Here is a 55,577-nt window from a genome sequence, read left to right as displayed (position 1 = left end):
GTGCGGGCCGCCTGGCCGCCCGACAGCGAGGTCATCGCCTGGTCGAGGCCGATGGACAGGCCCAGGTCGGCGATCACCTCGTCGATCCGCTCGTCCAGGTCGGCGCCGCCCAGGGCGAGCCACCGCTCCAGGCTCACCGCGTACGCGTCGTCGGCGCCGGGCGCGCCGGCGGTCAGCGCGTCCGTGGCCGCGTCCATGTCGATCTGCGCCTGCGTGACGCCGGTGCGGCGGCCCAGGAACTGTCGGACGGTCTCGCCTGGGCGGCGCTCCGGCTCCTGCGGCAGGTGCCCGACCGTCGCGGTCGGCGGATTCAGGCGGATCGACCCCTGCTCGGCCGGGATCAGGCCGGCCAGCGTCTGCAGGAGGGTGGACTTGCCCGCGCCGTTCACACCGACCAGCCCGATCACGTCGCCGGGGGCGACGACCAGGTCCAGCCCGGTGAACAGCACGCGGTCGCCGTGCCCGGCGGCGAGGTCCTTGGCTACGAGTGTCGCGCTCATCAGGAGGTAGATCCTATTCGTCGGTCGCGAGCCAGTCGGCGATCCCCGCAACCAAGGCCGCCTTTGTTGTGTCCGGCGCGAACGACGCCCGCACTCCTGCCGTCGCCAGCGCGGCCAGGGCGGCGTCGTCGTAGCCGAAGACCTGCCGGATCCGCTCGTACTCGGCGACCAGATCGGTGCCGACCGAGGCCGGCACGTCGGTGTTCACCGTGACGACCAGGCCGGCGTCGACCAGCCGCGGCAGCGGGTGCTCGGGCCAGGACGGCACCAGCCCGAGGCCCACGTTCGACGACGGGCTGACCTCCAGCGGCACCCGCTCGTCCCGCAACCGCGCCACCAGATCGGGTGATTCCAGGCAGCGGATGCCATGCCCGAGCCGGGCGGCGTGCCCGACGTCGAGGGCCTCCACGATGCTCGCCGGCCCCGCGTCCTCGCCGGCGTGGTGCACCAGCCGCACGCCGGCATCCCTTGCGGCGTCGAGGACTTCCGCGAACGGCGCCATCGGGTGCCGCTCCTCGCCGGCCATCCCGATCCCCACCACCCGGGGATATTTCAACGCCAGCCGCAAGGTCCGGGCGAACCGGTCCACCGACCGCCGCCGCGAATGGTCCAGGATCACCGTGAACTCGGGCGACAGCCCGTCGAGCACCGCCGCCAGCGGCATCTCCGGGTCGCCGAGCCGTTCCCCGTGCGCGGCGGCCGTGAACATCACCTCGCCGTAGTGAACTCCCTGGGCCCGCTGGTCTTCGCAGAACTCGGCGGCGATCCGTGTGAAGTGCTCCGGCTTCTGGAGGCACTGCCGCACCAACGTGTTGTGGTCCGCGAACGAGCGGAAACCGTCGAACTCGGTGGTGGTGGAGTCGAAGCCCAGCTCGGCGATGGTCGACGGCCGGATCGCGCTTTCCAGGTGGACGTGCAGGTGCGCCTTGGGCAGCGCGGCCAGGTCACGCATGCGAGTACTGGTCGGCGTAGCGGCGGGCCAGCCAGGCGCACACCATCAGCTGCATCTGGTGGAACAGCATCAGCGGCAGCACGATCAGGCCGACGGTGCCGGCCGGGAACAGCACGCTGGCCATCGGCAGGCCGCTGGCCAGGGACTTCTTCGAGCCGCAGAAGACGATGGCGATCTCGTCCGGGCGGCTGAACATGAGCCGCCGCGCCAACACCGTCGTCGCGACGAGGACCACCGCCAGCAGCGCCGCGTTGACCGCGAGCAGCAGGGCCAGCGACACCAGCGACAACCGCCCCCAGATGCCGGCCACGACGCCCTCACTGAATGCCGTGTACACGACCAACAGGATGGATCCCCGGTCGACATAGCCCAACACCTTTTTGTGCCTGGCGACGAAGCCGGCGATCCACCGCCGCAGCACCTGCCCGGCCACGAAGGGCACCAGCAGTTGCAGCACGATGTCCCGCACCGAGTCGAAGGACACGCCGCCGCCGCTGACCAGGAACACCGTCACCAGCAGCGGGGTCAGCACGATGCCGATCAGGTTGGAGAACGACGCGCTGCAGATCGCCGCGGCCACATTGCCGCGGGCGATGGACGTGAACGCGATCGACGATTGCACCGTCGACGGCAGGAAGCACAGGAACAGCACGCCGGCGTACAGCTCCGGGGTGAGCACGTGCGGCACCAGCAGCCGGCACAGCAGCCCCAGCACCGGGAACAGGACGTACGTGCAGGCCAGCACCAGGCCGTGCAGGCGCCAGTGCTTGAGGCCGTCCAGCGCCTCCCGGGTGGACAGCCGCGCCCCGTACAGGAAGAACAGGAATCCGATCGCGACGGTGGTGAGATGCCCGAAGCCGGCGGCCCAGATCCCCCGGGCGGGCAGCAGCGAGGCCACACCGACGGTGACCAGCAGCGCCAGGATGTAGGGATCGATCCGCAGCCGGGACATCACGGCAGCATAGGCACGGCGTTGACCTGGAGTGCGCTCCAGGGCATAGCGTTGTGGCGACACTCACCACATCGAAGGGGAGACGACCGTGCGAGTCGGCGTCCACGTCACCAAGTTCGACAACCCCGCGGGTTCGGCCGGCATCGGCCCCGAGCTGGCGGCCGTGGCCCGCAACGCGGAGGCCGCCGGCGTCGGCTGGATGTCCGTCATGGACCACTACTTCCAGATGGAGCACAACGGCGGCGCGCCCGACCCGATGATGGAGGGCTACACCACGCTGGGCTTCCTGGCCGCGCACACGTCCACGATCGAGCTCAGCCTGCTGGTCACCGGCGTCACCTACCGTCACCCCGGCCTGCTGGCCAAGATCGTCACCACCCTGGACGTGCTGTCCGGCGGCCGGGGCACGCTCGGCATCGGCTCCGCCTGGTACGACCGCGAGCACAACGGCCTCGGCGTGCCTTTCCCGGCGCTCAAGGAACGGTTCGAGCGGCTCGAGGAGACGCTGCGCATCTGCCACCAGATGTGGGACCAGGGCAACGACGGGCCGTTCGAGGGCAAGCACTACCAGCTGGCCGAGACCATCTGCCACCCGGCGCCGGTGCGGTCGCCGCGGCCGCGGGTGCTGATCGGCGGCGGTGGCGAGAAGAAGACGCTGCGCCTGGTCGCGCAGTACGCCGACGCCTGCAACCTGTTCGGCACCACCACCGACGACGTCGCCCACAAGATCGACGTCCTCAGGGAGCACTGCGACGCGGTCGGCCGGGACTTCGCCGAGATCGAGGTCACCATGACCACCCGGACCGACGCCGGCCCGGACGCCTTCGCCGAGCAGATGGCCGACTACGCCAAGCTCGGCGTGCGGACGGTGATCATCGCGCCGCCGATGGGCACGCCGGCCCGCTGGATCGAGGAGTTCATCGCCCCGGTCGTGGAGCGGGTCGCCGACCTGTGATTCGCCAGGCCGGGTTCGAGACCCATCCGGGAGTCGAACCCGGCATCGGCGGTTTTGCAGACCGCCCAACGTCCGCCGTGACATGGGCCTTGCAGTGCCATCGATCGGTGCCTTCGCCGGGAGTCGAACCTGAATCCGGCGCCTCTGCCAGTTGGGCTACGAAGGCGTGCGTGCGGCCCCGGGGAGTCGAACCCCGAACCTTCGGGCCCTCGACCCGACGCCTCTGCCAGTTGGGCCAGGGCCGCGTGAAATCGGCGGCGGCGAACGCAACGGATCCGCCGCCACCGGCACCGGTATCGCAACTGTTGGAACACCCCGCCGTTGCCGGGGCGTCCGAGCATGAAAAAAGCCGCCAGTCGGCGGCTCCACGACAGCAGTCCGAGAGCCTTTACCTCAGCAGACAAAGCTCGAACATCGTGGACTCCCTCGCTCGTTGACTGCCGATACTGTGCCGCAGCGACGGCAGGACCGTCAACGGTATTAACGTTCGTCCACTGTGGAGCCCTCGACGGCCACGTGGAGACTGTCGGGGCATCACTGGTGGCGTTCGGTGACCAGCCGCCTCCGTGACCGAGTGGACGACGGGCGGTGACCCCACCGCCCGGCCGCCGCCGCGCCGGCCCGGCCTGAGCGCTCGGGCAGCCGCCGCGTCCCGATTCGCGTCGCGGTGTTGTCTTGACCGCCCCCGGTAGGTAGCGTCGAAAGCGCTGGCGCTCAAGGGAGAGTGGTCAAGATGATCTCATCGCACCCGGACGTCTTGGCCGCCGACGCGGCCGGCAACATGGCGCTGGGCAACCAGCTCGCCCGAGCCGCCAGGCTCTACCCGGACCGGGTCGCGTTGCAGTTCGACGACGTGCGCCGCACCTACCCGGAGCTGGACCGCCGGGTCAACCGGCTGGCCCGGGCGTTACGGGCACGAGGCGTCGGCGCGGGCGACCGGGTCGCGGTGTTGGCCACCAACCACATCGAGACGGCCGAGGCGTTCTACGCGGCGCTGCGCCTGGGGGCCGTCGTCGTGCCCATCAACTTCCGTTTGGTGCCGGGCGAAGTCACCTACATCCTGCGCGACTGCACGGCGACGGCGCTGGTTGTGGACGACCTCACCGCGCCGCTGGCGACGGCGGCGCTGTCCGAAGTGGACTGTGTGCGTACGACGCTGCGCATCGGCACGGAGTTCGAGGCGGCGATCGACGCCGAGTCGGACGAGGACCTGGACATCGTCGTGCCGGAGCCGGATCCGGCGTTCATCATGTACACCTCGGGCACCACCGGCCGGCCCAAGGGTGCGGTGCTGACCCACCGGAACCTCATCATGGCCGGCCTGTTGCAGCAGATCGCCGGCGGCCGCGGGCTCACCCCGGGCGGTTCCGTCGTGCTGCTGGGCGTGCCGATGTTCCACATCGCCGGCATGGGCACCGCGCTGGGCGGACTCCTCGGCGGCAGCCGGGTGGTGATCTACTCCGGCGCCGCCTTCGACCCCGCGGCGATCGTCGACCTGCTGGACCGGGAACGGGTCACCAGCACGTTCTTCGTGCCGAGCCAATGGCAGGCGATCTGCGCGGTCCCCGGCGTCCGCGAGCGCAACCTGGCGCTGACCAACCTCACGTGGGGCGCCGCGCCGGCCACGCCTTCGATGTTGCAGGCGCTCGCCGACACCTTCCCGGACGCCCTGGCGGCCACCGCGTTCGGGCAGACCGAGACGTGCGCGACGGTGTGCCTGCTGCGCGGCGAGGACGCCCTGCGCAAGCGCGGCTCGATCGGCACGCCCATCCCCGGCATCGAGGTCCGCATCGTCGACGACGAGATGTGCGACGTGAAACCGGGCGAGGTCGGCGAGATCGTCTACCGCGGTCCGGTGATCACGCCCGGCTACTGGGGCAATCCCGAGGCGACCGCCGACGCGTTCGCCGGCGGCTGGTTCCACTCCGGCGACCTGTGCCGAGCCGACGAGGACGGCTTCATCTGGGTGGTGGACCGCAAGAAGGACATGATCATCTCCGGCGGCGAGAACATCTACTGCGCCGAGGTGGAGTCGGTCATCGACAGCCACCCGAAGGTCGCGGAGGTGGCGGTGATCGGAGCCAGGCACGAGAAGTGGGGGCAGACGCCGGTCGCCGTCGTCACGGCCGCCGACCCTGCGGATCCGCCGACGCTGGAGGACGTGCTCGAACACTGCCGGGAGCGGCTCGCGTCGTACAAGAAGCCGACGGCGCTGGTCGTCGTGGACGCCCTGCCCCGAACGGCCACCGGCAAGGTGCAGAAGTTCGAGCTGCGCAAGCTTTACGCCGGCTAGCCGGCGAAGGTCAGGAACGGCACCAGCATCTCGGCCGGTGTCAATGATCCGTGCACGCCGGCGAACGTCGACTCGCGGCTCTCGGCGACCGTGCGGGTGATGGCGAACTCGCCGAGCGCAACGGCGAGGACGTCGCCGATCCGTGGCAGCACGCGGTCGGAAACCGGGCCGAACCAGCCCTCCTCGATCGCGTACTCCCGGCGGACGACCAAAGCGTTGGAGCCCAACACTTCCCGCCAGCTGGCCAGCACATCGTCGGTGGCGCCCGGCTCGGTGTAAACGTGCCGGACGCGGGGTTCGCCGCCGAGCAGTCGAACGCCTTGCTGTAGCGCCGGTTCCGTGTCGGCGTCCACTGTAGACGTCATCGTCACCATGCCGTGGTCGGCGGTGACGGCGAGGAGGGAACCCTGGGGGAGCGCGGTGGCGATCGACTCCACGAGCCGGTCGACGTGATTGAGCTGCAACCGCCACGCCAGCGAGCCGGGCCCGTACAGATGGCCCACGGTGTCCAGCTCGCCGTGATACGCGTAGCAGAAACCGTTGTTGCTCAACGCCATCGCGGCGAGGTCGCCCAACGCGAACACCGGCCGGAAAGTGCCGCCCCGCAGCACGCTCCGGGTCAGCCCCGATCCGTTCTGGAGCACCGGGGCCGCGATCGTCACCTCCATGCCCGACCGCTCGAACACCGTGGGCAGCGGCTGGATCTCCTCCGGCACCAGGGTTTCCCGAGCGTCAACGCCGTCCACCCGCCACGGCAGCGCGTGCAGCAGATCGGGCGCCGCGAAGCTGTAGCCGACGATTCCGTGCTGGCCGGAGGTCAGTCCGGTGCCCAGTGACGCCAGGCTGGTGGCCGTCGTGCTGGGGAATCCCGCCGTCAGCGGTTCCTTGCCGGCAGCGTGCGACGTCAGGAACGGTGCATCCTGCGCGTGGGATTTGAGCAGTTCCCAGCCGAGGCCGTCGATCACCAGTAGACACACCGAGGATGCCGTGTCGACGCCCAGCACGTTGTCGAAGCCCGCCGCGCCGAGCGCCGCGAACAGCGACGGCGTCACCTCGCAGAGCGAGCGCTCACCGTACCGGGGCAGGATCGTGTCGGCCACGAAGGCAGAGTAACGCAGCCGCCGCGATCAGCTGGCTCGCTCCGGCCGCGGCAAAGGTCAGGACGGAACCGTTGTGGTACAAGGGAAGCCACGCCGTCGGCGCCAGCGCGCTGCCCGCGAACCGGAACGCCGACACCACCGACACCGCGCCCGCCCGGTTGCCGGGCACCGCCGCCATGGTCAGGTGTTGCAACGACACCGTCAGCAGCGACGACGCCGCACCCGCGATCGTCCAGCACGCTGCCAGCGACCCCATCGAGCCGGTCAGCCCCATCACCGCCACCAGCCCCGCCCCGGTGACCGCCCCGATCACCCCCGCCGCGCGGCCGCCGATCCGGTCGCACACCGTCCCCCAGAACGGCCCCAGCGCCAGCCCCGCCAGGCCGAATCCGACCAGGGCCAGCCCCGCCATCTCCGGCGACGCCGACAGGAAGTCGTGCGCGTACAGGGCAACCAGGAACGGCAGTCCCGCGCCGCCCAGGAACGACACCAGCGCCCCCGTCGACAACAGCGCCATTTTTCCGCTCAGCAGCGGCCGCCACGGCGGCGCCTCCACCCCCGGCCTGGGCTCGCCCATCGGCGGCAGGAATGCCAGCATCGCCGACGCCACCGCCACCACCGCAAAGGCCAGCCGCCAGTCCACCCCCGCCGCCAGCCCGCCGATCAGCGGCGAGAACGACTGCCCTCCCGACATGCAGCTCGCGTACATCCCAATGGCGCGCCCCAGTCGCTCCCTCGGCACCAGATCGCCCAGACTCGCCAGCAGCAACGGCGACGTGAACGCGTTCGCCGCCCCCAGCACCGCCCTCCCCGCCAGGAACACCCCCAGATTCGGTGCCACCATGCATCCCAGCGACGCCACCACGAACACCACGTACGCCGCCCGGACCGTCCGCCGCAGCCCCCACCGCTCGCCCAATGTCCCCGACACCAGTTGCAGCAGTGCGAATGGCACGAAGTAGGCCGTCACCGAGCTGGCCGCCTCCATCACCGACGTGTGCAGAGTCTCGCTCAGCTGCGGCAGCATCGGCGCCACCACCCCGCCCGCCAGCGGCCCGATCGTCGCCCCCGCATACACCGCAACGAGCCGAACCCTGCTCACATCCGCCATGCCACGATCTTGCCCCGCCCGGGAAGCCCCGATCCCCACACCTGGTCGAGAAGATCGCTGCGGCTACTGCACGACCGTGTCGGTTGTCAGCCGCGGGCGGTGGCCACGGCCGGCGCGAGGGTCGTGCTCTGACGCACCGTCAACCGGGGCGGCAGCAGGTTGACCTCGGGCTCGGGCGGGCCGGCCAGCTGGCGGATGGTCATCCGCACGGCCAGCTCGCCGACCTCGACCGCCGGGATCGCGACCGATGTCAACGCCACAGCGCCGCTTTCGGCCATGTCGTCGGGGCACACGGCGACCACCGAGATGTCCTCCGGCACGCGCCGACCCCGCGCGGCGAGCCCGGCGAGCACGTCCGGCAGCACGGCCTCGTTGTGCACGACGATGCCGGTGATGTCCGGATCCGCGGCGAACACCTGGTCCAGGCAGGCCATCGCGGCGTCGTAGGAATGGCCGCACGGGTGCGCGGTCACGCGCACGCCCCGCTCGTCGGCGGCGTTGTCGAAGCCGCGGCGGAACCGGCCGGCGAAGCTCGTGCCCCGGCGGTACACCTCGGGCGACGGCCCGATCAGGGCGATGTCCCGGTGCCCGAGGTCGGCGAGGTGGTGCACGCAGGTCGCGGCGGCGGCGGTGAAGTCCAGGTCGACGCAGCTCAGGCCGTTGGGCTGCTCGGGCAGCCCGATCAGCACGGCCGGCCTGTCCAGCGTGGACAGCATCGGGATGCGGCCGTCGGCCGACTCCACGTCCATCACGATCAGCGCGTCGGCGATCGACGAGGACGCCACTCTACGTAACTCCGCCGGGCCGTCGTCCTTGGTGAGTAACAAAAGGTCCAGGTCGTGGGCCCGGGCGGCGGTGACCACCGAGGACACGAACTGCATGATCACCGACAGGTTCAGGTCGGCCCGCAGCGGCACGGCCAGCGCCAGCACGTTGGTGCGGCTGCTGGCCAGCGCGCGGGCGCCGGCGTTCGGGTGGTATCCGAGGTCGCGAATGCACTGCTCGACGCGTCTGCGTGTGCTCGGCGAGATGCGTCTCTTGCCGCTGATCACGTACGACACCGTGCTGGGGGCGACGCCGGCGGCCTTCGCGACGTCCACAATGGTCACCACGGCGGTCCTCCACGGCTACAGGATGCGGTCACGTCCGTCGACGGCCATTCTCCTCGTCCGCGCGCAAAATGTGTCAGTAATCTGCTCGGGCGGCATGGTTGTGTTGCACTCGGTGTAGAGCTGGCCGGCGTGGCCGATGGCGATCAGCAGCTCCTCCAGCAGCTTTCGCGCCGCCACGCCCTCCCGGATCAGCCCGACCACCACGTCCCGCGGCGACCGACCCTGGTCGAGCCGGTGGAATACCTTCATCGCCAGGTCGTCGTCGGGTCGCTCGCCGTCCATGTGCGGATAGGTCGGCGGCGCGTCGGACATGTTGCCGTGCGCGGCGCGGTGCATGATCATCACCGCCGCGAACAGCCAGTGCGCCGCGGCCACCGCCGCCGAGGTGGCGTCGATCTTCGTGTACAGCTCGGGCGGCCCGAGCGGGTTCTTCTCGAGGTACGCGTGCGCGGCGGCCACCTGCTGCGGCTGCGGATCCGACCTGGTCAGCACCACCGCCTGGTTGGCCCGCCCGGTGAGATCGCCGAGCCCGGCCTGGCGCAGCGCCGCGATCTCCGCCTCGACGTCCGCGACGGCCTGCTCGGTGACGTCGGCGTCGCCGATCTTGTGCAGGATCCGGCCGACCATGTGGGCGGCCTCCAGCACGTCGCTCTCGCAGACCTGCATCTGGTTGCCCACCGGCAGGTGCGGCTCCCGCATCGCCCCGGTGACCAGGTCGATCGCCAGCTGGTCGCGGGCCCGGGCCAGCGCCTCCTCCGGCTGGTCGACGGCCGCGGTCAGCGGGTGGGTGTAGGTGTGCCACAGGTCCTGGGACAGCAGCGCGAGGTTGTAGCCCAGTTGCAGCGCGTACTCCGGACCGCGCAGGTCGTCGCCGAACTCCACGACCGTCTCCGCGACATTGCCGATGCCGACGCTCCACGTCGCCAGCAAGGCGTTTCTGGTCCGATCGTAGGCGTACTCGGTCACCGGCACAGGATCCCAGATCAACTTGTGAACCGCGGTCACCTCAGGTCACCTGATCGGGACATCGGGACTGCCCACTCAGGCGGCCTGCGGCTGCACCTTCCGGCGAACGAACGGCTTGCCGATCGGCTTTCCGACGACCCCGAGCGGCTTGCGCGCGGGCGTGGCGACGGGCTTCGCGACCGGCGTGACCGGCTCCTCGACCTGGCGGTGCACGCGGCGCAGCACCAGCACGGCGGCACCGGGCAGGCTGGAGATCAGCGTCAACACCCCGTAGACGACGGCCGTCGTGACACCCTGCGTGGCGCCCAACCCCGCGGCGGCGAACGCCAGCGCGGCGACGCCCTCGCGCGGACCCCAGCCGCCGACGTTGATCGGCAGGCCCATCGCGATCAGCGCCAACACCAGCAGCGGCAGCAACTGCGCGATCGACGCCGTCGAGCCGGCGGCCCGGGCGGCGACGACGAACAAGGCGAGGTGCCCGGCCAGCGTCGCGGCCGACAGCACCACGATGGCCGGCCACGACCGACGGCTCAGCAGGCTGCGCCGGACGTCCACCATGGTGGTGGCCAGCGCCTTCCGCCAGCGCGGCAGCCGGGAGGAGGTGGCCAGCACGATCGCGGCGGCGATCACCAGCAGCAGGCCGATGACGATCGCGGCCGGCGCGGGCACGATGTCCCCGATCACCTTGGCGATCAACGCCGGATCCGTGAGCAGCACGCCGACACCGACCGCGAGGATCGCCAGCTGGCCGCCGGTCCGCTCCAACACCACGGCCCGCACGCCGCGGCCGACGTCGCCGGTCTCGTGTCCGTTCTGCACGGCGCGGTGCACGTCGCCGAGGACACCGCCCGGGAGCACGGCGTTGATGAACAGCGCCCCGTAGTAGTCGGCGACGGCAGTGCGCAGGTTCAGCTTCAGCCCGAGCCGGTCGGCCACCACGCACCAGCGCCAGGCGCTGAACAGAGTGGTCAGGAAGCCGATGCCGAGCGCCGCCGCGACGCCCCAGAGATCGATTTCGCGCAGACCGTCCACAAAGGCCCCGGTGCCCAGCCGCCACAGCAGCACGCCGATGATGGCGACCCCGGCGACGATCTTCAGCCAGGGCAGCGCCGCCTTCAGCAGCGGCAGGGCCGCCTTCAACGGGGGCGTGGCCGCCTTCGCCAACGGCCGGATCGCCTTCAGCACCGGCTTCGCGGCAACCCGCGCCGGTGCGGCCGCCTTCCGCGGTTCCATGGTCGTGTGGATCATGCCGGCACCGCCAGCACGTCGACGTGCCCCACCGTGCCGCTGAGCCGGCCCTCCTCGATGGCGTCGAGGCGCTGGCGCAGGTAGGAGGCGGCCTCGGCGGCCAGCTCCGGACGCTGCTCGACGGCGGCGCCGACCCAGCCCCGCAGCCACTCCGCAGTCAGTTCGGGGTGGTCCCCGCCCAGCTGCCACGGACTCGGCGCTACCTGCACGGCGACGCCGCGCTTCTCGAACGACTCGACGACGGCGGCGGGGGCGTCCGGACCGAGCAGCCGCCGACCGTCCTGGACGCGGCGCTGGTGCTCGTTGAACGCCTCGGCGATCTCGGCGTCCAGCGGGTCGGCGGGGGAGAGCTCGACCTCGCCGAGCACGGAGAGTGTGAACAGCGCGGGCACGCGGGCGTCGGCGCACGCGGCGGCGAGCCGGTCGACCTCCTCGGTGGTGAGGATGTCGAGCAGGGCGGATGCGGTCACCAGCGAGGTGCCGGCGAGGTCGGCGGCCGTGACGCCGCCGAGATCACCCAACCGGGTCTCGACCGTGACGAGGGCTGTGGAGGTCACATCCATATACACGTGCCTCAGCAGATCTGGTTCACGGTCCTGCATGATCCAGTGCTGCGGATTCGGCAGCAGCGGGCTCAGCCACCGCCCCAGCGAGCCGGTTCCGCAGCCCAGATCGCGGATGACCAGCCGGTCCCGGCCGGCGAACCGGCGGACCAACTCGTCGACGAGATCGGTGGCACGGGCGGCGGCGTCGACGGGCTCACGCAGGGTCAGCCACTCGGGGGTGAACTCCGCGTCACCTGCGTCAACACCGTGGCCAGGCTGTTCGAGGTTTCCTCCCACCCGTTCAGCATGCCACGGCGGTCCCGGGCCGCCCGCCGCAGGCGTTCGCGCAGGTCAGCGTCGGTGAGCCAGCTACGCAGCGCGACCGCCAGCCCGTCCGGGGGAACCAGCAGGCCGGGCACGCTGCCGTCCGGCGCGTGGCCGACGGTCCGGGGGAGGGGGTCGACGTCCGTCGCGAGCACCGGAATGCCACGGGCGAGTGCTTCGGTGACGACCATGCCGTACGTCTCCGCCCGAGAAGGCAGCACGAACAGGTCGGCGGCGGCGTAACTCCGGTCGAGTTCGTCGCCGTGCTGTGGGCCGACGAAATCCACCTTTTCGTACGCATTGCTCGTCTTCAACCGAGCTCGTAGTCGGTCGACGTGCTCCGGCGCGTGGTGCAGCGCGCCGACGCAGACCAGGTGCCAGTCGAGGTCGTCGATCGTGGTCAACGCGTCCAGCAGCAGGTCGTGGCCCTTGCGCGGCGTCACCGACGCGACGCAGAGCAGCCGCGACGCGCCGTCCGTGCCGTGGGCGAGCGGCGCGCGGTCGACGCCGGGCTCGACGCTGTGAATTCGGTTCACAGGCAAATCGTGGTGTGTCGCCAGTTCACCGGCGGCCCACGAGCTGGTGACGACGATCGCGGACGCCGACCGTAGAACTTCTCGTTCGCGGCGGTCGAGGTCTTCGCGGACGGCGTCCGCCAATCCGGTCTCCGCCGCCAACCGCAGATGAACCAGTACGACGACGCGCAGCCGACGGGCCGCCGGCACGACTATCTCCGGCACGCCGCACGCGACCAGACCGTCGATGAGCACGACTTCGCCGAAATCGAGGTTGTCGAGCGCGGACGTCAACTCCGCCCGCGCCGCCGCGTCCGGCCGAGGCCAGTCGCCGCCGACCAGGATTTCGTCGACATTCCAGCCGAGCGACGACAGACCACCGCTCACCCGGCGGTCGTAGACGTTGCCGCCGCTGGGGGCGGCAACGTCTACGACCTGCGCGGGAAAAACCGTGTGAACCGAGTTCACAGGCAAAGTCACAGTGAACGCTCGTAGTTGGCCCAGGCGTTGTGCGACTCGTGCAGCGCGACGGAGATGCCCGACAGCCCGCTCGCCGACGGACCGAGCGCGCCGGCGTGCACGCGGTCGGCGAGCCGGTCGGCGATCACCTTGGCCAGGAACTCAGTGGAGGTGTTGACGCCGGCGAACGCCGGCTCCTCGTCCAGGTTCCGGTAGTTGAGCTCGCCGAGCAACTCGGACAGCTGCTGGGAGGCCAGGCCGATGTCCACCACGATGTTGTCGTCGTCCAGCTCGGTCCGCCGGAACGTCGCGTCCACCACGAACGTCGCCCCGTGCAGTCGCTGCGCCGGCCCGAACACCTCACCGCGGAAGCTGTGCGCGACCATGATGTGGTCACGGACGGTGATGCTGAACAAGGTCATCCTCCTGACGGGTAAACGATGCGGTGACACAACGCCGGCAGCCGACCGTCCGCCAGCTCCGGCATCACGGTCGGCATCTCGGCGAAATCGCTGGACCCGGTGATCAGGGCGTCGAACACCGGGTCGGCCAGCAGGTCCAGGGCCAGCGCCAGCCGGCTGGCGTACGTGTGCCGGCCGCGCCGCGCCGCCGGGATCGTCCCGACCTGGCTGCTGCGCACGACCAGCCGTCGGGAGTGGAAGAACTCCCCGAGCGGCACACTCACCTGCTTGTCGCCGTACCAGGAGAGCTCGACGACGGTGCCCTCCGGCGTCAGCAGCTCCAGCGCGCGGGCCAGCCCCGCCGACGTCGCGCTGGCGTGCACGACCAGGTCGCAGTCGCCGGCCGCCTCCGCGGGCGACACGAACTCCACCCCGAGCGCCGATGCCACCGCCGCCCGCGCCGGATCAACGTCCACCAGCTGCACCCGGACACCGGGGAACTTGCCGAGCAGGGCCGCCACCGAGCACCCGACCATGCCGGCGCCGATCACCACGATCCGGTCCCCGAGCAGCGGCGCGGCGTCCCAAACGGCGTTCACCGCCGTCTCCACGGTGCCGGCCAGCACCGCCCGCTCTGCCGGCACCGACGCGGGCAACGGAGTCACCGCCGACGCCGGAACCACGTACCGTGTCTGGTGTGGGTACAGGCAGAACACGGTCCGTCCGACCAGGCCCGGCTCGCCGTCCTCGACGACACCGACGTTGAGGTAGCCGTACTTGACCGGGGCCGGGAAGTCGCCGTCCTGGAACGGGGCCCGCATCAGGTCGTGCTGGCTGGCCGGCACGCCGCCCCGGAACACCAGGGTCTCGGTGCCGCGGCTGACGCCGGAGAACAGCGTTCTGACCAGCACCTCGCCGGGGCCGGGTGGGGTCAGCTGCACCGGACGGATCTCGCCCTCACCCGGGCGTAGCAGCCAGAACGCGTGTGCGGTCAGGTCCATTTGAACCCTTCTACCACAGCGCACGTGTTCTGACCGACGCACAAGCACGTGTGGAGGCGCGGTGACCACTCAGATTCGGCACGTATCGACGGCGACACCCGGCGTGGTCGCCGGGCTGGGCGCGCAGCTGGTCCTGCTGACGCTGCTGTGGGCGGCGCTGCGCATCGGCCCCAGCGCGCTGGCCGCCGGCACCGCCTGTGCCGTCGTGACGTGTGCAACCCTCGGTTACGCACTGCACCGCTCCCGGGCCCGGACCTTCGGCCAGGCCAACTGGGTCACCCTGTTCCGAGCGACGCTGGTCGGCGGCATCACCGCCCTCGTCGCCGACAGCCTGGTCCACGGCCCCGCGCTGGCGTTGATCGTCGCGCTGTCGATCGTCGCGCTCATCCTGGACGGCGTCGACGGCCACGTCGCCCGCCGCACCGGCACCGCCACCGCCGTCGGCGCGCGCTTCGACATGGAGGTCGACGCCTTCCTGATCCTGGTGCTGAGCGTGTTCGTCGCCGCCTCGCTCGGCCCGTGGGTGCTGCTCATCGGCGCGATGCGGTACGTGTTCGTCGCCGCCGGCTGGTTCATGCCCTGGCTGAAGGGCTCGCTGCCGCCGAGCTTCGCCCGCAAGACCGTCGCCGCCGCCCAGGGCGTGCTGTTGGTCGTCGCCAGTTCCGGTCTGCTGCCGACCGCCGGCTCGATCGCCGTGGTCGCGCTGGCGCTGGCCTCGCTGGTGTGGTCGTTCGGCCGCGACGTCATCTGGTTGTGGCGCAACCGAACCGCGTAATCCCTTACCTCGCGGGTAATCGCCTCGCCTCCTCGGCTCGCCTACCGTCGACGGCGTACCGAGGAGGCGAGAACCATGGGAAAGCATCGCTTGCTGCGCCTGGTGTTGAAGATGGATCAGGCCGGATCCGCCGGCTACATCGTGGTCGCGCTGCTGACCGCCCCGATCGTGGCGATCATCAGCCCGCTGCGGCACCTGATGTGGTTGGTGGGCCTGCTGCTCGGCGTCTCCGGGCTCGCGCTGGGGCTGCTCGGTTTCCTGATGGCGTGGGGTCTCACCGTCACGATGGCGCGCGGCGAGGAAGTGCCCGACCACGTCTGGAAATTCGTGCGCATGCTACCGAAGTCGTAGCCGAACCATCTTCGGCAGCCCGGCGACCACCCGCTCGTAGGAGTGCTCGATCATCTCCTCCACCTGCTCCGGCGGCACGCTGCCGTCGAGCAGCACCGTGATCCAGTGCTTCTTGTTCAGGTGGTAGCCGGGTGTCACGGCGTCGTACTGCTGCCGCAGATATGTGCCCCGGTTCGGCTCGCACTTCAGCGACACCGACGGCGGTTTCCCGTTGGGCGCCACCAGCGCGAACATCTTGCCCTCGACCTTGTACACGTCCACGCCCGGCCCGAACGGGTTCTCCACAGTGGCCTGCGGGAAATCCAGCGCGCAGGCGGCGACCTCCGCCGGCGTCACGCGACGTCCCAGCGGACATGCACGCCCTCGGGCTTGCGAAAGACCAAACCCGTCGCGGCGGACGGCGATGTCAACGAAATGCCCGGCAGGCGGTCCAGCACCGTCTCGACGGCCACCCGCGTCTCCAACCGAGCCAGATCGATGCCCAGGCAGAAGTGCGGGCCGTGCGCAAATGCCAGCTGCTTACGGAGATTCGGCCGCCGTAGGTCGAAGACGTCCGGGTTCTCGAACACCGCCGGATCCCGGTTGGCCGCCGTCAGTGACACCGTCACGAGATCGCCGCGGGCGATGTTGGCCCCGCCCAGCTCCACGTCGCGCGTCGCGTACCGGTCGACCACCGCCGCCGCCGGCTCCAGCCGCAAAGATTCCTCGACGGCGTCCGGCACGAGGCTCCGATCCGCCTGCACCAGGTCCATTTGGGACGGATCGGTCAGCAGGTGCAGCAGCACGTTGGCGATCATGCCCTCCGTCGTCTCGATGCCGCCGAACATCAGCACCGCCGCGTTGGACACCACCTCCGGCAGCGCCAACGCGTCCGCGGCGTCGGTCAACAGCGAAGGGTCATGCCGCGCCACCGAGCCCTCGATGTGGGCCCGCAGCTCGCCGAACGCCTCCGCGCCGGCGGTTCCCGGCGAGCGTCCGGCCGAGATGTCGGCCACCGCGGACACGATCGCGTCGTACCAGGCGAGCACCTGCTTGGCGTCGGCGCCGTCCAGGCCCAGTGCGTCGGCCACGACCGCGACCGCCAGCGGACCGGCCAGCGCCCGCCGCAACTCCGCGCTGCCGTCGGCCGCGAACCCGTCGACCAGCCGGGCGGCCTCTGCTCGCACGGCGTCGCCGAACCGTTCCTCGATCTCCCGGGGCCGGAACTGTCGGTTGAACGGCGCTCGGTGCCGGGCGTGCTCGTCGGCGTCCAGCGACAGCATCGACGGCCCGACCACCCGCGCCGTCGAGAAACGGGGGTCGTCCACCGTGAAGGTCGCCGCGTCGCGCATCACCTGCAACGCCAGTTCGTGCCGCGTCACCAGCCAGCCGTCCAACGCCGGCAGCCACGACACCGGTTCGCTCGTCCGCAACCGCGCCAACAGCGGATGGGGATCCGCCGTGAGCTCGTCCACCGTCGCCTTGCCGCCCACAGGAAACACGTCACGAGCCTACGCGCCCGGTCCGACACGGTCTGGTGACACATGCTAGCTTTTGGTGGCACACAGTGAACGGGGAACACGGCGATGCAGAATGAAGTATGGCCGCAGGTCGCCGGTGCGATCGGGCTTTTCGTCCTGCTCACCACGGTGATCACGGTGACGGTCTGGCAGCTCTCCGCCACCTCGCGGGCCAAGGTGCTGGCCGGTCGCGAGGACGCCTACCGCGAGCTGGCCACCTCGGCGGTGACCGCGCAGGACGGCGCCACACGGCAGATCGCCGAGTTGAAGGAGCAGCTGGCGGCGATGGACGCCAAGCTCCGGTCGATCGAGCACGTGCTCAAGGACGTGGAGTAGCGCCTAGGCTGACCGCCGTGGAGATCTGGATCAACCCCGCGTGCTCGAAGTGCCGGTCGGCGCTGTCCATCCTGGACGAGGCCGGCGCCGACTACACGGTCCGCCGCTACCTCGACGACCCGCCGACCGAGGCCGAGCTGGTCGCGGTGCTCGAACGGCTCGGCCTCGAACCGTGGGACATCGCCCGCACGGGGGAGAAGATCGCCGCCGAGCTCGGTCTCAAGACGTGGGAGAAGTCCGAGGCGACCCGGGACCGGTGGATCACGGCGCTGGCCGAGCATCCGATCCTGATCCAGCGCCCGATCATCACCGCGGACGACGGCCCTGCGGTCGTCGCCCGCACCGAGGACGCCGTCCGCTCCGTGCTCGACTAGCGGATCACCCCGCGCCCCGGGATCAGCGGCAGGTCGAGCGCCGACACCAGCCTCGGCGGCAGCTCGTCCAGGTACGGCACGGCGTTCACCGCCCGCATCCCGGTGGCCAGGCAGCCGCCGAGCACGGCGTCGCCGTCGACCTCGTGCCGGAAGGCGGTCTCCTGGGTGATCTCGGGGCTGCCCTTGATGATGATCCGGTACGCGTCGTTGTCCACCGACGCCGCCCGCACCCAGTCCGGCGCGGCGGCGTTGGTGATCCGGTTGACGTGCTCGATGACGATCCGGGCCTGGTCGCCGACCCAGCCGCGGATCTCGAACCGCACCGCCGCGCAGTTGCCGGCCTCGATCACCCCGTGCTGGTACGGAATCCGCTCCGGGGCCGCCCACTTCTCGTAGACGGTGTCGATGCGGTCCAGCTTCACGCCGACCGCGTCGGCGATCATCGGAATGGTGTGCCCCCATGCGAAGATCAGGACCTCGGGGTACTCCAGCACGGCCTTCTCCTCGACCGGCAGCCCGAAACCCATGACCTTGCCGTAGTCGCCGGCGTAGCTGGCGTAGTCGACGAGCTCCTGGATCCGCACGCTGTCGACCCGCCCGCACACGCCCATCAGCGTCAGCGGGAACAGGTCGTTGGCGAAGCCCGGGTCGATTCCCGTGGTGAAGCAGGACTTTCCGGACTCCGCGCAGGCCTTCTCCAGCTCGGCCCGCAGCTCCGGCGGGCAGACGTCGGGATAGACCAGGGGAGTCATCGCCGTGGACACGACGTGCTTGCCGGATCGCAGCGCCAGCACCATGTTCTGGATGTTCTGCACGGCGTACTCGGCGGTCGGCCCGAAGTAGGCGACGGCGTCCGCCTCGATGTCCAAACCGGCTCGGACGTCCGTGCTCGCCCTGATGCCGCAGGGCTTCGCGCCGATGAGCTCGCCGGCGTCCACGCCGTCCTTGGCCGGGTCGTGCACGATCACGCCGGCCAGTTCGAACTCGGGGTGGTCCAGCAGCTCGCGGATCACGAGCTTGCCGACGACCCCCGTGCCCCAGACGATCACCTTGTGCGCCATCGCGTTTCCCCTCAGCGGAAGTACTCGCCCCCGTTGACGAACAGGGTCTGGCCGGTCAGCATGCGCGCCCGGTCGGACGCGAAGAACACCGCCGCCTCGGCGACGTCGGCGTCCTGGGCGATCTCGCCGAGCGCCGTCTTGGCGTCGAGCCGGGCCTTCACCGCGTCCTCGGTGACGCCCTTGCTCTGCGCCTGCCACTTCACGTAGTTCTCCACCTGCGGGCCCCACATCCAGCCCGGCACCACCGAGTTGACCCGGATCTTGCGCCGTCCGAGCTCCCTGGCCAGCGAGAACATCGCGGCGTGCAGCGCGCCCTTGGAGGTGGCGTAGGCCGCCTGCGGCAGCGAGGGGCTGAACGCCGCCTGGGTGCCGATGATCACCACCGAGCCGCCCTTGACGGACAGCGCCGGCAGCGCGGCCTGGGTGAGCCGCATGGTGCCGATGACGTTGACGTCCAGCACCGCGCGCCAGAGGTCCAGGTCGGCTCCGTCGAGGCCGCCGAACGTGTCGTCCTTGGCGGCGACGTGGATGAGCGCGTCGATGCCGCCGAACTTCTCGACTGCGACGGAAACGAGGTTCTCGCACGCCGACGCGTCCGTGATGTCGGTGACCGCGTAGGCCACCCGGTCCGCGTCGATCTCCGCCGCCACCTTGGTCAGGTTGGATTCCGTGCGGGCGCCGAGGACCACGTTGGCCCCGTCCCGCGCCGCCGCGAGCGCTGTCTCGCGGCCGAGGCCGGCGCCGACCCCGGACACCACCACTGTCTTGCCGTCGAGGACCACCCGATTAACGTAACAGCGTGTTACGTTATTGACAATGACGGGAATGGAGCAGTCCGAGCGCGGCCGGGGACGCCCCCGCGACCAGGCCATCGACGCCGCGGCCCTGGCGGCCGCGCGCGAACTCCTGGTCGAGGTCGGCTGGGACCGGCTGTCGATGGTCGCGATCGCCGAGCGGGCCAACGTCGGCCGCCCGGCCCTCTACCGGCGCTGGCCGTCCAAGACGCACCTGGTGTTCGAGGCCGTCTTCGGCTGGCGCGACGCGCCCACCACCGTGCTCGACGCGACCGACTCGGGCGAGTGGGTCCGCGGGTCCTTCGCCTACACCGCCGAGCTTTTCGCCCGGCCGGAGGTCCGTGCCGCGCTGCCGGGCCTGCTGGCCTCGCTGCGCGACCATCCGGAGCTCCAGGCCGCGCTGTGGAAGGAGTTCGGCACGCCCGGCCTCGCCTCGCTGGAGGACCTGCTGCGTGCTGAGGGCCGTCCGCCGGTGGACGCCCAGGGCCTGATGATCCTCATCATCGGTGCGAGCATGGTCACATCGCTGCTCGGCAGCTCCCCGACGGTGACCGCCCGCCTGCCGGGCCTGGTGAGTCCGAAGTAGACGCACACAAACACGCACAGCACGACCGCAACACGATGACCGGCGACCATCACGCTGGTCGAAACCCACCACGATGGGGTCCGGGGCGCAGCCCCGGCGTGGGGGTGTGGGGGCCGGGCCCCACAAGGCATCCCAAGAGAAATGGCCCGGCGAGAGCATCGCCGGGCCATTTCGCGCGGGTGAGTGACGGGATTCGAACCCGCGACACCTGGGACCACAACCCAGTGCTCTACCGACTGAGCTACACCCACCATTGGACGTCTCCGTCGTTTCCGACGTCGACCTCCGTAAGGCTAGCGCACGCTCGCCGGAGCTCAAAAACGGGTTACCCCTGGCCGGCCTCACGGAGGATCTCCGCCGCCGCGGCCTGGGCCTGTTCGCTGGTCGGACCGGGTTGCGGCACGAATGCCGTGGCCCGGTAGTACGCCAGTTCGCGGATGGACTCGTGGATGTCGGCCAGCGCGCGATGGGCCAGGCCCTTGGTGGGCTGCGCGTAGTAGATGCGCGGGTACCAGCGCCGGCAGAGTTCCTTGATGCTGGACACGTCGACCATGCGGTAGTGCAGGTGGCCGTCGAGTTCGGGCATGTCGCGGGCGATGAAGCCGCGGTCGGTGGCGATCGAGTTGCCGGCCAGCGGTGTGGTCCGAGGGTCGGGCACCCACTGCCGGATGTACTCCAGCACCAGCTGCTCGGCCTGCTCGAGCGTGGTGGCGGAGCGGCGCACCTCGTCGGTGAGGCCCGAGCGGGCGTGCATGTCCCGCACCACGTCGGGCATCGCGCCCAGCGCCTCGTCGTCGGCGTGGATCACCACGTCGACGCCGTCTCCGAGCACGTTCAGGTCCGCGTCGGTGACCAGGGCGGCGATCTCGATGAGGGCGTCTTTGCCCAGGTCGAGCCCGGTCATCTCGCAGTCGATCCACACCAGACGATCAGTCACCCGCAGCAGCTTATCCCGACACGGTGCGTGTTCGTCTGAACGCGCGAGTTCAGGGCGTTCGGCCTAGTGTCTTCTCTGCCGTTCGGGTCATCGGGTCGGGAGGTCGGGGTGGACGCGTTCGAGGAGATCACCGCCGGGTACGCGACCGAGGGCGGTGCGCTGGAGCTGGGCTCGGCGGTGGTGGACGGCGCGGTCGGCACGGCGGCCCGGGTGCGGCTGCCGCTGGCGACGCTGAACCGCCACGGGCTGATCGCGGGCGCGACCGGCACCGGCAAGACGAAGACCCTCCAGCTGATGGCCGAGCAGCTGTCGGCGGCCGGGGTGCCGGTGGTGATGGCCGACGTGAAGGGTGACCTGTCGGGGCTGTCGCGGCCGGGTGCGGGCGGCGACAAGGTGTCCAAGCGGGCCACCGAGACGGGGGACGACTGGCAGGCGGCGGGCTTCCCGGTGCAGTTCCTGTCGCTGGGGGAGGGCGGCAGCGCGGTCCCGGTGCGGGCGACGATCACCAGCTTCGGCCCGATCCTGCTGTCGAAGGTGTTGGGGCTCAACGACACCCAGGAGTCCACGCTGGGGTTGATCTTCCACTGGGCCGACTCGCGCGGGCTGCCGCTGTTGGACACCAAGGACCTGCGCTCGGTGATCCAGCACCTGACCGACGACGAGGGCAAGGAGGACCTGAAGGGCCTGGGCGGGGTGTCCTCGGCGACGGCCGGCGTGATCCTGCGCGCGCTGCTGAACCTGGAGGCCAACGGCGGCGACACGTTCTTCGGCGAGCCCGAGCTGGATCCGGCCGACCTGATGCGCGTCGAGGACGGCAGGGGCGTGGTGAGCCTGCTCGAACTGTCCGAGCTGCAGGGCAATCCGGCGTTGTTCTCCACGTTCCTGATGTGGCTGCTGGCGGCGCTGTTCCACCAGCTGCCCGAGGAAGGCGACCTGGACAAGCCGAAGCTGGTGTTCTTCTTCGACGAGGCGCACCTGCTGTTCGCGGACGCGTCGAAGGCGTTCCTGGAGCAGATCGTGCAGACGGTGAAGCTGATCCGCTCCAAGGGCGTTGGCGTGTTCTTCTGCACGCAGCTGCCGACGGACGTGCCGAACTCCGTGCTGTCGCAGCTGGGCGCACGGGTGCAGCACGCGTTGCGGGCGTTCACGCCGGACGACCAGAAGGCGCTGGCGCAGACCGTGAAGACGTATCCGACGACGCCGCACTACGACCTGGGCAAGGCGTTGACGACGCTCGGCATCGGCGAGGCGATCGTGACGGTGCTCAGCGAGCAGGGCGCTCCGACGCCGGTCGCCTGGACCCGGCTGCGGCCGCCGCGCTCGCTGATGGCCTCGATCGGCGTGGACGCCGTGAAGCAGGCGGCGACTTCGTCGCCGTTGTACGGCAAGTACGGCCAGACCGTCGATCGGGAGTCGGCGTACGAGATGCTGCTGGCCAAGGTGGCCCCGCCGGCCGAGGACGCGCCGGCGGCGGAAGCCGAGCGGCCGCACCGCAACGAGGCCGACGATTCGGGTCTGATCGGCCAGGTGCTGGGCAATCCCGCGGTGAAGTCGTTCCTGCGCTCGGCCGGCTCCGCGCTGGGCCGGGAGATCACCCGAGGCATCTTCGGCACCGGCCGACGGCGCTGAATGTCCGCCACCTGCGTGAATTCCGGTGTCGAGTCGACATCGAGCCGAAACATCACCGTCCCTTTGCCGATTTAGCGTCCATGGTGGACGTCGACCCGGGAGGTGGGTGGGATGACCGAACCCTGTGCCGTATGCGGTGCGGAGCGGGCCAACTCTCCGTCGGACTACTTCTGCTCGGACCAGTGCCAGCGGGACTGGCATGCGCGCCAGGTGGTGCCGCTGGTCAGTGACGTCGGCACCTGGCTGCCCTCGCAGCAGGCCCGGCCGGCTCAGAACTGGCGTGCCGCCTGATCCGTCAGATGGATTTGGTGCGGTAGGCGATGTTGAGGACGCGTTCGGCGAGTTTGGGCGCGACCGCATACCCGGCTGCCGCCAGCAGCCCGAACGGCCGGTCCACGGACTTCGGACGCCGGATCAGCGCACGCAGCACGAGCCGGGCGGCCTGTTCGGGCGTGGCCGCCGGCATCCGGTCGTAGATCCGGGTCGGGCCGATCATCGGCGTGCGCACCAGCGGCATGTGCACGGTGGTGAAGGTGATCCGGTCGCGCAGCGTCTCGGTCGCCGCCACCTGGCTGAACTCGTCCAGCGCGGCCTTGGACGCCAGGTAGGCCGCGAACCGCGGGGTGCGCGTCTGCACGCCCATCGACGAGATGTTCACGACGTGCCCGCCGCCGTTGGCCCGGAAGTGCGGCAGCAGCCCGAGGATCAGCCGGACCGGCGCGAAGTAGTTGATCGCCATCGTGCGCTCGAAGTCGTGATGGCGGTCCTGCGAGCGGTAGAGCGACCGCCGGATGGAGCGGCCGGCGTTGTTCACCAGCATGTCGACGGGCTGCTCGGCGAGCACGCGCTTGATCAGCGTGTCCACCGATTCGGCGTCGGTGAGGTCGCACGGATAGCTGTGCGCTTCGCCGCCGCGGGCCACGATCTGGTCGCGGACCTGCGCGAGCTCGTCGGCGCGGCGGGCGACCAGCAGCGGCACCGCGCCCAGGCCGGCGACCGCGAAGGCGGTGGCGCGGCCGATGCCGGAGGAGGCGCCGGTGATCAGGATGCGCTGGCCGTTGAGGATGTGTCGGTCGGCCAGCGGCGACGATCGGCTCATGGTCCGATGATGCCACTACCTACTCGTGAGTAGGTAGTGCTCGTGGCAGCATGCTGGCCATGGCGAGGTGGGGAGAGTTCCGGGCCAGGCCGTTCCATCTGGGTTTCGGCGCGCTTGCGATCGCATGCGCGGTGGTCAGCGCCGCGCTCATGGAGGACGCCACGCTGCGCGCCGGTTGGATCGTGTTGGGCATGGCCGGCCTGGTGTGGCTCGGCTTCGTCTCGTGGGCGCTGCTGCGTCAGCGCCGGCGCGGTTCCGGCGAGTAGATGCTCAGGCCGGGTCGGACGCCGTCACCACGGCGTCGCGCAGCGCTGCCCGCAGCCGGCCGACCTCGAGCGGCGCGAGCACGGCGGTCTCGCCCGGCGGCGCGACCAGCACCACATGGCCCTGGCTGACGAACACCGTGAGGTCACGGCGACGGCCCGCCACGTCCCGACAGGTCACCAACCATTCCTTGCGGTCAACCACGTCTTCCGCCTCCCAGCCCATCGGCGCGTCCCGGTCCTTCGTCGCGGCGCTCGCAGCGGTGTGACGCACCCCGGCCGACGACGTGACGCGGGTTTCGCGGCCAGATCGTGCAATTCCCCGTGGATGATCACGCCGTGCAGCGCCTAGCCTCGCACGACCGAGCCGCCGATTGTCACCTGGGAGGGTGATCAGGCACTCCTGCACGCACCGCTTACCACCGCTTTTACGGAGAAGGGCGGAAGCGGGCCGCGACCGTTCGGGCTACTCGCTCAGGCGACCGCCTCGGCGGCGGCCTCCGGCCGGACCGGGCTCGCCATGGTCGCCGCCGCGTCGCCGTCCTTGACGAACAGCGCCGCCACTGCCGCGGCGATCATCAGCCCGGCCGCCACCGCGAACGCCACGTGGTAGCCGACCAGGTGGCCGGGACCCGCGCCCGCCGCGGCGAGCACGCTGCCCAGCACCGCTACGCCGACGGCCGAGCCGGCCTGCCGGCCCGAGTTGTACAGCGTGGACGCGGCGCCCGTGCTGGCCCGCGGCACCTGCGCGAACGCGGCCGTCTGGGCGGGGTTGAAGTTGTTGGACATGCCCAGCCCCAGATAGAACATGATCAGCATGGCCAGCCACTGCGGGGTGGCCGGGCCGAGCAGCGTCAGCAGCATCATCGCGACGGCCGCGTTCACCACGCCGAGCACGATGTGCAACCGCGGGCCGAGCGTCGAGTACACCCGGCTGGCGATCTGGGTGCCGACCAGCACGCCGACCGCCTCGGGGAAGGTGGTCAGCCCGGTCTGCCACGCCGAGACGCCGAGGCCGGCCTGGTAGAGCAGCGGGAACACGAACAGCGTGCCGAGGAAGCCGGCCGTGGACACCAGTTGGACGACGTTGATCGTCCGGAACAGCCGGTCGGAGAACAGGCGCAGATCCAACATCGGCGAGGGCACCCGGAGCTCCACGAGCACGGTCGCGGTCAGCAGCAGCACGCCGAGCGCGCCGGTGATCAGGATCGAGGGCGAGCCCCAGCCGCGCGACGAGCCCTCGGTGAGCGCGTACATCAGCAGCGCGAAGCCGAAGCCGGAGAGCGCGAAGCCGGCCAGGTCGAACCTCCCGGCGCCCGGCTCGCGGTGCTCCTTGAGCAGGAACAGTCCGAACAGGAAGGTCAGGACGCCCACCGGCAGGTTGACGTAGAACACCCACCGCCAGGTCAGCGTGTCCACCAACAGGCCGCCGAGCACCGGACCCATCGCCGGCGCGACGGCCGTCGGCAGGATCAGCACGCGCATCGCGCGCATGCGCTCGGCCAGCGGGAACACCCGGTAGAGCATGGCCAGGCCGACAGGCGCGAGCATGCCGCCGCCCAGGCCCTGGAGCAGCCGGAACGCGACGAGCTGGGGGAGGGACTGGGCCAGGCCGCACAGCGCGGAGGCCACCGTGAAGATCGCCAGCGCGGTCAGGAACACCCGCTTGCTGCCGAAGCGGTCACCCAGCCAGCCGGACGCCGGGATCACCAGGGCGAGGCTGAGCAGGTAGCCGACCACCACCGCGTCGGCGTCGGCCGGGCTCACCCGGAACTGGCCGGCGATCGTCGGCAGCGCGACGTTGACGATGGTGGTGTCGAGGATGTTGACGAACAGCGCCGCGACGAAGACGACGCTGACGACGACCCTCGGGCTGAGCTGGCGTAACCCCACCGCACGGTCCCCTCATGGAATGTTTGCATGCGACAACGAAACATTCCAACAGGGGTGGACGGGAGGTTGTTCCTGGTTCCGGGGTGGTTTCAGCCCAGGTCGTACGGCATCAGGGTGGTGAGCGCGTCGTCCACACTGACCCACTGGTTCTCGGTGCCCGGCAGGACCAGGTCGTAGGTGCGGTCGAGGAAGTCGGCCAGCTCCTGGGCGGAGGCCTCGAACATGGCCAGGCCGGCCGGCGAGCTGACGACGAGGACCACCAGCTCGATGTCGTCCACTGCGGGACGGATGCGCACGTCGCCGGAGCCGGCCTCGGCGATCAGGCCGTCGGCGAGCAGGTCGCGGGCGAAGCACCACTCGACCCAGCCGGACGGGCCGGAGCGGAAGGCGGCGGTGACGGCGTACGGGTCGCGGGTGTCGTAGCGCAGTTCGACCTCGACCGGGACCGACGGTGCGTCCGGCACCAGAAGGTCCAGCACCGCCATCGAGCGGAGCGTCATGTGGTCGTTACGCATCGTGTTCACCCCTCGGCTTCCCGACACTCGTCCTGAGTCAACAGTGGCTGAGTCCTCTGGAGAACTTGTCCACGTTCACTCAATGTCGCCCCCAGGCGGAGTTGCCCGCTCAATCTGTCACTCATCCGGGTGGCGGTCCAGCGGTTTCGTCATTCACCGTACGAAAGTGTGGGGATATGACCTGAAAAGGGGAACGGTGTTGCCCCTCTTGTGACCACTTCCGGGTAGTGATGATCGCTACACGCACGAGCCGCCGGGGCCGGCGCCGCTCTCCTCGGGCACCGCCAACCGCAGCAGCACGCGCCGCAGCACCGCCTCCTCCTCCGCGCTCAAACCCTCGAGCACGGCCCGTTCGACCAGTTCCAGCTCGAGTCGGACCGCCGCCTGGACCTGACGACCCTTCTCTGTCAGTTCGGGGATACGCACCCGACGGTCGGTCGGATCAGGTCGACGGATGATCAGTTCCTGCTGCTCCATCCGGTCCAAGGTGGAGGTCATCGTCGTTTTGTCGAGACCGAGCCGATTGCCCAATGCAAGTTGCGTCTGCCGGTGCCCCTCGAGCAGCGCGGTCAACACGATGTGGCCGCGAATGCCGATCTCGCCCGCCTTGATCGCGTGACGCTCCATCGCCGCGCCCATCCGCTGGGCGGCGCGGTGCAGCAGCCAGTTCAGGTCGCTGCGCTCGCCGCAGGCGTCGGCGGCGGCGCAGACGTGCTGCGGCTCGGTCTCCACGGGCAAATCCTACGTGCCGCCGCCGGCCCGAGACGTTCTTGACTCAGAACATCTAGCTTCGTATGTTCTTAGTCGAGAACATCTCCGTCGAGAGGAACTGGCATGTCCGCCCTGCTGCACATCGACACGAGCGTCCGGCACGAGGGGTCCGTGTCCCGGGAGCTGTCCGCGGCCTTCGCCGACCACTGGCGGCGAGCCAACCCCGACGGCCGCTACACCTACCGCGACCTGGCCGAGAAGCCCGTGCCGCACCTCAACGGGCTGACCCTCGCCACCAAGATGGTCGCGCCCGCCGACTACACGCCCGAGCAGGCCGCCGACGCCGCCGTCAGCCAGGAGCTCGTCGACGAACTGCTCGCCGCCGACGTCGTGCTGCTCGGCGTGCCGATGTACAACTTCACGATCCCGTCCACACTCAAGGCGTGGCTTGACCGTGTGATCGGCCCGTCGACGACCGTCGACCGGCAGACCGGCGACGGACCGCTCGTCAACACCCGGGTTGTCGCCGCCGTCTCCAAGGGTGGCTCGTACGCCCCCGGCGCTCCGCGGGCCGACTTCGACCACCTCGAGCCGTACCTGCGGAAGGTGCTCAGCCAGGTCGGGCTCGACCGCAACCTCCAGTTCGTCACCGCCGAGTTCACCCTCGCGCACCTCGACCCGGCGCTCGCGTCCTTCCGTGACCATGCCGACGCCTCGCTGGCGGCCGCGCTCGAGTCCGCCCGGGAGCACGCACTCGCCAGTTAGGCCGTCCGGCGGTTCTCCGATCCGCGACACGCCGGTATAAGGCGGTGTCTCCGATGTGGCCCGCCCGCTGCCAGACTTGTCGGCGTTGCCTGGTCCGGCTTGCGGGAGGGTCACACGCGATGGTCGAACCGCTCGGAGACGTGCTCGATCGAGCTGCCAAGTTGAGTGCCTCCGGCCGGCGACGCAAAGCGGTTGCCCTGCTGCGCGGCATCGCTGCCAGCCATCCCGACAGTCCCGAGGTCTGGTGCCGGCTCGCCGCCGCGCTGCTGGACCGCGGCGACGCCACCGCCGCCCTGGCCGCCGCTCGCCGGGCAATGCCGCTCGGCGGGGACAAGGCGTGGGCGCACCGTCTCGCCAGCAAGGCGCTCAGTCGCCTCGACCGCCACGCCGACGCCGTCACCGCCGCTCGCCAGGCCGTGCGTCTGGAGCCCACCGACTGGCGGTGCCGCATCTCCCTCGCCGAGGCCTTCGGCGCCGCCGGCAGTTGGCCCGACGCCGTCGACGCCGCCGCCCAGGCCGTCCGTTACCAGCCCGACCATGTCCGCCCGTACCTCGTGCTGGGTGACGCCGCCCGTCGGACCGGCGACATCGTCACCGCCGAGCGTGCCTACCGCACCGCCCTGCGCCGCAAACCCGGCGACTCCCGCGTCCGCGCCGAACTGGCCCGACTCCGCCAACCCACGTCCCGGCGGTCGGCCGCCGTGAACTTCGCCGAAAACCCCGACTTCGTCGAAAACCAGAACTTCGACGCAAACCCCAACTTCGCCGCGACCCTCGATGTCGACCAACCCTCACTTTCCGGTCGACCGACACGTCCGTGGGCGCACCCGTGGACGGCTCGCCGATCAGCGGACCGCTCGCTCGCCCACCAACACGACCCCGACCAACCCGTTGCCTGGTCCGCCCCCGCCTGGTCCGCCCCCGACGGGTTCGCGATCGACCGACCCGTCGCCGACCGGTCCGCCTCCTGGTCACCCACCTCCTGGTCCGGCACTGACCGGCCTGTCGCCGGCTGGTCGGCACCGCGGTCATCCACCGCTTGGTCGGCGGCCGATCGGTCAACCGCCCACCGGGCGTTCGCCTCCGACAGGCAGGATCCTGGCCGCTTCACCCACGGCCGCGACCCCTCCTCGTTTTCGACCGTGGACCGCTCCACCCCCGACACCCCCGCCGACGACGGACACGCCCGCGGTCGAACTTCTGGTTTTCGTCGAAATCGAGGATTTCGTCGAACTTCTCGCGACGGTCGCGCTGCCGGCCGGCGGGCCACCGGGCGACATGCAGACGACGATCAGTTCACCAACGGCGGCCGCTCTCACGGCGGCCATCAGCCCGCCGCCGACCGTCATGCTGCCGACCGTCACAACACCGCCGACCGCCACGGCGCCAACCGGCCTGCGGCCAACCGTCGCGGTGTCGACCGACCCGCCGACCGACCGGGTGTCGACCGACCCGCCGGCAGCCGCGCTGTCGACCGCTCCGTGTCGCCCATCCCGGAGAGCCTGGCCTGGCGCGGCATCCGGCAACTGGCCATGACGCTGGTCATCGCCGACATGTTCCTGATGGTGGCCGGCCTGCCGAAGCCGACGCCGGTGCTGGCCTGGCTGGGCTTCGCCATCCCGTGTGTGGTCGTGGTGCTGGCGTTCGTCGAACTGGTCCGGGTGCCGGCGGGCAGCCGGCTCGCCGTGCTGGCCATGCCGCTACGTCGTCCGGTGATCGGACTTTCGTGTGTGTTGCTCGCGTTGTCCACGGCCCTGGTGCTGCTGTGGGCGATGCTCGACCGGGCCAACGCCGGCACCATGGAACCGCTGGTCTTCGCGCTGGTCTGTGCGGTGTGCGCGGGCGCGGTGTCGCTGGTCAACGAGTCGTAGCCGGTCCGGACAAGCGCCGGACAAGCGGCGCGTCAGCCGGTGGCGGCAGCATTCGGGGCGGATCAGTGGTGCTTGTCCGCGCCGGAGGTGGGGGTCGTGAGCGGCTTGGGTCTCGACGCTGTGGCCGAGACCGTCTATGTGACGGCGCTGACGCGCGTCAGATGGCGGATCGCGGAGCTGGCGCGCCGGCTCGACTTGGGCGACGGCCAATTCGCCACCGTCGTCGACCAACTCCGCGCCGACGGTCTGCTCGTCGCCTCCGCCGAGGAGAGCGGCGCCGTTCGTGCCGTGGATCCGGCGTTGGCGCTGCCGGCGCTTGCCGCGAGCCGGGTGTGGGGGCTCAGCGCCGGCGACGTACGACCACAGGCGTTGTCCATCGCCCAGCTCATCGCCGCTTACCAGCCGCCCGGCCCAGACCGTATCCGTGGACTGGACGAGATGAACTCGTTCGCCGAACATCTCGTCGCCAACGCCCGCCGCGAGGTCGTCATGCTCAGCGGCCAGCACCGGACCGGCTCGTACGAGTTCTCCGTTCCCCTGGCCGAGGCAGTGCTGCGCCGCCGGGCCCAACTCCGGCTGGTCTGGCGAAGTGACCTGATCCGCACGCCGAGCGTCGCCGCGCACGCGACGTGGCTGCGTATCCGCGGTGCCGCGCCTCGGATCGTGCCGACGTTGCCGACCACCATGCTGCTCGTCGACCGGTCGGTTGCCATGGTCGTCCACGGCGACGACGCCGTCGTCAACCGAACCGCATCCGCCGTCGCGCCGCTCTGCGTCCTCGCCGATCAGATCTGGGGCAAGGGCAGCCCGGGTGCGCGCCGCCAGGTGTCGCCGGACCACACACTGGCCGACCAGACGCCGCGCCACCACAAGGTGCTCCGCCTGCTCGCGGACGGCCTCACCGACGACGCCATCGCCCGCCAGGTCGGGGTCAGCGTCCGGACCGTCCGCAACGACATGGCCGCCGCCATGCTCAGCCTCGACGCGCGCAGCCGGTTCCAGGCCGGCGTCAGGGCCGCCCAGCTGGGTCTGCTCTGAACGGGAACGTCGCCCGCCGACGCCACCGCTCGCCGTCGGAGTAGACCAACCACGCCTCGGCAAGTCGGTCGCGGACCGGAAGTTCGCCGAAAAGCTCGTTTTCGACGAACTTCTGGATTTCGTCGGAGACGTCCATCGCGACGGTCACGTGCGGCTGGATGTCGTCGCCGAACTCGCCGCCGTACGGCGGGTAGTCCGGCCACCGACCGGCCACCCGCCGGGTGAGGGCACGGAACGGCGCCTCCGGTTCGGGGCGCAGGTAGAGGACCGTCGGAAAGCGACCGAACTCCGCGAGCCGGACGTCGATCGGCGGGGTGTCGGCGAAGATGGCGGCCAGGTCGCACTCGTCCTGATCTGTCATCCGGTCCACCGGCAGCCAGGGGAACAGCACCGTCACGTGCGCTTCGACCACCCGCTGCGGCACACCCGGCCGGTCCAGGAGCTGCTCCGCCGCCAGCACGGGAATGATCACGCCGGTGGCGCCGACAGTCAACGTCATGGCCGTATTGTCGGGGGAATGCGCCAGGACCAGCATGGAATTTCGGTGCACGCCGCGACTGCCACCGCGGTCGACGAACTCGACGGTGCAGTCGACTCGCTGTTGCACTTCCGCACCGACGTCGGCGAGCGGTCCGAGCGTGCGGTCACAGAGGACCCGCAGCAGCCCACCGCCAACGCTATGCGCGTCTACCTGGCCGTGCTCAGCACCGATCCGAAGTTCGTGCCGCCGGTCGCCGCCGATTTCGCCGAATTCCGCCGGCGCGTCGGCGACCTCACCGACGGTGAACGCCTCCACGTCGAAGCGGCCGCCAAGCTGCTCGACGGCGACCTCATCACCGCCGGCGCGCTGCTCGCCGACCTGACTGCCGATCAACCGCGCGACGCCCTCGCGCTGGCCGTCGGCCACCAGCTCGACTTCCTCACCGGCAACGCCACGTCGCTGCGAGACCGCATCGGCGCCGCACTGCCGGCCTGGAGTCCGGCCGACCCGCACTACGCCAACCTGCTCGGCATGTACGCGTTCGGCCTGGAGGAGTGCGGACATTGGGAGCTGGCCGAACACACCGGCCTGCGCGCGATGGAACTCGACGCCGCCGACGTCTGGAGCGTGCATGCCGTCGGCCACACCCACGAGATGCGCGCCACCTTCGACATCGGCATCGCGATGCTCGACCGCCGCCGACCCGATTGGGACCGCACCAACCTGCTGCGTGTGCACATCTGGTGGCACTACTGCCTGTTCCTGCTGGAGGCCGGCCGCTACCGCGAGGCGCTCGACGTCTACGACGAACGACTCGCGCCGACCGACGAGTCCAGCATCACCGAAGCGGTCAACGCCGCCAGCCTCATGTGGCGGCTGCACCTGCTCGGTGAGGACGCCGGCGACCGATGGGCCAAGCTCGCCGCGACCTGGCCGCCCCGCATGACCATTCCGTTCAACGCCTTCAACGACATGCATGCGGTCATGTCGTACGTCGGCGCCGGCGAGGACAATCTCGCCGCCGACCTCATCGCCGACCGCCGCCGCTACGTCGCCGAAGCCGGGCCGGCGACGAACGTCGCCATGACCGCCCGGATCGGCCTGCCCATTTGTGAAGCATTGCTCGCGTTCGGCCGCGGCCGGTTTGCCGAGGCCGTCGACCTGCTGTGGCCCATCCGCCGGTACGTGCACGAGTTCGGCGGCAGCCACGCTCAGCGGGACGTCATGCAGCGCACGCTCGTCGAGGCGGCCCTCCGCGCCGGCCGCAGTGCGCAGGCCCGGGTGCTGGTCGGGGAGCGGATCAGCGTCCGACCCGACTCCCCGTACAACCAGCTCAAGTTCCGTCAGCTGACTGGTGGTTGATCAATGTGGTGCCGGATCTCCAGCATCGTGCAGCCGTCTACCGTCCGGTACGGGCCGTGCGGCATGCCCGGCTGCCGCGAGGCGAAGTACCCCGCGCCGAATGTCCGGTCGAGCGTGATGTCGTGAAGTGAGCCTTCGAGCAGGAGAACCTCCTCGAAGTAGTCGTGCCGGATCACGCCCGACGTCTCGGTGCCCGCGGCCCACCTCGCGATGCGCGTGCCGACCGAGCCGTCCGACTCCCGGCTCAACACCCGTTCGGTGATGCCCGCCGCGGTCGGGTCCGGCCGCCACGGCACCGCCTCGACGTCGAAGAACTCCCGTTCGTCCTTCATCCGACCTCCAAAACCCGTTGCCGACCTGGGCGCTGCCCGATCAGGCTGCCATCCGTGCCGATCCGCGACCTGAGCGCCGCCGACGCCCCGCGCTGCGACGAGATCATTGCCGCCCTACCGACGTTTTTCGGCGTGGAGTCCGGCATCCAGGCCTGCGCCGAGGCGGTGCGGACCCAGCGCGGCTGGGCCGCCGAGCTGGACGGCGTCGTCGTCGGATTCCTCACCGTCGAGCAGCTCATCAACCCGGAGATCTCCTGGATGGCCGTCCACCCGGCGCATCGTCACTGCGGCTTCGGCAAGGCGCTGGTCTCGGCCGCTGTCGACGCCTTGGTCGCCGACGGCTGCACCCTGCTCACCGTGCTGACACTCGGCCCGTCCGTCGTCGAGAAGTGCGCCGACAACTACGCGGGCACCCGGCGCTTCTACCGCTCCGTCGGCTTCCAGGCAGTTCGCGAACTCGATCTCGCCGACTGGGAGTACCCCGCCTTGCTCATGAGTCGTCAACTACGTCAACCACGGTCCACAGTGGTCAATGGTTGACTGGCGAATCAACCATTGACCACTCCCGTCAACCATCAACGTTCGCCGCCGACCAGTCGCAACGACGACCGGCCCCGTCGTCGACGAGTGGCCTGATGACCGACGACGGGGCTGATGACCGACGACGGGGCCTGATCGGTTGACCGACCATGTCGCCGCCCGCCCGAGTGCTGCGTCGCGGATCGAGCCTCGCGTCGCCGGCCAAGCCTTGTGTCGTTGGCCAGGTATTGAGCCGTTGGCCAGGTGCTGTGCGTCGTTGCCCGGGTGCTCTGTCGTTGACGGAGCACTGTGTCGTTGACCGAGGTCTGTGTCGTCGACCGAGCGCTGTGCCCCCGACCGGGTGCTACGCCGTCGCGATCGAGGAAGCCGACGCAGTCGCCTTGACCGACCGCGAAGCCCGCCGCTGACCGACCGCCGAGGCGAGCGACCGGAGCACGGACTCCGTCACATCCCAGCCCATGCACGCGTCCGTCACGCTCTGCCCGTACGCCAGGTCCTCCGCGTGCCCGAGCACGAGCTCCTGACGCCCGGCCTCCAGGAAGCTCTCCAGCATGATGCCGACGACCTCGGTCTCGCCCCCGGCGATCCGCTCCGCGATGTCAGCGGCGACGACCGGCTGGCGCAGGTGGTCCTTGCCACTGTTGCCGTGGCTGCCGTCGACGATCACCCGCTCCGGCAGCCCGGCCTTGGCCAGCCGGCCGACGGTGTGCTCGACGCTGCCCCGGTCGTAGTTCGGCCCGAGGCTGCTGCCGCGCAGGATGACGTGGCAGTCGGGGTTGCCGGCTGTGGAGAAGATCGCCGCCAGGCCGTCGTCGGTGATACCGGGGAACACGTGGCTGGACGCCGCCGCCTTGACCGCGTCGACGGCGGCCTGCACATCACCCTCGGTCGAGTTCTTGATGCCGATCGGCATCGACAGGCCGCTGCACAGCTGCCGGTGCACCTGGCTCTGCGCGGTCCGCGCGCCGATGGATCCCCAGCTCACGGTGTCGGCGATGTACTGTGGGGTGATCGGGTCGAGGAACTCGCAGCCCACCGGCAGCCCCAGCGCGAGGATGTCGAGCAGCAGCCGGCGGGCGATCCGCAGCCCGTGGTTGACGTCGTACGAGCCGTCCAGCCGCGGGTCGTTGATCAGGCCCTTCCACCCCAGCGTGGTGCGCGGCTTCTCGAAGTACACCCGCATGACGACGCACAGGTCGCCGGACAGCTCGTCGGACAGGGCGGCCAGCCTCCGCGCGTAGTCGAGGCCGGCCACGGGATCGTGCACCGAGCACGGTCCCACTACGACCAGCAATCGGTCGTCGACGCCGTCGAGCACCTTGGTCACGGCGGTCCGGCTCTGCACGACGACGGCCTCGGCGGCGTCGGTCAGCGGGGCCTCATCGCGCAGCAGCGCCGGCGACACCATCGGCCGCGAGCTGACGATGCGCTGGTTGTTGGTGGACATCGGGATTCCTCTCCGCAGACCGTCGGAGAGATCCGCCGCCGGCCTGCCCTGGGTGTCTGGGCAAAACAAAAGGCAGAGACCGAAGTCTCTGCCTTGCCGGCTCTGGGTGCTCCGTGGTCAGCGCGCGTGGTCGCCGCCGGGCCCACCCAGGGCCGGCTTGCTAAACCACGGATACCAACGCACGAGGTCAGCGTAGCGCATGTTGACCGAGGCCGTGCAATGGGTCAGGATCAGTCCATTGGAGCCGGGCGAGGAAGGGCGGTCCCCGTGATCACCGTCGACGCACTGCGCGAACTGGTCGAGACCGGCGAGGTCGACACCGTTCTGGTGGCCATCGTGGACATGCAGGGCCGCCTCCAGGGCAAACGCTGCTCCGCCGGCTACTTCCTGGACGTGGTGCTGGACCACGCCACCGAGGGCTGCAACTACCTGCTCGCGGTCGACGTCGAGATGAACACCGTCAGCGGCTACCGGATGTCCTCGTGGGAGCGCGGCTACGGCGACTTCGTCATGCGCCCGGATCTCAGCACGTTACGGCTCACGCCCTGGCTGCCGGGCACGGCGATGGTGCTGTGCGACGTCGAGTGGGAGGACCGCAGCCCGGTCACCGTGTCGCCGCGCCAGGTGCTGCGCCGCCAGCTCGACCGGCTCGCGGAGCGGGGTCTCGCGGCTTTCGTCGGCACGGAGCTGGAGTTCATCGTCTTCGACGACAGCTACGAGCAGGCGCACGACCTCGGCTACCGCGATCTGCGCCCGGCCAATCAGTACAATGTGGACTACTCGCTGCTCGGAACCTCCCGTATCGAGCCGTTGCTGCGCCGCATCCGCAACGAGATGAGCGGCGCCGGCCTGATGGTCGAGTCGGCCAAGGGCGAGTGCAACTTCGGCCAGCACGAGATCGTCTTCCGCTACGACGAGGCGCTGCCGACCTGCGACAACCACGCGATCTACAAGACCGGCGCGAAGGAGATCGCCGCCCAGGAGGGCCGCAGCCTCACCTTCATGGCCAAGTACAACGAGCGCGAGGGCAACTCCTGCCACATCCACATCAGCCTCCGTGGCACGGACGGCGGTCTCACGTTTGTCGGTGACGGCCCGCACGGCATGTCCACCACGGCGCAGCAGTTCATCGCCGGCCAGATCGCGGCGCTGCGTGACCTGACGCTGCTGTTCGCGCCGAACATCAACTCCTACAAGCGTTTCCAGCCCGGCAGCTTCGCGCCGACGGCCGTCGCCTGGGGCAGCGACAACCGGACCTGCGCGCTGCGGCTGGTCGGCCACGGCCCCGGTCTGCGCATCGAGAACCGGGTGCCGGGCGGCGATGTGAATCCGTACCTGGCGGTCGCCGCGCTGATCGCGGCCGGCCTGCACGGCATCGACAACGAGCTGACGCTGGAGCCGGAGCTGTCCGGCAACGCCTACGCCTCGGACAAGCCGACCGTGCCGTCCTCGTTGCGCGAGGCCAGGGATCTGTTCGCGGCCAGCGCGATCGCCCGTGACGCGTTCGGCGAAGACGTCGTCGACCACTACTGCAACGCGGCCCGCGTCGAACTGGCCGCGTTCGACTCCGCTGTCACCGACTGGGAGCGTGTCCGTGGTTTCGAACGGCTCTGACCGCCGGCCGGTCATCGGCGTCACCACCTACATCGAACGTGCCCGTTACGGCCCTTGGGACACCGACGTCGCGCTGCTGCCCCGCACCTACGTTGACACGGTGGCGGCGGCCGGCGGGAACCCGGTCCTGTTGCCACCTCTGGGCTTCGCCGATGTGTCCTTTCTGGATGGTCTGGTGATCGCCGGCGGCGCGGACGTCGACCCGGCCCGTTACGGCGAATCGGCGCATCCCGAAACCCTCGGCGTGCGCCCGGATCGGGACGCGACCGAGTTCGCGCTGGTCGAAAACGCGCTGGCCGCCGGCCTGCCGCTGATCGGCGTGTGCCGGGGCATGCAGGTGCTGAACGTGGTGCTGGGCGGGACGCTCACCCAACACGTGCCGGACGTCACGGGCACGCCCACGCACCGCCCGATGATCGGCCAGTTCGGCCGTACCACGGTGGAAATGACCCCGGGCAGCAAGGTTTCCGACATCCTCGGCGGCATGGCGGAGGTGTCCTGCTCGCACCACCAGGCCGTCGACCGCCTCGGCGACGGCCTGGTGATCACGGCGCGGTCGGCCGACGGCGTGCCCGAAGCCGTCGAGATGGCGGGCGCCGACTTCGTGCTGGGCGTGCAGTGGCATCCCGAGCAGGACCTGGAAGTGCGGCTGTTCAAGGCTTTGGTGGCGAGAACGGGGAGCGGGCAGTGACCACCTTCGATGTGATCAATCCGGCGACCGAGGAACTGGTCGACACCGTCCAGTTGACCACGCTCGAGGAGACGGACGCGGCGATCGCCCGCGCCCAGGCCGCGCTGCCGGTGTGGAAGGCCGTGGCGCCGGGCGACCGGGCCCGCCTGCTGCGCCGGTTCGCCGCGGCCATCGACGCCGATCTCGAGAACCTGGCCCGGATCGAGGTCGCCAACTCCGGCCACACCATCGGCAATGCCCGCTGGGAGGCGGGCAACGCCCGCGACGTCGTCGAGTACTACGCGGCCGCGCCGGAACGCCTGTTCGGCCGGCAGATCCCGGTGGCCGGCGGCATCGACGTCACCTTCGCCGAGCCGCTGGGCGTGGTCGGCGTGATCGTGCCGTGGAACTTCCCGATGCCGATCGCCGCCTGGGGTTTCGCGCCGGCGCTCGCGGCCGGCAACACGGTGGTCGTCAAGCCGGCCGAGCTGACGCCGCTCACCGCGATCCGGCTCGCCGAACTCGCACGGGACGCCGGCATCCCGGCCGACGTCTTCCAGGTCCTGCCGGGCAAGGGATCCGTTGTCGGGCAACGGTTCGTCACGCACCCGGCGGTGCGCAAGGTCGTGTTCACCGGGTCGACCGAGGTCGGCAAGCACATCATGGCGGGCTGCGCCGACCAGGTGAAGCGGGTGACGCTGGAACTCGGCGGCAAGAGCGCGAACATCGTGTTCGCCGACGCCGACATCGAGCGTGCCGCCGCGACCGCACCGTACGGCGTCTTCGACAACGCCGGCCAGGATTGCTGCGCCCGGTCGCGAATTCTGGTGCAGCGCACCGTGTACGACCGGTTCATGGAGCTGCTGGAACCGGCCGTGCGGGGCGTCAAGGTCGGCGATCCGGGTAGCGCCGAGTCCGAGATGGGCCCGCTCATCTCGTCCTCGCACCGCGACAAAGTCGCCTCGTACGTGCCCTCGGACGCCCCGGTGGCGTTCCGCGGCAGCGCCCCCGACGGCACCGGTTTCTGGTTCCCGCCAACGGTTCTCACGCCGTCGTCCGAGAAGGACAAGTCGGTGGTCGAGGAGATCTTCGGCCCGGTCGTCGTGGTGCTGCCGTTCGACGACGAGGCCGACGCGCTGCGCATCGCCAACGACACCGAGTACGGCCTGTCCGGCTCCATCTGGACCCGTGACGTCGGTCGCGCGCTGCGGGTCGCCCGCGGCGTCGAGGCCGGCAACCTGTCGGTCAACTCGCACTCGTCGGTCCGCTACTGGACGCCGTTCGGCGGGTACAAGCAGTCCGGCCTCGGCCGGGAACTCGGCCCGGACGCGGTTGCCGCGTTCACCGAGACCAAGAACGTGTTCATCGCGACGGAGGAGTGAGAAGTGGCGGAACGACTTGCCGGCCGTGTAGCGGTGATCACCGGCGGTGGCAGCGGAATCGGGCTCGCCTCGGCGCGACGGCTGGCGTCCGAGGGCGCCAGGGTCGTGATCGGTGACGTCGACGAGAACGCCGGCGCGAAGGCGGCCGAGGAGGTCGGCGGCCTCTACGTCAAGGTCGACGTCACCGACGCCGGCCAGGTGGAGGCGATGTTCCAGCAGGCCGTCGACACCTACGGCTCGCTCGACATCGCGTTCAACAACGCCGGCATCTCGCCGCCCGACGACGACTCCATCCTCACCACCGAGTTCGAGGCGTGGCAACGGGTTCAGCACGTCAACCTGACCTCGGTCTACCTGTGCTGCAAGTACGCGCTTCCGCACATGCTGGCCCAGGGCAAGGGATCCATCATCAACACGGCCTCGTTCGTCGCGGTGATGGGCGCCGCCACCTCGCAGATCTCCTACACCGCCTCGAAGGGCGGCGTGCTGGCGATGACCCGCGAGCTGGGCGTCCAGTTCGCGCGCCAGGGCGTGCGGGTGAACGCGCTGTGCCCCGGACCGGTGAACACCCCGCTGCTCAAGGAGTTGTTCGCCAAGGACCCGGAGCGCGCCGCCCGCCGGCTGGTGCACGTGCCGGTCGGTCGGTTCGCCGAGCCGGAGGAGATCGCCGGCGCGGTCGCGTTCCTGGCCAGCGACGACTCGTCGTTCATCACCGCCTCACAGTTCCTTGTGGACGGTGGTATCTCCGGCGCCTATGTGACGCCTGAATAAGTGGATGCCGCAAGCGACGCGTTGCTCCGTCCGGTCCGGACGGGCAACGCGTTCGAGGAGACGGTGGAACGGCTGCTCCAGGCGATCAAGCTGGGTGTCGTGCCGCCGGGCGAGCGGCTGCCCGCCGAGCGCGAGCTGGCGAGCCGGTTGAACGTCAGCCGGGTCACGCTGCGCGAGGCGCTGCACGCCTTGCAGGAGTCCGGTTTCGTCGAGTCCCGCCGTGGCCGATACGGCGGGACCTTCGTGTGCACAGCGCCGCCGAGCGCCGCGCCGGCAGTGACGTCGCGCGTGGATGATCTTGAGGACGCCCTGACGCTACGGTCCGTGTTGGAGTCCGGCGCGGCGGAGTTCGCCGCCGGCCGGGACTTGTCCGACCACGAGCGGGCGCACCTGACGGCGCGACTGTCCGAATGCGATGGCGCCACGCTGGGGGAGTACCGGCGCAAGGATTCCCGCCTGCACCTGGCCGTCGCGGAGATCAGCGGGTCGCCGTCGCTGACCGCCGCGGTCGCCGACGTGCGGATGCGACTGAACGAGCTGCTCGATGGAATCCCGTTGCTGCCCAAGAACATCGCGCACTCCAACCGGCAGCACGCGATCCTGGTGGACGCCATCCTCGTCGGCGATCCCCCGGGCGCGCGCCGCGCCATGGCCCAGCACCTGGAGGGCACCGCGTCGCTGCTCAGGGGCTTCCTGGGCTGAACTGCGACGGCGTAGCTTCGCAGGGGTGAGCGCTGAGCCGTCGAGCGGGGCCGACCCGGGCCTGGTCGGCCCGAATTCGGTCAGCTGGCAACTGCACGCCGACCCGGCGATGTGGCTGGCCGGCATCGCGGGCCTGTACCTCCAGTCGCTGCACCCGCTCGCGGCGGCCGGCGTCGTGCAGAACTCCAACTTCCGCGAGGATCCGCTCGGCCGGCTGATCCGCACCGCGAAGTTCGTCTCGATGAGCACGTACGCGCCGCGCGCCGAGGTCGAGGCCGGCGCCGCCAGGGTCCGCGCGGTGCATCGGAGCCTGCGCGGCAAGGACCCGGCGACCGGCCGCACGTTCCGTATCGACCGCCCCGATCTGCTGCTCTGGGTGCACTGCGCCGAGGTGGCGATGTTCCTGTCGGTCGTGCGCCGTGCCGGTTTCGGGTTGACGAAGGCACAAGCCGACCGGTATTTCGACGAACAACGTGGTTCCGCCGCACTGGTTGGCCTCGACCCGGACGAGGTGCCCGGCTCGACGGAACAGATGGCCGCGTACCTCCATGACATGCGCGGCGAACTCCGGCGGGGCGACGACTCCGAGGTCGTGTACGAGTTCCTGCACAAACCGCCGGTGCGTGGCGTTCTTGGCGTCGGCCTGCCGATCTACGAGCCGGCGGTCGCGCACCTCGCGTATTCACTGCTGCCGAGCTGGGCGATCCGGCTGCACGGACATCGGGCGTACTCGCCGACCACGGCCACCACGATGCTCCGAACCCTGCGGTCTGCGGCGTTCATCGTGCCCGCCCCAATCCGCTGGCGGGCGCCGCACGGGTTCGTGCCGCAGGCGATGCGTCGGCTGGGGCGGTCGGCGCGGCCGACGGCCCGATCGCTGCCGCTCGACTGACACGGGGGTTCACCCCATGGGATGACCTTGTCGGCGCTGGGGGTCTGACCTAGCGTCGAGGACGTGGCGCAGTTCGATGACCTCCGCACCAGGCCGCACGTGGATCTCTGCCACGTGTGCAGTGCGCTGTGTCGCCGTTGAGATCGGCTGCCGCGTCCGCCCACCAACAGCCCAGGAGCCCTGATGCCCGCTGTTGTCGTCATTTCCGGAAGTCCGTCCCGCAACTCCAAGACCGCCCGCGTCGCCGAATACGTCGCGGACCGGCTGGCCGGCGCCGGTCTGGTCACCGATCACCTGCGGCTGCGTGAACTGCCACCGGGCCCGTTGCTGGCCGCCGACACCTCGGACCCCGACATTGCCCGCGCAGCAGCGACCCTGGCCGACGCCGACGGCGTCGTGCTGGCGACACCGACGTACAAAGCGGCCTATTCGGGGCTGCTGAAGGTGTTCCTCGACCTGCTGCCGCAGTTCGGCCTGTCCGGGAAGACGGTGCTGCCGCTCGCGACCGGCGGCAGTCTCGCGCACGTGCTGGCCCTCGACTACGGGCTGCGGCCCGTCGTGCAGTCCCTCGCGCCGCGGCACGTGATCCAGAGCTACTTCCTGCTCGAGCGGGACCTCCAGGTCGACACCGACGGCGGGCTTGCGATCAATCCCGAGGTCGAGCACGTGTTCTCGGACATCGTCGAGGAGTTCCGGCATGCGCTGACCACGGCGTTGCCCTATCAGCGCACTGCGTAGGGACTAGCGTCGACGATGTGAGCTCTCCTGACGAGTACGTGACCCACCTGCCCCGCATCAACTTCGCGAAGGAGGCGTCGGCCAGCTACCGCGCGATGGTGCTGGCGAACAAGGCCTGCGAGGAGGGCATGGACCCCATTCTCGCCCACCTGATCAAGCTCCGGGCCTCACAGCTCAACGGCTGCGGCTTCTGCCTCGACATGCACGCCACCCACGCCCGCGAGCTCGGCGAGAACGAGCGCCGCATCTACGCGCTGCCGGCGTGGCGCGAGCTCTCCTTCTACACCGCGCGGGAACGGGCGGCGCTCGCACTGACCGAGGAGGGCACGCTGCTCGCCGAGGGCGGCGTCCGCGACGAGACCTGGGCCGAGGCCGAGAAGCAGTTCAGCCAGGCCGAGCTGGCGCAGATCATCGCCCTGATCGCGACGATCAACGCCTGGAACCGGATCGCCGTGATCAGCCGCAACCAGCCGCCTGCGCTCGGCGGCGTCCGATGAGCCGGCTCGCTGCGCACGCCGCCACGCTGCGCGACCTGCACCAGCCCGGCAACCCGCTGGTGCTGCCGAACATCTGGGACGTGGCCACCGCCCACCTCGTCGCCGAGGCCGGCTTCCCGGTCGTCGCCACGTCCAGCAGCGCCGTCGCCAACAGCCTCGGCTTCCCCGACGGCGAGAAGATCCCGGCCGCGGACATGTTCGCCGCCGTGCGCCGCATCGCCGACGCCGTCGGCCTGCCGGTCACCGCAGACATCGAGGCGGGCTACGGCCTCGACGGGCCCGACCTGGTCGCCGCCGTGCTCGCGGCCGGCGCCGTCGGCATCAACCTGGAGGACACCGACCACGGCAACCACGGGCTCCAGGACCCGGACGCGCAGGCGGAGCGCATCGCCGGCATTCGCGCGGCCGCCGACGCCGCCGGCGTGCCGCTGGTGATCAACGCCCGTGTCGACGTGTTCATCCAGGCCACCGACCCGGCCGACCACGCCTCCGTCTTCGACGACGGTGTCGGACGGGCCAAGCACTACCGCGACGCCGGCGCCGACTCCATCTACCCGATCGCCCTGGCCGACCCGGCGCTGATCGGCGAGTTCGTCCGGCAGGTCGAAGCCCCCGTCAACATCATGCTCAGGCCGCCCGCCCCGCCGGTCGCCGAGCTGGCCGGCCTGGGGGTCGCCCGGATCAGCCTGGCCACCGGTCTGTGGCGGGTCAGCCTCCGGGCCGTCCGGGACGAGCTCGCCGGCCTGCGCTGAGCTGCGCGGTCGCCCGTGGCCCGCCCCTCGGCGCGGCCACGGGCCGCACTCGCCTAGGATCGAGGCCCTGTGGCGGTGTGTTTCGCCAGCTCAGTGCCCACGACCGCTGGGCCCACGACCGAGGGCAAGAGGGTTCACCCGTGTTGACGATGCAGGACGCGTTGCTCGCGTTGCAGAAGTACTGGACCGACCGCGGCTGCATGGTCGTGCAGCCGTTCAACACCGAGGTCGGGGCCGGTACCGCCAACCCTGCCACGGCGCTGCGGGTGCTCGGCCCCGAGCCGTGGCACGTCGGCTACGTCGAGCCCAGCGTGCGGCCCGACGACGCCCGCTACGGCGAGAACCCCAACCGCCTCCAGATGCACACCCAGTTCCAGGTCATCCTCAAGCCGGACCCGGGCAACCCCCAGGAGCTCTACCTGGGCAGCCTCGAGGTGCTCGGCATCGACATCGACGCACACGACATCCGGTTCGTCGAGGACAACTGGGCCTCGCCCGCGCTCGGCGCCTGGGGCCTGGGCTGGGAGGTCTGGCTGGACGGGCTGGAGATCACCCAGTTCACCTACTTCCAGCAGGCCGGCGGCATGACGCTGGACCCGGTGTCGGTGGAGATCACCTACGGCATCGAGCGCATCCTGATGGCGCTCCAGGGCGTCGGCCACTTCAAGGACATCGCGTACGCGCCCGGCATCTCCTACGGCGAGGTGTTCGGCCAGTCCGAGTACGAGATGAGCCGCTACTACCTGGACGACGCCGACATCCAGGTCAACCAGCGGCTGTTCGACGAGTACGCCACCGAGGCCCGTCGCATGATCGACGAGCGGCTGCCGGTGCCGGCGTACGTGTACGTGCTCAAGTGCAGCCACACGTTCAACGTGATGGACGCCCGCGGCGCGATCAGCACCACCGAGCGCGCCAAGGCGTTCGGGCAGATGCGCACCCTGACCCGGCAGGTCGCCCAGCTGTGGGCGGAGCGCCGCGAGGAGATGGGCCACCCGCTCGGCGTCGTCGAGCCTCCGGCCGCGGCGCAGCTGCCGGCCGAGATGCCCACGGTGGACGCCCCGGCGACGCTGTTGTTCGAGATCGGCGTCGAGGAGCTGCCGCACAGCGAGGTCGTGCGCAGCGCCGAGGCCGTCCGCGACGCGCTGGTCACCAAGCTCGGCGGCACCCGGCTCGGCCACGGCGACATCACCGTGCACGCCACGCCGCGCCGTCTCGTGCTGCTGGTCGACGACGTGCAGCCCCGTGAGCCCGACGCCGAGCGCACCGTCCGCGGTCCGCGCGCGACGGCGGCGTTCGACGCCGACGGCAACCCGACCAAGGCGGCACAGGGCTTCGCCCGCGGCCAGGGCATCGCGTCCGAGGAGCTGCTCCGCATCGACGTGGACGGCGTCGAGCACGTCGGCGTCGTCAAGACCGACGTCGGCCGCGGCGCCGTCGAGGTGCTGAGCGAGCTACTCGGCCAGATCGTCGCCGAGCTGCGGGCCGACAAGAACATGCGGTGGCGCGACGCCGGCCTGTCGTTCACCCGGCCGGTCCGGTGGCTGGTCGCGCTGCTCGGCGAGACCGTCGTGCCGGTCGCCGTGTCGTCCCTGTCGAGCAGCCGGTTCACCCGGGTGCACCGGACCGCCGCCGAGCCGGAGGTCGAGGTCGCCTCGGCCGACGGTTACGGCGACTTCCTCGCCGGCCACGACATCGTGCTCGACGGCGCGGTCCGGCGGGAGCGGATTGTCGCCCGCGCCACCGAGCTGGCCGCCGAGGTCAGCGGCACCGTCGACTTCGAGGGCGAGGCGGCGCTGCTGGACGAGGTGACCAACCTGGTCGAGCAGCCCAACCCGATCCTCGGCTCGTTCGCGGCGGAGTACCTGGAGCTGCCGAGCCAGATCCTGACCACCGTGATGCGCAAGCACCAGCGCTACCTGCCGGTTCGCGGCACGGACGGCCGGCTGCTGCCGCACTTCGTCGCCGTAGCCAACGGCTCGTGCGACGTCGACCTGGTCCGCGCCGGCAACGAGTCGGTGCTGCGGGCCCGCTACGAGGACGCCGCGTTCTTCTGGCGTGCCGACCAGAAGAAGACGCCCGAGCAGCACAAGACCGGCCTGGCCAAGCTGACGTTCGAGGAGCGGCTCGGCTCCGTCGCCGACCGGGCCGAGCGCATCGCCGGAGTGGCCGCCGACCTCGCCGACATCGTCGGACTCGACGCCGCCGAGCGCGCCACCCTGGACCGGGCCGGCCGGCTCGCCAAGTTCGACCTGGCCACCCAGATGGTGATCGAGCTGTCCAGCCTGGCCGGCACCATGGCCCGCGAGTACGCGCTGCGCGCCGGCGAGAGCGCCGAGGTGGCGCAAGCGCTTGCGGAGATGGAGCAGCCGCGGACCGCCGGCGGCACGCTGCCGGCCAGCGTGCCCGGCGCGCTGCTCGCTCTGGCCGACCGGCTCGACCTGCTCACCGGCCTGTTCGCCATCGGCGCCAATCCGACCGGCAGCTCCGACCCGTTCGCGCTGCGCCGGGCCACCCTCGGCGTCGTCAGCATCCTTCGGGCGTTCCCGCAGCTCAAGGCCGTCACCCTGAGCCGTGGCCTGGCCGCCGCCGCGAAGCGCGTCACCGCGCAGGGCGTCGACGTGCCCGAGTCGGCGCTCGCCGACGCCCACGAGTTCAGCGTCCGTCGGTACGAGCAGCAGCTGCTCGACGCCGGTCACGAGCACCGTCTCGTGCAGGCCGTGCTGCCGCTCGCCGACACCCCCGCCGACGCCGACGCGGCTCTCGCCGAGCTGGAGCGTCTCGGCGACGACGTCGACTTCGCCGCCCTGGCCGCCGCGCTCCAGCGGGTCCGCCGCATCGTGCCCGCCGGCACCGAGGCCGGCTACGACCCGTCGCGGCTGGTCGAGCCGGCCGAGATCGCCCTGCACGAGACCGTCGACAAGGTCTCCGCGCAGTTCGGCGCCGACACCACCGGCCTCGCCGAGTTCGTCGGCATCGCGTCGCCGCTGACCGAGCCCGTCAACGCCTTCTTCGACGACGTGCTCGTGATGGCCGAGGACGCCGATCTTCGCGCCGCCCGCCTGGGCCTGTTGGCCACGATCAACTCCCTGGCCGACGGCGTCCTGGACTGGCGCGCCCTCTGAGTCAGGGCTCTATCCACGGCGGCCCCGTCTCACCCGAGACGGGGCCGCCGTCGTATCGCCCGCAGTCCCTCGCCGGCTGGCGGCCGTCGCGCGGAGTTGTGCTGCCCTTCCCGCTGTCCAGCTGGCGGCCGAGTTCAACCGCTAGCTGAGCTAGCTGTCGGTCGCGCTCGCCGCGTGCGGCGTGGCCGTTGACGCGCCAGGGGCCGGCGCTCGGCCGGCCACGTCGATGATGCCCCGGATGACCGACTGGATCCGGTCCGGTGCGGTCTCGGGGTCCGGCTGTCCGGCGTCCAACCAGGCCATGACCGTCTCAACCAGCACTACCGGGATGCTCTCGGCGGCCCAGTTCGCCCACGCCGGGTCGGCGATCCGGTCGCCGATCTGCGCGAGGGTCGCCACCGCCATGCCGCGCCGGATCGTTTCCACGGCGTCGCTGAATTCGGGCTCGCGGGCGGCGTGCCGGTACAGCAGCCGGAACCCGTCCGGCTCGGCCGCCGCCGTCGCGATGAACGCCCTCAGGGTGTCCGTGTTGACCTCGTCGCCGGCGGTCGACGTCTTGATGAGGTCGCCGATCCGGACCAGCGCCTCCAGGTAGAGGTCCCGCTTGGAGTCGAAGTGCCGGTACACGATCATCCGGCTGATGCCCGCCTCGCGGGCGACGTCGTCGAGGCTCGTCGCGGCGAAGCCGCTGCGTGCGAACGCCGTGGTCGCCGCCGCCAGGACCTGCTCCCGCCGCTGCGCCCTGGGCAGCCGTTCCCCGCGTTGCTCCGTCACGCGCACTGTCCTACCAGGTCGCAGATGTTGACTCGTGTGTGTATATTTTAAAGTATACCGAGCTGGGGAGGATCTCGATGACCACCACCGATCTGCCGCAGTTGCCGTTCGAGCGCGCCGGCGTGCTGGACGTGCCGCCGCAACTGCTGGAACTCCAGGCCGAGGTGCCGATCGTGCGGGTCCGTACGCCGGTCGGTGACGAGGCCTGGCTGGTCACCCGCTACGACGAGGTGCGCGAGCTGTTCGCCGACCCGCGGCTGGGGCGTTCGCACCCCGACCCGGAGAAGGCCGCCAAGGTGACGAACTCCGCGCTGTTCGGCAGCGCGCAGGCCGACGACAACGAAGACGCCAACCACGCCATGATGCGAGCGATGCTCATGCCGGCGTTCTCGCCGCGGCGGATGCGCGCGATGCGGCCTCACATCGAGGAGATCGTCGACAGCCTGCTCGACGGCATGCTGGCCGACGGCGGGCCGCTCGACCTGCACGAGCGGCTGTCCGTGCCGCTTCCCGTGCTGGTCATCTGCGCCCTGCTCGGCGTGCCGTACGAGGACCGTGACGACTTCCGGTCGTGGTCGGACGGCGTCGGCGACACCATGGACGGCGCCCGCTCGGCCGCGGCCTGGGAGAAGCTCACCTCGTACATGAAGGGGCTCATCCACGGGAAGCGCAGTGAGCCCGGCGACGACCTGATCAGCGACCTGGTCGCCGAGTACGGCGACAAGATCGGCGACGACGAACTCGCCGCGCTGTGCGGCGGGCTGCTGTTCGCCGGCCACGAGACGACGATGGTCCGTGTCGACGTCGGCACCGTGCTGTTCCTGAGCAACCCGGAGCAGCGCGAGGCGTTCCTCGCGGACGACAAGCTCGTCGCGGCGGCCGTCGAGGAGGTGCTCCGTCGCAGCATGACCGGCGGTGGCGGCCTGCTCCGCTACGCCCGCGAGGACATGGAGATCGCCGGCATCACCGTTCCCGCCGGCGACGCGGTGATGCTCGCCGTCAGTGCGGCCAATTTCGACGAGCGCGTCTTCGCCGACGCAGTGCGCTTCGACATCGCGCGGCCGTCCAACCAGCACCTGGCGTTCGGTCACGGCGCCCGCTACTGCATCGGCGCCAACCTGGCGCGCCTCGAACTCCAGATCGTGTTCGACAAGCTGCTCCGTCGCATTCCCGGTCTGCGGCTCGCGGTCCCCGTCGAGGACCTCAAGCTGCGCGTCAACCAACTCGGCGGCGGGCTCGTCGGAGTGCCGGTCACCTGGTGACGGTCGGGCGGTCATGGTGACAGTGGTGTGGTCCGGGTGAACGTGGTGCGGTCATGGTGACAGTCGCGTGGTCCGGGTGACCGTGGCGCGGTCTTGGTGACCGTCGGGCGGTCGCGTCGAGTTCGTCGGGGAGCTCGCGCGCCCGCCCGGCCGGCGGCCATGCTCTGGCCATGGGCACGACGGCGCTGGAGCACTGGCGGCAGTCACTCGATGCGTGGCGGATCCCGGCGGCAGTGCTTGATCGCGCACCGGAGTCGCCGTGGGTGCTGCCCCGCGCCGTTTTCGTCCGACGCGCCGATGCCCAACTGGCGGAGCCCATCGGCGCGACCTACCAGCGAGCGATGGCGGCGCTGCCCGTACCCGGCACCGTCCTCGACGTCGGTGCCGCCGCCGGCGCGACCAGCCTGCCGCTCGCTGCTGCCGGCCGTGTCACCCACTTGACCGCCGTCGACGGCGACTCTTCGCTGCTCGACTCCCTTGCCGAACGCGCCCTCCGAATCGGAGTACCCCTCGACCGGGTGATCGGCCTGTGGCCCGACTCGGCCGTCCACACGCCGGTCGTCCACGTAGTGGTGTGCGGCAACGTGCTCTACAACGTTGCCGACCTCGCCCCCTTCGTCGCCGCCCTCACCGACCACGCCCGCGGCACCGTTGTCGTCGAAACCGCCGTCCGGCACCCGCTGACCGAGCTCAACCCGCTATGGCGTCACTTCCACAGCATCGCCCGCCCCACCGGCCCCACCGTCGACGACCTTCTCGCCGCCCTCGACGAACTCGGCGTCCATCCCGAGGTGACGCGGTGGCGGCGACCGCCGGAGGCCGAGCATGCCCATTTCGCCGAACTTGTCGACGTCACCCGCCGACGCCTCTGTCTGCCACCCTCCGCCGCCCCCGAAGTCGACCGCGCCCTCCGCGACCTGGGCCATTCCCCGGACTTCCCGCCCGACCTCGGCTCCTCCGGCCGAGAACTGGCCACCCTCACCTGGCCGGGCGTCGCCGTTTGAGCCGACCAGTCGGTCGCCGGCCCGGTGTTCAACGAAGTCGAGCTTTTCAACGAAGTCGAGAACTTCGACGGTCGAGTGGCCGGCTGGCGGCCGAGCGGTTCGTGCACGGACGGGTAGCTCGTCACCGGCCGAGCAAATTTGCCGCGGAGCAACTCGCCGGAGGCCAGCAGTCTGTCGGTGAACGCCGGCATTCGCGGGCGGTGAAGCGATTCGCCGACGGTCATGAGGTCGGCCGACGGTTAAGTGGTTGGTTGACGGTCTAGGCGTGGCCTCATGGTCTACGCGCGGCCAACGGTCCAGGGGTGGCCGACGGTCACAGGGCTGGTCGACGGTTCGAGGGCCGGCCGGGTGGTCGAGGGGCCCGCCATCGATCAGGGGGTTGGCCGGTGGTCGAGGGCGGCGCGGACGATCTGGAGGAGGTCGTCGGAAGAGAGGCCGAGGTCGGCGGTGGCGGCGGCGAACTGGTGGGCGGCCTGTTGGGCGCGCTGGAGGCTGTGCTCGCCGGCGGCGCTGACGAAGGTGCCGGCGCGGCCGCGGGTCTGGACGAGGCCGGCCTCCTCCAGCTCGCGGTAGGCGCGGGCGACGGTGTTGACGGCGAGGCCGAGTTCGCCGGCGAGCTGCCTGACGGTGGGCAGACGGGTGCCGACGGCCAGTTGCCGGTCGGCGATCTGGCGGGCGAACTGCGACTTGACCTGTTCGTACGGCGGAACGGGCGACGCGGAGTCGAGCTCGATCACCGGGGCACCGGCACCTTCGGTGTCAGCGGCTCGTGGGCCATCGCGTAAACCGAGATCACAACCGAAACGGCTGTGTACACAGTCAACAACCAAATCGACGCGGTGGAGGCCATCGTCACCAGGGCGAGCAGCACCGGGTAGGCGACGGCGGCGTGTCGGGCGTCGTTGACGCGGAGCAGATCGTCGGCCTGTAGGGAGCCGTGGTCGACGGCGATGGGGGCGCGGGTCAGCGCGCTGCGCAGTGAGGCGTAGGTGACGACGGCGAGCAGGGCGACGCCACAGAGGAAGACGACGGCCGGCGCGATGTCGTCGCCGGAGAGAAGTTGGACGAAACCGAGCAGTGCGGCGCCGACGTAGGAAACGGTGAGCAGGATTCGGGTGCGGCGACCGAGGACGGCGGTGAAGTCCACGGGCCAAAGACGCCCGACGCGGTCGTGCTGGGCGGCGGCGATCCGACGGTCGCCGACCCGCTGAACGAGCAGCGCGACGCCGGCGGCCAACGCCACCAGCGCGGTCAGCAGCACCGGCCAGACCAGTGCGTACGAGCCGACGAGGAACTGCGCGACCCGCAGGACGAGCACCGCGCCGACCAGACCGGCGGCGAGATGGACGGCCCGTCGACGGACCATCAGCCGGCCGAGCAACAGGCCGTAGGGCCCCAGGTCGACGCCGCGATAGCGCTGCGTCCACGAGTCGACGTATCCCACGGAGCTCCTCGGCATTGAGTGCGACCGGAATGACATGTGACTGTGATCACCGTATCGGACCGGCCGTCCCAAGTCGCCCCCTCGACGCCGCCGAATACACCCAGCGTCAAGGCCCAAATGCACCCGAACGTCTCAGGTGATCTCCAGCACACCGGCCGGATCGAGCGCGATCTGCCGGAGCACGAGCCGACTGCGCAGCTCACGAGCCCCGTGGTCGCGCTTGAGGCGTTCGATCAACTCCTCGAAGTCGACGGTGTCCGTGCACGCCATCCGCAGCTGGTAGTCGTACTCCCCGGTGACGTGCGCGGCCGAGAAGATCTGCGGAAACCCGCGCAGCCCCCGCTCGAATTCGGCGCCGGACACGCCGTCGCGCAGGCGGACATCGGTGACCAGCACCAGCGGCCGTCCGAGCGCGGCGAAGTCCAGATCGGCGCGGTAGCCGCGCACGATCCCGGACTTCCGCAACCGACGGACCCGATCGGCGACGGCGTTGGCGCTCAGCCGAACCGCCCGGCCCAGCTCCTGATACGTGATCCGACCGTCGTGCAGGAGCACGGTGAGGATCTCCCGGTCGACGGCGTCCACTGCGACTTCTGAACCCATGTGGCCAATCTATCGAGAATATCGCAGCGTCACACCCGATCCAGCCGCGATTTCCGCGACAAACGTGGTGGGATCCCTGAAAGGGTCGAGGTCATGGGCCAAGACCTGCTGAAACTCCTGCTCACGCCCACGCTGATCGTCGCCGCCACCCTCCTCCAGCGCCGCTGGGCAACGCTGTTCGGCGGCCGCCTCGTCGGCCTCCCGCTCACCGCCGCCTCCTCGCTCACCCTCCTGACCCTCCGCGAGGGCGACACCTTCGCCGTGCAGACGGCGATCGCCACCCTGTCCGGGCAGCTCGCGATCGCCGCGTTCTGCCTCGGCTACGTCCGAACCGCCCTCACCCAACGCTGGCCGATCGCGCTGGCGGTCGCCGTCTGCTGCTACGGAATCGCCGCGCTCACACTGAGCCTGCACCAGTTCTCCTTGCCGGCACTGGAATTCCTGGTGCCGACCGGACTTGCGGCGACGCTTTCCGCCTGGCCGGCGCTGACCCCGCGCGAGGTCCTGCCGATGCCCTCAGAACTGTCGGCGCGCATCGCCGTCGCCACCGTCATGACCACCCTCGTGCTGGCGGCCGCCACGCTCGTCGGCTCCCGGGCGATCGGTCTCCTGGCGTCTTTCCCTTTGTTCGCGGCACTTTTCGCCGCGCAGCGGCAGCACACCGTCGGCGGCCCGGCGGCGATCATCTCGTTGCGGGCCGTCGTGACCGGCGCCTTCACGTCGTCGGTGTTCTTCCTCACGATCGCGAGCCTCCTGCCGCGCCTGGGTGCCCTCGCCGCGTTCCCGCTTGCCGCCGCGGCAACGGTGTTCACGCACATCGTGCTCAATACATTCATCCATGGATCAAAACCCGTCGATTCCTGTATTGGACGTATGAACGAGCCGCAACTAGCTTCCACTGCATGACCGTGACCCAGGCGCCCGAGGAAATCGCACACCGCCGTGGCAGCAAGGGATTCCGGCGAATCAACCTCGCGCTGTTCGCCGCCGGCCTGGCCACGTTCATGGTCCTCTACTGCGTGCAGCCGCTGCTTCCGGTCTTCGCCAAGGACTTCGGCCTCACGCCGACCGAGTCGAGCCTGGCGATCTCCGTCGCCACCGGGGCGTTGGCCGTCGCGATCGTGCCGCTGAGCATGCTTTCCGAGCGGTGGGGCCGAATGCCGGTGATGACGGCCTCGCTGTTCGCCACCGCGCTGCTCCAGATCGCGGTCGCGGTGAGCCCGAACTTCACGGTCCTCCTCGTACTGCGAGCCTTGCAGGGTCTCGCGGTCGCCGGCCTGCCGGCGGTCGCGATGGCCTACCTGGCCGAGGAGGTTCACCGAGGATCACTCGGTTTCGCGGTGGGCCTCTACATCGGCGGCAACAGCATCGGCGGCATGGCCGGTCGCGTGATCACCGGCCTGGTCACCGATCTCGGCGGCTGGCGCTGGGCGATCGGCGTCGTCGGTGTCGCCTCGCTGGGCTGCGCGCTGCTGTTCCGGGCGGTGATGCCGTCCTCGGCCAACTTCCGGCCGAAGCCGATCAGGCTGCGCACCCTGGCCGGCTGTTTCCGGGACAGCGGACTGATCCGCCTCTACCTGATCGGCATGCTGCTGATGGGCAGCTTCGTCACGATCTACAACTACCTCGGCTTCCGGCTGACCGCCGCGCCGTTCGGCCTGTCGCAGGCGATCGTCGGCCTGATCTCGGTCGCCTACCTCGCCGGCACGGTCAGCTCCCCGGTCGCCGGTCGCCTGGTCGACCGCTACAGCCGACGCCAGGTGCTGTGGGGGACCGCGGTGGTCAGCGTCGTCGGCCTCGGGCTGATGCTGTCCGACGACCTCGTGCTGGTCGTGGCCGGACTGCTGCTGGTGACGGCCGGGTTCTTCGCCGGCCACACCGTCGCCAGCGGCTGGGTGAGCGCCCGCGCGGCGCACCCGGCGCAGGCCTCCGCCAGCTACCAGCTGTGCTACTACCTCGGCAGCAGCGTCGGCGGATCCGTTGGCGGGCTTGCCTTTTCGGGCGGCGGCTGGGTCGCCGTCACGGCGTTCACGGCCGCGCTGACGCTCGGCATGCTGGCGCTCGGGCTGAGCCTGCGCAAGCTGGCCCCGGCCGCGCGCAACCGCCTGCCGGTCACGGCGTGAGCAGCGACCCGATCTCCTCGGCGTCAACGGGTTCGCCGAGCGCCACGCCCTGACCGGCGTCCACGCCGATCTCCCGCAGCCACGCCACATCGTCCAGGGTGTCCACGTTCTCGGCGATCACCTGCATGCCCATCTGGTGCGCGAGCGACACGGTGTTCCACGTGACCGTCGCCGGGATCGTCTCCCGCTCGCCGTCGACCTGCGACACCGCCAGGTCCCGGCTCTTGAGCACGGTCAGCGGCCGTGCCACCAGGCATTCCGGCCGGTGCCCGCTCAGCCCGGCGATGCTGAACGTGATGCCGCGCTCGGCGAGCAGCTCCATGTCCTCGACCTGCTCCTCGCTGTCGCAGTCGATCGCGTCCTGCGCCAGCTCCAGGCGCAGCAGGCCGCCGTCGAGCCCGCTGTCGGCCAGCGCCCGGATGACGTTCGGCAGGAAGTCGGGGTCGCGGGCCTGCCGCGGCGGCGTCTTCACGCTCACGATCGGGGCGCGCTCACCGAACTCCTGCTGCCATTGCCGCGCCTGCCCGCACGCCTGGAGCAGCATCCACTCCGAAAGCCGCACCACCAGCCCGGTGCGCTCGGCCAGCGCCAGGAACTCGGCGGCCGCGAGCAGGCCGTGCTCGGGGTGATCCCACGTCAGCTGCGCCTCGACGGCCACCAGCCGGTTGTCGCCGAGCGAGCGGATCGGTTGGTACACAACGGTGAACTCGCCGTTGTCCAACGCCACCGGCATGGTCAGCGCGAGCTGGAGCTGCGCCCGGTCCCGGTCGCAGCGCTGCTGGTCGAACAGCGCCCACTGCGCCTTGCCGCCCTGCTTGGCCCAGTGCAGCGCCATCGTGGCGTCGCGCAGCAGCTCGGCCGGCTGCTCCCGGCCCACGGCGCGCTCGACGATGCCGACGCTGGCGTGCACGGACAGCCGGTGCCCGAGCACCGTCACCGGCTCGTTGATCAGCCGCAGCGCCTCCTCGACGAGCGGCGTCACCGTCCGGGTGCCCTCCGACTCCTCGATCAGCAGCGCGAACTCGTCGCCGCCGAGGCGCGCGGCGAGCATCTTGTTGTCCTCGGCGTGGTAGCGCAGCTTGGTGCCGAGCTTGAGCAGTACCTCGTCGCCGACCTCGGGGCCGAGCCCGTCGTTGATGGTGGCGAAGCCGTCGATGCCGAACACGCACAGCGCCACCCGCCGCGGCCGGTCGACCCGGCCGAGCACGCTGTCGAGCCGCGCCATGAACGCGGTCCGCGTCGGCAGGCCGGTCAGCGGGTCCTGCATGCCGAGCGTGGCCATCGCCTGGTTCGCGTAGTGCAGCTCGGTGGCGTCCTCGACCATCGCCACCTGGTAGGTGGCCACGCCGGTGGAGTCCCGCACCGCGGACACGGTGACGTTGGCCCACAGCACGTCGCCGTCCTTCTTCAGCAGCCGCTGCCGGCTGCGAAAGGACGGGTACTCGCCGCGGAACAGTCGGTTGTAGCGCTCCAGGGTGTCCGGGATGTCGTCCGGGTGCAGGATGTCCGCGCCGGTCAGCGCGTTCAGCTCCTCGCGGGTGTAGCCGAGCAGGTCCTGCAACGCCTGGTTGGACTCCAGGATGTTGGAGTCGAAGTCGCCGATGGCCAGGCCGATCGGCGCCGAGTCGAAGACCGCGAGGAAGCGCGACTCGCTGTCCTGGAGGCGGCGCTGCGCCACATCGGTGGCCAGCCACATCGCCTGCTTGATGACCTCCTGCTCCTCGAAGGTTCGCTCGCGCAGCGCCTCCGAGTAGCCGGTGCTGAGCCGCCCGAGCAGCTGGACGACGCGGTCGAGCAGCCGCTGGTCCTCGCTGGACAGGCCGGCCGGCTGCACCAGGCCGGTGCCGAGCAGTTGGAGCGTGCGGCCGAGCGCCTCGGGCGCGGTGAAGTGGGCGTTGACCAGCCGCGCCCCGACCTCGAGGGCGGGCGCGGGGTCGAACGGCTCGCTGAGCAGCGCGGTCAGCAGGGAACCGGACAGATCCAGTAAGAAGTCCTCGATCTCCCGCCGCGACATCGGCACGTAGCTGGTGTCGATGATGGCGGCTGCCCAGCCCTCGGCGAACTCGCGCAGTTCGGCGCTTCGACCGTCGTCGGCCATCGCCACCTCGCTCGTTCCGGCATCCCGGGCGGT

The 55,577-nt window shown here is 70.5% G+C and carries 60 protein-coding genes, 3 tRNA genes and 1 pseudogene (1 of these 64 running past the window's edge); 30 read left to right on the top strand and 34 right to left on the bottom strand.

The features are described 5' to 3' along the window. The 3 genes in view from BCF44_RS29615 to BCF44_RS29605 are tightly spaced (at most 13 nt apart) and all read right to left on the bottom strand, a layout consistent with a single transcriptional unit that may run on beyond the window. Positions 1-500, bottom strand: partial view of an ABC-F family ATP-binding cassette domain-containing protein gene (locus BCF44_RS29615; protein WP_116177664.1) — the 5' portion only. The gene continues 1,141 nt to the left of window position 1, outside the view; the window shows 500 of its 1,641 coding nt (coding positions 1-500); its start codon is at positions 498-500; its stop codon lies off the left edge, out of view. 13 nt (positions 501-513) lie between these two features. Beyond that, entirely contained in the window at positions 514-1,452 is a 939-nt protein-coding gene (locus tag BCF44_RS29610) for an adenosine deaminase family protein (protein ID WP_116177663.1), read from the bottom strand. Then, the gene (locus BCF44_RS29605) at positions 1,445-2,404 is read right to left on the bottom strand and encodes a bile acid:sodium symporter family protein (RefSeq protein WP_170217815.1); all 960 of its coding nucleotides are present in this window, start codon (positions 2,402-2,404) and stop codon (positions 1,445-1,447) included. The genes BCF44_RS29610 and BCF44_RS29605 overlap by 8 nt, the downstream gene beginning before the upstream one ends. Before the next feature lie 88 nt (positions 2,405-2,492). On the opposite strand from BCF44_RS29605, the gene BCF44_RS29600 reads away from it, so the two are divergent. Beyond that, positions 2,493-3,359 (top strand): LLM class F420-dependent oxidoreductase, encoded by an 867-nt coding sequence (locus BCF44_RS29600; RefSeq protein ID WP_116177662.1) that lies wholly within the window; start codon positions 2,493-2,495, stop codon positions 3,357-3,359. An 18-nt stretch (positions 3,360-3,377) separates the two neighbouring features. Here BCF44_RS29600 and BCF44_RS55740 read toward each other — a convergent pair. Continuing rightward, positions 3,378-3,448, bottom strand: a tRNA-Cys gene (locus tag BCF44_RS55740). Positions 3,449-3,530: 82 nt separating this feature from the next. Then, positions 3,531-3,604: transfer RNA gene (locus BCF44_RS29595), tRNA-Leu, on the bottom strand. Positions 3,605-4,092: 488 nt separating this feature from the next. Here BCF44_RS29595 and BCF44_RS29590 point away from each other — a divergent pair. Next, a complete protein-coding gene (locus BCF44_RS29590) occupies positions 4,093-5,652 on the top strand; it encodes a long-chain-fatty-acid--CoA ligase (RefSeq protein WP_246015703.1) in 1,560 nt (519 codons plus the stop codon). On the opposite strand, the gene BCF44_RS29585 is transcribed toward BCF44_RS29590, so the two are convergent. The 9 genes from BCF44_RS29585 to BCF44_RS29545 form a co-directional block, all read right to left on the bottom strand. After that, the gene (locus tag BCF44_RS29585; RefSeq protein WP_246015702.1) at positions 5,649-6,752 is read right to left on the bottom strand and encodes an alkaline phosphatase family protein; all 1,104 of its coding nucleotides are present in this window, start codon (positions 6,750-6,752) and stop codon (positions 5,649-5,651) included. The genes BCF44_RS29590 and BCF44_RS29585 overlap by 4 nt on opposite strands. Next, positions 6,721-7,863: an MFS transporter gene (locus tag BCF44_RS29580; protein WP_116177661.1), complete on the bottom strand. Its 1,143-nt coding sequence runs from the start codon at positions 7,861-7,863 to the stop codon at positions 6,721-6,723. Before BCF44_RS29580 ends, BCF44_RS29585 begins: the two co-directional genes overlap by 32 nt. An 86-nt stretch (positions 7,864-7,949) precedes the next feature. Beyond that, positions 7,950-8,975, bottom strand: a complete 1,026-nt coding sequence (locus BCF44_RS29575; RefSeq protein ID WP_116177660.1) for a LacI family DNA-binding transcriptional regulator — start codon at positions 8,973-8,975, stop codon at positions 7,950-7,952. A gap of 15 nt (positions 8,976-8,990) precedes the next feature. Then, on the bottom strand, positions 8,991-9,941 hold the full coding sequence (locus tag BCF44_RS29570) for a hypothetical protein (protein ID WP_147328684.1): 951 nt from the start codon (positions 9,939-9,941) through the stop codon (positions 8,991-8,993). Between the two features lie 75 nt (positions 9,942-10,016). After that, on the bottom strand, positions 10,017-11,189 hold the full coding sequence (locus tag BCF44_RS29565; RefSeq protein WP_246015698.1) for a lysylphosphatidylglycerol synthase transmembrane domain-containing protein: 1,173 nt from the start codon (positions 11,187-11,189) through the stop codon (positions 10,017-10,019). Beyond that, complete coding sequence (locus BCF44_RS29560; protein ID WP_116177658.1) at positions 11,186-12,031, bottom strand: SAM-dependent methyltransferase; 846 nt, start codon at positions 12,029-12,031, stop codon at positions 11,186-11,188. The genes BCF44_RS29565 and BCF44_RS29560 overlap by 4 nt, the downstream gene beginning before the upstream one ends. Further along, entirely contained in the window at positions 11,959-13,041 is a 1,083-nt protein-coding gene (locus BCF44_RS29555) for a glycosyltransferase family 4 protein (protein WP_211353279.1), read from the bottom strand. The genes BCF44_RS29560 and BCF44_RS29555 overlap by 73 nt, the downstream gene beginning before the upstream one ends. 8 nt (positions 13,042-13,049) lie before the next feature. Further along, complete coding sequence (locus BCF44_RS29550) at positions 13,050-13,448, bottom strand: 6-pyruvoyl trahydropterin synthase family protein (protein WP_116177749.1); 399 nt, start codon at positions 13,446-13,448, stop codon at positions 13,050-13,052. A 2-nt stretch (positions 13,449-13,450) separates the two neighbouring features. Continuing rightward, the gene (locus BCF44_RS29545; protein WP_116177656.1) at positions 13,451-14,434 is read right to left on the bottom strand and encodes a zinc-dependent alcohol dehydrogenase; all 984 of its coding nucleotides are present in this window, start codon (positions 14,432-14,434) and stop codon (positions 13,451-13,453) included. 61 nt (positions 14,435-14,495) lie between these two features. Between BCF44_RS29545 and BCF44_RS29540 the strand changes: the two genes are divergently transcribed. Both BCF44_RS29540 and BCF44_RS29535 read left to right on the top strand, forming a co-directional pair. Beyond that, positions 14,496-15,209: a CDP-alcohol phosphatidyltransferase family protein gene (locus BCF44_RS29540; RefSeq protein WP_116177655.1), complete on the top strand. Its 714-nt coding sequence runs from the start codon at positions 14,496-14,498 to the stop codon at positions 15,207-15,209. Between the two features lie 75 nt (positions 15,210-15,284). Beyond that, positions 15,285-15,560, top strand: a complete 276-nt coding sequence (locus BCF44_RS29535; protein WP_116177654.1) for a hypothetical protein — start codon at positions 15,285-15,287, stop codon at positions 15,558-15,560. On the opposite strand, the gene BCF44_RS29530 is transcribed toward BCF44_RS29535, so the two are convergent. Further along, entirely contained in the window at positions 15,546-15,896 is a 351-nt protein-coding gene (locus tag BCF44_RS29530; protein WP_116177653.1) for an MmcQ/YjbR family DNA-binding protein, read from the bottom strand. The two genes, BCF44_RS29535 and BCF44_RS29530, sit on opposite strands and share 15 nt — an antisense overlap. Next, complete coding sequence (locus tag BCF44_RS29525) at positions 15,893-17,041, bottom strand: cytochrome P450 (protein WP_211353278.1); 1,149 nt, start codon at positions 17,039-17,041, stop codon at positions 15,893-15,895. Before BCF44_RS29525 ends, BCF44_RS29530 begins: the two co-directional genes overlap by 4 nt. A gap of 84 nt (positions 17,042-17,125) precedes the next feature. Between BCF44_RS29525 and BCF44_RS29520 the strand changes: the two genes are divergently transcribed. Continuing rightward, complete coding sequence (locus BCF44_RS29520) at positions 17,126-17,395, top strand: hypothetical protein (protein WP_116177652.1); 270 nt, start codon at positions 17,126-17,128, stop codon at positions 17,393-17,395. A gap of 17 nt (positions 17,396-17,412) precedes the next feature. After that, positions 17,413-17,769, top strand: a complete 357-nt coding sequence (locus BCF44_RS29515; protein WP_116177651.1) for an arsenate reductase family protein — start codon at positions 17,413-17,415, stop codon at positions 17,767-17,769. On the opposite strand, the gene BCF44_RS29510 is transcribed toward BCF44_RS29515, so the two are convergent. Together BCF44_RS29510 and BCF44_RS29505 are read right to left on the bottom strand one after the other, a co-directional pair. Further along, complete coding sequence (locus tag BCF44_RS29510) at positions 17,766-18,830, bottom strand: NAD(P)H-dependent amine dehydrogenase family protein (protein ID WP_116177650.1); 1,065 nt, start codon at positions 18,828-18,830, stop codon at positions 17,766-17,768. The two genes, BCF44_RS29515 and BCF44_RS29510, sit on opposite strands and share 4 nt — an antisense overlap. 11 nt (positions 18,831-18,841) lie before the next feature. Beyond that, entirely contained in the window at positions 18,842-19,612 is a 771-nt protein-coding gene (locus BCF44_RS29505) for an SDR family oxidoreductase (RefSeq protein WP_211353277.1), read from the bottom strand. Between the two features lie 34 nt (positions 19,613-19,646). Here BCF44_RS29505 and BCF44_RS29500 point away from each other — a divergent pair, with 34 nt between their 5' ends. Next, entirely contained in the window at positions 19,647-20,210 is a 564-nt protein-coding gene (locus BCF44_RS29500; protein ID WP_211353276.1) for a TetR/AcrR family transcriptional regulator, read from the top strand. A gap of 178 nt (positions 20,211-20,388) precedes the next feature. Here BCF44_RS29500 and BCF44_RS29495 read toward each other — a convergent pair. Then, positions 20,389-20,461 (bottom strand) — tRNA-His (locus BCF44_RS29495). A gap of 74 nt (positions 20,462-20,535) precedes the next feature. Further along, positions 20,536-21,147 carry an oligoribonuclease gene (orn, locus tag BCF44_RS29490; RefSeq protein ID WP_116177647.1) on the bottom strand — a complete coding sequence of 204 codons (612 nt, stop codon included), beginning with the start codon at positions 21,145-21,147 and terminating at the stop codon, positions 20,536-20,538. A gap of 108 nt (positions 21,148-21,255) precedes the next feature. On the opposite strand from orn, the gene BCF44_RS29485 reads away from it, so the two are divergent. Together BCF44_RS29485 and BCF44_RS29480 are read left to right on the top strand one after the other, a co-directional pair. Beyond that, entirely contained in the window at positions 21,256-22,776 is a 1,521-nt protein-coding gene (locus BCF44_RS29485; RefSeq protein WP_116177646.1) for a helicase HerA-like domain-containing protein, read from the top strand. Between the two features lie 111 nt (positions 22,777-22,887). Next, a complete protein-coding gene (locus BCF44_RS29480) occupies positions 22,888-23,067 on the top strand; it encodes a hypothetical protein (protein ID WP_116177645.1) in 180 nt (59 codons plus the stop codon). Positions 23,068-23,071: 4 nt separating this feature from the next. On the opposite strand, the gene BCF44_RS29475 is transcribed toward BCF44_RS29480, so the two are convergent. After that, the gene (locus BCF44_RS29475) at positions 23,072-23,875 is read right to left on the bottom strand and encodes an SDR family NAD(P)-dependent oxidoreductase (RefSeq protein WP_116177644.1); all 804 of its coding nucleotides are present in this window, start codon (positions 23,873-23,875) and stop codon (positions 23,072-23,074) included. A 59-nt stretch (positions 23,876-23,934) separates the two neighbouring features. Between BCF44_RS29475 and BCF44_RS29470 the strand changes: the two genes are divergently transcribed. Then, the gene (locus BCF44_RS29470) at positions 23,935-24,141 is read left to right on the top strand and encodes a hypothetical protein (RefSeq protein ID WP_147328683.1); all 207 of its coding nucleotides are present in this window, start codon (positions 23,935-23,937) and stop codon (positions 24,139-24,141) included. Positions 24,142-24,145: 4 nt separating this feature from the next. Here the strand turns inward: BCF44_RS29470 and BCF44_RS29465 are convergent, their stop codons facing one another. The 4 genes from BCF44_RS29465 to BCF44_RS29450 all read right to left on the bottom strand — a co-directional run bounded on the left by BCF44_RS29465 (position 24,146) and on the right by BCF44_RS29450 (position 27,278). Continuing rightward, the gene (locus BCF44_RS29465; RefSeq protein ID WP_211353287.1) at positions 24,146-24,364 is read right to left on the bottom strand and encodes a hypothetical protein; all 219 of its coding nucleotides are present in this window, start codon (positions 24,362-24,364) and stop codon (positions 24,146-24,148) included. Between the two features lie 248 nt (positions 24,365-24,612). Next, a complete protein-coding gene (locus tag BCF44_RS29460) occupies positions 24,613-26,031 on the bottom strand; it encodes a DHA2 family efflux MFS transporter permease subunit (RefSeq protein ID WP_116177642.1) in 1,419 nt (472 codons plus the stop codon). Positions 26,032-26,120: 89 nt separating this feature from the next. Beyond that, positions 26,121-26,546: an SsgA family sporulation/cell division regulator gene (locus tag BCF44_RS29455; protein ID WP_116177746.1), complete on the bottom strand. Its 426-nt coding sequence runs from the start codon at positions 26,544-26,546 to the stop codon at positions 26,121-26,123. Positions 26,547-26,783: 237 nt separating this feature from the next. Further along, positions 26,784-27,278, bottom strand: a complete 495-nt coding sequence (locus BCF44_RS29450; RefSeq protein ID WP_246015696.1) for a MarR family winged helix-turn-helix transcriptional regulator — start codon at positions 27,276-27,278, stop codon at positions 26,784-26,786. A 102-nt stretch (positions 27,279-27,380) separates the two neighbouring features. Here BCF44_RS29450 and BCF44_RS29445 point away from each other — a divergent pair, with 102 nt between their 5' ends. Together BCF44_RS29445 and BCF44_RS59320 are read left to right on the top strand one after the other, a co-directional pair. Continuing rightward, entirely contained in the window at positions 27,381-28,022 is a 642-nt protein-coding gene (locus tag BCF44_RS29445) for an FMN-dependent NADH-azoreductase (protein ID WP_116177641.1), read from the top strand. A 53-nt stretch (positions 28,023-28,075) separates the two neighbouring features. Continuing rightward, positions 28,076-28,603, top strand: a pseudogene (locus BCF44_RS59320) (tetratricopeptide repeat protein); the annotation flags it as partial. A 477-nt stretch (positions 28,604-29,080) separates the two neighbouring features. Here BCF44_RS59320 and BCF44_RS57860 read toward each other — a convergent pair. Further along, positions 29,081-29,404 (bottom strand): hypothetical protein, encoded by a 324-nt coding sequence (locus tag BCF44_RS57860; RefSeq protein ID WP_246015692.1) that lies wholly within the window; start codon positions 29,402-29,404, stop codon positions 29,081-29,083. A gap of 99 nt (positions 29,405-29,503) precedes the next feature. Here BCF44_RS57860 and BCF44_RS57855 point away from each other — a divergent pair, with 99 nt between their 5' ends. After that, positions 29,504-29,893: a hypothetical protein gene (locus tag BCF44_RS57855; RefSeq protein WP_246015689.1), complete on the top strand. Its 390-nt coding sequence runs from the start codon at positions 29,504-29,506 to the stop codon at positions 29,891-29,893. A 96-nt stretch (positions 29,894-29,989) separates the two neighbouring features. Continuing rightward, positions 29,990-30,931 carry a helix-turn-helix transcriptional regulator gene (locus tag BCF44_RS29435; protein ID WP_147328682.1) on the top strand — a complete coding sequence of 314 codons (942 nt, stop codon included), beginning with the start codon at positions 29,990-29,992 and terminating at the stop codon, positions 30,929-30,931. On the opposite strand, the gene BCF44_RS55735 is transcribed toward BCF44_RS29435, so the two are convergent. Then, entirely contained in the window at positions 30,903-31,430 is a 528-nt protein-coding gene (locus BCF44_RS55735; protein ID WP_170217813.1) for a 2'-5' RNA ligase family protein, read from the bottom strand. The two genes, BCF44_RS29435 and BCF44_RS55735, sit on opposite strands and share 29 nt — an antisense overlap. A 45-nt stretch (positions 31,431-31,475) precedes the next feature. Here BCF44_RS55735 and BCF44_RS55730 point away from each other — a divergent pair, with 45 nt between their 5' ends. Then, complete coding sequence (locus tag BCF44_RS55730; RefSeq protein WP_170217812.1) at positions 31,476-32,774, top strand: tetratricopeptide repeat protein; 1,299 nt, start codon at positions 31,476-31,478, stop codon at positions 32,772-32,774. Here BCF44_RS55730 and BCF44_RS29420 read toward each other — a convergent pair. Further along, positions 32,756-33,106, bottom strand: a complete 351-nt coding sequence (locus tag BCF44_RS29420; protein WP_116177636.1) for a cupin domain-containing protein — start codon at positions 33,104-33,106, stop codon at positions 32,756-32,758. The two genes, BCF44_RS55730 and BCF44_RS29420, sit on opposite strands and share 19 nt — an antisense overlap. 54 nt (positions 33,107-33,160) lie before the next feature. Here BCF44_RS29420 and BCF44_RS29415 point away from each other — a divergent pair, with 54 nt between their 5' ends. Continuing rightward, positions 33,161-33,646, top strand: coding sequence for a GNAT family N-acetyltransferase (locus BCF44_RS29415; protein ID WP_170217811.1), 486 nt, complete (start codon positions 33,161-33,163; stop codon positions 33,644-33,646). A 343-nt stretch (positions 33,647-33,989) separates the two neighbouring features. On the opposite strand, the gene BCF44_RS29410 is transcribed toward BCF44_RS29415, so the two are convergent. Next, entirely contained in the window at positions 33,990-35,093 is a 1,104-nt protein-coding gene (locus BCF44_RS29410) for a 3-deoxy-7-phosphoheptulonate synthase (RefSeq protein ID WP_116177635.1), read from the bottom strand. Between the two features lie 267 nt (positions 35,094-35,360). On the opposite strand from BCF44_RS29410, the gene BCF44_RS29405 reads away from it, so the two are divergent. The 10 genes from BCF44_RS29405 (at position 35,361) to BCF44_RS29360 (ending at position 46,236) form a co-directional block, all read left to right on the top strand. Next, on the top strand, positions 35,361-36,707 hold the full coding sequence (locus tag BCF44_RS29405) for a glutamine synthetase family protein (protein ID WP_281283152.1): 1,347 nt from the start codon (positions 35,361-35,363) through the stop codon (positions 36,705-36,707). Then, entirely contained in the window at positions 36,688-37,398 is a 711-nt protein-coding gene (locus tag BCF44_RS29400; RefSeq protein ID WP_116177743.1) for a gamma-glutamyl-gamma-aminobutyrate hydrolase family protein, read from the top strand. Before BCF44_RS29405 ends, BCF44_RS29400 begins: the two co-directional genes overlap by 20 nt. After that, a complete protein-coding gene (locus BCF44_RS29395; protein WP_116177633.1) occupies positions 37,395-38,759 on the top strand; it encodes an aldehyde dehydrogenase family protein in 1,365 nt (454 codons plus the stop codon). Before BCF44_RS29400 ends, BCF44_RS29395 begins: the two co-directional genes overlap by 4 nt. Positions 38,760-38,762: 3 nt before the next feature. Continuing rightward, a complete protein-coding gene (locus BCF44_RS29390) occupies positions 38,763-39,530 on the top strand; it encodes a 3-oxoacyl-ACP reductase (RefSeq protein ID WP_116177632.1) in 768 nt (255 codons plus the stop codon). Beyond that, on the top strand, positions 39,531-40,232 hold the full coding sequence (locus BCF44_RS29385; RefSeq protein ID WP_116177631.1) for a FadR/GntR family transcriptional regulator: 702 nt from the start codon (positions 39,531-39,533) through the stop codon (positions 40,230-40,232). A 25-nt stretch (positions 40,233-40,257) separates the two neighbouring features. Then, positions 40,258-41,124, top strand: a complete 867-nt coding sequence (locus tag BCF44_RS29380) for an oxygenase MpaB family protein (protein ID WP_246015687.1) — start codon at positions 40,258-40,260, stop codon at positions 41,122-41,124. 183 nt (positions 41,125-41,307) lie between these two features. Then, positions 41,308-41,862 carry an NADPH-dependent FMN reductase gene (gene ssuE, locus BCF44_RS29375; protein ID WP_116177630.1) on the top strand — a complete coding sequence of 185 codons (555 nt, stop codon included), beginning with the start codon at positions 41,308-41,310 and terminating at the stop codon, positions 41,860-41,862. Positions 41,863-41,879: 17 nt separating this feature from the next. Further along, entirely contained in the window at positions 41,880-42,359 is a 480-nt protein-coding gene (locus BCF44_RS29370) for a carboxymuconolactone decarboxylase family protein (RefSeq protein WP_246015685.1), read from the top strand. Continuing rightward, positions 42,356-43,111, top strand: coding sequence for an isocitrate lyase/PEP mutase family protein (locus tag BCF44_RS29365; protein WP_116177629.1), 756 nt, complete (start codon positions 42,356-42,358; stop codon positions 43,109-43,111). Before BCF44_RS29370 ends, BCF44_RS29365 begins: the two co-directional genes overlap by 4 nt. A 149-nt stretch (positions 43,112-43,260) precedes the next feature. After that, a complete protein-coding gene (locus BCF44_RS29360) occupies positions 43,261-46,236 on the top strand; it encodes a glycine--tRNA ligase (protein WP_116177628.1) in 2,976 nt (991 codons plus the stop codon). Positions 46,237-46,386: 150 nt separating this feature from the next. Here the strand turns inward: BCF44_RS29360 and BCF44_RS29355 are convergent, their stop codons facing one another. Next, on the bottom strand, positions 46,387-47,010 hold the full coding sequence (locus BCF44_RS29355) for a TetR/AcrR family transcriptional regulator (RefSeq protein WP_246015683.1): 624 nt from the start codon (positions 47,008-47,010) through the stop codon (positions 46,387-46,389). Positions 47,011-47,087: 77 nt separating this feature from the next. Here BCF44_RS29355 and BCF44_RS29350 point away from each other — a divergent pair, with 77 nt between their 5' ends. Further along, complete coding sequence (locus BCF44_RS29350; RefSeq protein WP_116177626.1) at positions 47,088-48,272, top strand: cytochrome P450; 1,185 nt, start codon at positions 47,088-47,090, stop codon at positions 48,270-48,272. Positions 48,273-48,442: 170 nt separating this feature from the next. Continuing rightward, a complete protein-coding gene (locus BCF44_RS29345) occupies positions 48,443-49,276 on the top strand; it encodes a class I SAM-dependent methyltransferase (RefSeq protein WP_116177625.1) in 834 nt (277 codons plus the stop codon). A gap of 371 nt (positions 49,277-49,647) precedes the next feature. Here the strand turns inward: BCF44_RS29345 and BCF44_RS29340 are convergent, their stop codons facing one another. The 3 genes from BCF44_RS29340 to BCF44_RS29330 all read right to left on the bottom strand — a co-directional run bounded on the left by BCF44_RS29340 (position 49,648) and on the right by BCF44_RS29330 (position 51,323). Then, a complete protein-coding gene (locus BCF44_RS29340) occupies positions 49,648-50,013 on the bottom strand; it encodes a GntR family transcriptional regulator (protein ID WP_116177624.1) in 366 nt (121 codons plus the stop codon). Further along, positions 50,010-50,720: a hypothetical protein gene (locus BCF44_RS29335; protein WP_116177623.1), complete on the bottom strand. Its 711-nt coding sequence runs from the start codon at positions 50,718-50,720 to the stop codon at positions 50,010-50,012. The genes BCF44_RS29340 and BCF44_RS29335 overlap by 4 nt, the downstream gene beginning before the upstream one ends. A 132-nt stretch (positions 50,721-50,852) precedes the next feature. After that, the gene (locus BCF44_RS29330; RefSeq protein ID WP_246015680.1) at positions 50,853-51,323 is read right to left on the bottom strand and encodes an Lrp/AsnC family transcriptional regulator; all 471 of its coding nucleotides are present in this window, start codon (positions 51,321-51,323) and stop codon (positions 50,853-50,855) included. A 93-nt stretch (positions 51,324-51,416) separates the two neighbouring features. Between BCF44_RS29330 and BCF44_RS29325 the strand changes: the two genes are divergently transcribed. Together BCF44_RS29325 and BCF44_RS29320 are read left to right on the top strand one after the other, a co-directional pair. Next, positions 51,417-52,229 carry a hypothetical protein gene (locus BCF44_RS29325; protein ID WP_116177621.1) on the top strand — a complete coding sequence of 271 codons (813 nt, stop codon included), beginning with the start codon at positions 51,417-51,419 and terminating at the stop codon, positions 52,227-52,229. After that, complete coding sequence (locus BCF44_RS29320) at positions 52,226-53,446, top strand: MFS transporter (RefSeq protein ID WP_116177620.1); 1,221 nt, start codon at positions 52,226-52,228, stop codon at positions 53,444-53,446. Before BCF44_RS29325 ends, BCF44_RS29320 begins: the two co-directional genes overlap by 4 nt. On the opposite strand, the gene BCF44_RS29315 is transcribed toward BCF44_RS29320, so the two are convergent. Further along, positions 53,436-55,544 carry a putative bifunctional diguanylate cyclase/phosphodiesterase gene (locus BCF44_RS29315; RefSeq protein ID WP_147328678.1) on the bottom strand — a complete coding sequence of 703 codons (2,109 nt, stop codon included), beginning with the start codon at positions 55,542-55,544 and terminating at the stop codon, positions 53,436-53,438. The genes BCF44_RS29320 and BCF44_RS29315 overlap by 11 nt on opposite strands. Between the last annotated feature and the right edge of the window lie 33 nt (positions 55,545-55,577).

Source organism: Kutzneria buriramensis (genome assembly GCF_003387475.1).
In the GTDB taxonomy this organism is placed as follows: Bacteria; Actinomycetota; Actinomycetes; order Mycobacteriales; family Pseudonocardiaceae; genus Kutzneria; species Kutzneria buriramensis.
Note: the sequence above shows the minus strand (reverse complement) of the source record. Positions and strands in the feature narration are given on the sequence as shown.

Bases quoted from the DNA above. Each gene is read 5' to 3' on its own strand.
- ssuE (WP_116177630.1), top strand. From the start codon at position 41,308: ATGCCCGCTGTTGTCGTCATTTCCGGAAGTCCGTCCCGCAACTCCAAG.
- BCF44_RS29500 (WP_211353276.1), top strand. From the start codon at position 19,647: ATGACGGGAATGGAGCAGTCCGAGCGCGGCCGGGGACGCCCCCGCGAC.
- BCF44_RS29360 (WP_116177628.1), top strand. From the start codon at position 43,261: ATGCAGGACGCGTTGCTCGCGTTGCAGAAGTACTGGACCGACCGCGGC.
- BCF44_RS29545 (WP_116177656.1), bottom strand. From the start codon at position 14,434: ATGGACCTGACCGCACACGCGTTCTGGCTGCTACGCCCGGGTGAGGGC.
- BCF44_RS29610 (WP_116177663.1), bottom strand. From the start codon at position 1,452: ATGCGTGACCTGGCCGCGCTGCCCAAGGCGCACCTGCACGTCCACCTG.
- BCF44_RS29350 (WP_116177626.1), top strand. From the start codon at position 47,088: ATGACCACCACCGATCTGCCGCAGTTGCCGTTCGAGCGCGCCGGCGTG.
- BCF44_RS29445 (WP_116177641.1), top strand. From the start codon at position 27,381: ATGTCCGCCCTGCTGCACATCGACACGAGCGTCCGGCACGAGGGGTCC.
- BCF44_RS29465 (WP_211353287.1), bottom strand. From the start codon at position 24,364: ATGGGCTGGGAGGCGGAAGACGTGGTTGACCGCAAGGAATGGTTGGTG.
- BCF44_RS29470 (WP_147328683.1), top strand. From the start codon at position 23,935: ATGGCGAGGTGGGGAGAGTTCCGGGCCAGGCCGTTCCATCTGGGTTTC.
- BCF44_RS29535 (WP_116177654.1), top strand. From the start codon at position 15,285: ATGGGAAAGCATCGCTTGCTGCGCCTGGTGTTGAAGATGGATCAGGCC.
- BCF44_RS29420 (WP_116177636.1), bottom strand. From the start codon at position 33,106: ATGAAGGACGAACGGGAGTTCTTCGACGTCGAGGCGGTGCCGTGGCGG.
- BCF44_RS29320 (WP_116177620.1), top strand. From the start codon at position 52,226: ATGACCGTGACCCAGGCGCCCGAGGAAATCGCACACCGCCGTGGCAGC.
- BCF44_RS29590 (WP_246015703.1), top strand. From the start codon at position 4,093: ATGATCTCATCGCACCCGGACGTCTTGGCCGCCGACGCGGCCGGCAAC.
- BCF44_RS55735 (WP_170217813.1), bottom strand. From the start codon at position 31,430: ATGACGTTGACTGTCGGCGCCACCGGCGTGATCATTCCCGTGCTGGCG.
- BCF44_RS29565 (WP_246015698.1), bottom strand. From the start codon at position 11,189: ATGATCCACACGACCATGGAACCGCGGAAGGCGGCCGCACCGGCGCGG.
- BCF44_RS29480 (WP_116177645.1), top strand. From the start codon at position 22,888: ATGACCGAACCCTGTGCCGTATGCGGTGCGGAGCGGGCCAACTCTCCG.
- BCF44_RS29410 (WP_116177635.1), bottom strand. From the start codon at position 35,093: ATGTCCACCAACAACCAGCGCATCGTCAGCTCGCGGCCGATGGTGTCG.
- BCF44_RS29330 (WP_246015680.1), bottom strand. From the start codon at position 51,323: ATGGGTTCAGAAGTCGCAGTGGACGCCGTCGACCGGGAGATCCTCACC.
- BCF44_RS29345 (WP_116177625.1), top strand. From the start codon at position 48,443: ATGGGCACGACGGCGCTGGAGCACTGGCGGCAGTCACTCGATGCGTGG.
- BCF44_RS29580 (WP_116177661.1), bottom strand. From the start codon at position 7,863: ATGGCGGATGTGAGCAGGGTTCGGCTCGTTGCGGTGTATGCGGGGGCG.
- BCF44_RS29605 (WP_170217815.1), bottom strand. From the start codon at position 2,404: ATGTCCCGGCTGCGGATCGATCCCTACATCCTGGCGCTGCTGGTCACC.
- BCF44_RS29455 (WP_116177746.1), bottom strand. From the start codon at position 26,546: ATGCGTAACGACCACATGACGCTCCGCTCGATGGCGGTGCTGGACCTT.
- BCF44_RS29325 (WP_116177621.1), top strand. From the start codon at position 51,417: ATGGGCCAAGACCTGCTGAAACTCCTGCTCACGCCCACGCTGATCGTC.
- BCF44_RS29510 (WP_116177650.1), bottom strand. From the start codon at position 18,830: ATGGCGCACAAGGTGATCGTCTGGGGCACGGGGGTCGTCGGCAAGCTC.
- BCF44_RS29475 (WP_116177644.1), bottom strand. From the start codon at position 23,875: ATGAGCCGATCGTCGCCGCTGGCCGACCGACACATCCTCAACGGCCAG.
- BCF44_RS29315 (WP_147328678.1), bottom strand. From the start codon at position 55,544: ATGGCCGACGACGGTCGAAGCGCCGAACTGCGCGAGTTCGCCGAGGGC.
- BCF44_RS29365 (WP_116177629.1), top strand. From the start codon at position 42,356: ATGAGCCGGCTCGCTGCGCACGCCGCCACGCTGCGCGACCTGCACCAG.
- BCF44_RS29520 (WP_116177652.1), top strand. From the start codon at position 17,126: ATGCAGAATGAAGTATGGCCGCAGGTCGCCGGTGCGATCGGGCTTTTC.